Source organism: Methylobacterium sp. B4, from assembly GCF_003201865.1.
Lineage (GTDB): Bacteria > Pseudomonadota > Alphaproteobacteria > Rhizobiales > Beijerinckiaceae > Methylobacterium.
Genome location: NZ_QJJJ01000010.1, coordinates 1 through 55,565, shown reverse-complemented (window position 1 = coordinate 55,565; position 55,565 = coordinate 1). Strand labels below are relative to the sequence as shown.

General features: G+C 68.4%; 58 protein-coding genes and 2 tRNA genes (1 of these 60 running past the window's edge). 41 read left to right on the top strand and 19 right to left on the bottom strand.

Annotated elements, in window-relative coordinates; all coding sequences use genetic code 11:
• From uvrA to BY998_RS14140, 3 genes are all read left to right on the top strand, one after another.
• Positions 1-642, top strand: partial view of an excinuclease ABC subunit UvrA gene (gene uvrA / locus BY998_RS14150; protein ID WP_110352255.1) — the final stretch only. Its footprint begins 2,481 nt before the window's first position; 642 of the gene's 3,123 nt are visible here — the last part of the coding sequence; its start codon lies beyond the left edge, outside the window; it ends in the stop codon at positions 640-642.
• A gap of 564 nt (positions 643-1,206) precedes the next feature.
• Entirely contained in the window at positions 1,207-2,148 is a 942-nt protein-coding gene (locus BY998_RS14145) for a transporter (protein WP_110352254.1), read from the top strand.
• 358 nt (positions 2,149-2,506) lie between these two features.
• Entirely contained in the window at positions 2,507-3,481 is a 975-nt protein-coding gene (locus BY998_RS14140) for a S1C family serine protease (RefSeq protein WP_110352253.1), read from the top strand.
• A 78-nt stretch (positions 3,482-3,559) separates the two neighbouring features.
• Here BY998_RS14140 and BY998_RS14135 read toward each other — a convergent pair whose 3' ends face one another.
• Positions 3,560-4,708 (bottom strand): FAD-dependent monooxygenase, encoded by a 1,149-nt coding sequence (locus BY998_RS14135; protein ID WP_110352252.1) that lies wholly within the window; start codon positions 4,706-4,708, stop codon positions 3,560-3,562.
• Positions 4,709-4,924: 216 nt separating this feature from the next.
• Between BY998_RS14135 and trmFO the strand changes: the two genes are divergently transcribed.
• Positions 4,925-6,349, top strand: coding sequence for a methylenetetrahydrofolate--tRNA-(uracil(54)-C(5))-methyltransferase (FADH(2)-oxidizing) TrmFO (gene trmFO / locus BY998_RS14130; protein WP_110352251.1), 1,425 nt, complete (start codon positions 4,925-4,927; stop codon positions 6,347-6,349).
• A 260-nt stretch (positions 6,350-6,609) separates the two neighbouring features.
• On the opposite strand, the gene BY998_RS14125 is transcribed toward trmFO, so the two are convergent.
• On the bottom strand, positions 6,610-6,801 hold the full coding sequence (locus tag BY998_RS14125; RefSeq protein ID WP_110352250.1) for a hypothetical protein: 192 nt from the start codon (positions 6,799-6,801) through the stop codon (positions 6,610-6,612).
• A 585-nt stretch (positions 6,802-7,386) separates the two neighbouring features.
• On the opposite strand from BY998_RS14125, the gene BY998_RS14120 reads away from it, so the two are divergent.
• From BY998_RS14120 to BY998_RS14065, 11 genes are all read left to right on the top strand, one after another.
• A complete protein-coding gene (locus BY998_RS14120) occupies positions 7,387-7,617 on the top strand; it encodes a transcriptional coactivator p15/PC4 family protein (RefSeq protein WP_110352249.1) in 231 nt (76 codons plus the stop codon).
• Positions 7,614-9,026, top strand: a complete 1,413-nt coding sequence (locus BY998_RS14115; RefSeq protein WP_110352248.1) for a DnaB-like helicase C-terminal domain-containing protein — start codon at positions 7,614-7,616, stop codon at positions 9,024-9,026. Before BY998_RS14120 ends, BY998_RS14115 begins: the two co-directional genes overlap by 4 nt.
• Entirely contained in the window at positions 9,023-9,970 is a 948-nt protein-coding gene (locus BY998_RS14110; protein ID WP_110352247.1) for a DUF1376 domain-containing protein, read from the top strand. Before BY998_RS14115 ends, BY998_RS14110 begins: the two co-directional genes overlap by 4 nt.
• The gene (locus BY998_RS14105; RefSeq protein ID WP_110352246.1) at positions 9,970-11,100 is read left to right on the top strand and encodes a winged helix-turn-helix domain-containing protein; all 1,131 of its coding nucleotides are present in this window, start codon (positions 9,970-9,972) and stop codon (positions 11,098-11,100) included. Before BY998_RS14110 ends, BY998_RS14105 begins: the two co-directional genes overlap by 1 nt.
• A gap of 537 nt (positions 11,101-11,637) precedes the next feature.
• Positions 11,638-11,844 carry a hypothetical protein gene (locus tag BY998_RS14095; protein ID WP_110352245.1) on the top strand — a complete coding sequence of 69 codons (207 nt, stop codon included), beginning with the start codon at positions 11,638-11,640 and terminating at the stop codon, positions 11,842-11,844.
• Positions 11,845-11,855: 11 nt separating this feature from the next.
• Entirely contained in the window at positions 11,856-12,914 is a 1,059-nt protein-coding gene (locus BY998_RS14090) for a hypothetical protein (RefSeq protein WP_110352244.1), read from the top strand.
• A 114-nt stretch (positions 12,915-13,028) separates the two neighbouring features.
• On the top strand, positions 13,029-13,439 hold the full coding sequence (locus tag BY998_RS14085) for a hypothetical protein (protein WP_110352243.1): 411 nt from the start codon (positions 13,029-13,031) through the stop codon (positions 13,437-13,439).
• 117 nt (positions 13,440-13,556) lie between these two features.
• On the top strand, positions 13,557-14,147 hold the full coding sequence (locus BY998_RS14080; RefSeq protein WP_110352242.1) for a hypothetical protein: 591 nt from the start codon (positions 13,557-13,559) through the stop codon (positions 14,145-14,147).
• Positions 14,148-14,157: 10 nt separating this feature from the next.
• Entirely contained in the window at positions 14,158-15,024 is an 867-nt protein-coding gene (locus BY998_RS14075) for a hypothetical protein (protein ID WP_181425526.1), read from the top strand.
• Positions 15,017-15,421 (top strand): hypothetical protein, encoded by a 405-nt coding sequence (locus BY998_RS14070; RefSeq protein WP_110352241.1) that lies wholly within the window; start codon positions 15,017-15,019, stop codon positions 15,419-15,421. Before BY998_RS14075 ends, BY998_RS14070 begins: the two co-directional genes overlap by 8 nt.
• A 202-nt stretch (positions 15,422-15,623) precedes the next feature.
• On the top strand, positions 15,624-15,848 hold the full coding sequence (locus BY998_RS14065; protein ID WP_245421596.1) for a GapR family DNA-binding domain-containing protein: 225 nt from the start codon (positions 15,624-15,626) through the stop codon (positions 15,846-15,848).
• 64 nt (positions 15,849-15,912) lie between these two features.
• Here BY998_RS14065 and BY998_RS14060 read toward each other — a convergent pair whose 3' ends face one another.
• Together BY998_RS14060 and BY998_RS24415 are read right to left on the bottom strand one after the other, a co-directional pair.
• Complete coding sequence (locus tag BY998_RS14060; RefSeq protein ID WP_110352240.1) at positions 15,913-16,137, bottom strand: hypothetical protein; 225 nt, start codon at positions 16,135-16,137, stop codon at positions 15,913-15,915.
• An 18-nt stretch (positions 16,138-16,155) separates the two neighbouring features.
• Positions 16,156-16,332 carry a hypothetical protein gene (locus tag BY998_RS24415; protein WP_181425525.1) on the bottom strand — a complete coding sequence of 59 codons (177 nt, stop codon included), beginning with the start codon at positions 16,330-16,332 and terminating at the stop codon, positions 16,156-16,158.
• 381 nt (positions 16,333-16,713) lie between these two features.
• Between BY998_RS24415 and BY998_RS14050 the strand changes: the two genes are divergently transcribed.
• From BY998_RS14050 to BY998_RS14040, 3 genes are all read left to right on the top strand, one after another.
• Positions 16,714-16,974 (top strand): hypothetical protein, encoded by a 261-nt coding sequence (locus tag BY998_RS14050; protein ID WP_110352238.1) that lies wholly within the window; start codon positions 16,714-16,716, stop codon positions 16,972-16,974.
• Positions 16,975-18,488: 1,514 nt separating this feature from the next.
• Positions 18,489-18,704 (top strand): hypothetical protein, encoded by a 216-nt coding sequence (locus tag BY998_RS14045; protein ID WP_110352237.1) that lies wholly within the window; start codon positions 18,489-18,491, stop codon positions 18,702-18,704.
• Positions 18,701-18,988: a hypothetical protein gene (locus BY998_RS14040; protein ID WP_110352236.1), complete on the top strand. Its 288-nt coding sequence runs from the start codon at positions 18,701-18,703 to the stop codon at positions 18,986-18,988. Before BY998_RS14045 ends, BY998_RS14040 begins: the two co-directional genes overlap by 4 nt.
• Here BY998_RS14040 and BY998_RS14035 read toward each other — a convergent pair.
• From BY998_RS14035 to BY998_RS14025, 3 genes are all read right to left on the bottom strand, one after another.
• The gene (locus BY998_RS14035; RefSeq protein WP_110352353.1) at positions 18,966-20,531 is read right to left on the bottom strand and encodes a Fic family protein; all 1,566 of its coding nucleotides are present in this window, start codon (positions 20,529-20,531) and stop codon (positions 18,966-18,968) included. The genes BY998_RS14040 and BY998_RS14035 overlap by 23 nt on opposite strands.
• Positions 20,532-21,244: 713 nt before the next feature.
• Positions 21,245-21,448, bottom strand: coding sequence for a hypothetical protein (locus BY998_RS14030; RefSeq protein WP_110352235.1), 204 nt, complete (start codon positions 21,446-21,448; stop codon positions 21,245-21,247).
• A 65-nt stretch (positions 21,449-21,513) separates the two neighbouring features.
• The gene (locus BY998_RS14025; protein WP_110352234.1) at positions 21,514-21,813 is read right to left on the bottom strand and encodes a hypothetical protein; all 300 of its coding nucleotides are present in this window, start codon (positions 21,811-21,813) and stop codon (positions 21,514-21,516) included.
• 291 nt (positions 21,814-22,104) lie between these two features.
• Here BY998_RS14025 and BY998_RS14015 point away from each other — a divergent pair, with 291 nt between their 5' ends.
• From BY998_RS14015 to BY998_RS13990, 5 genes are all read left to right on the top strand, one after another.
• A complete protein-coding gene (locus BY998_RS14015) occupies positions 22,105-22,371 on the top strand; it encodes a hypothetical protein (protein ID WP_110352232.1) in 267 nt (88 codons plus the stop codon).
• 12 nt (positions 22,372-22,383) lie between these two features.
• Positions 22,384-22,884, top strand: a complete 501-nt coding sequence (locus BY998_RS14010; protein WP_110352231.1) for a hypothetical protein — start codon at positions 22,384-22,386, stop codon at positions 22,882-22,884.
• A gap of 3 nt (positions 22,885-22,887) precedes the next feature.
• Positions 22,888-23,160, top strand: coding sequence for a hypothetical protein (locus BY998_RS14005; RefSeq protein ID WP_110352230.1), 273 nt, complete (start codon positions 22,888-22,890; stop codon positions 23,158-23,160).
• Positions 23,161-23,318: 158 nt separating this feature from the next.
• On the top strand, positions 23,319-23,906 hold the full coding sequence (locus BY998_RS14000; protein ID WP_181425523.1) for a MerR family transcriptional regulator: 588 nt from the start codon (positions 23,319-23,321) through the stop codon (positions 23,904-23,906).
• A gap of 178 nt (positions 23,907-24,084) precedes the next feature.
• Positions 24,085-25,233, top strand: coding sequence for a tyrosine-type recombinase/integrase (locus tag BY998_RS13990; RefSeq protein WP_110352227.1), 1,149 nt, complete (start codon positions 24,085-24,087; stop codon positions 25,231-25,233).
• Between the two features lie 12 nt (positions 25,234-25,245).
• On the opposite strand, the gene BY998_RS13985 is transcribed toward BY998_RS13990, so the two are convergent.
• Both BY998_RS13985 and BY998_RS13980 read right to left on the bottom strand, forming a co-directional pair.
• Positions 25,246-25,322, bottom strand: a tRNA-Arg gene (locus BY998_RS13985).
• A 45-nt stretch (positions 25,323-25,367) separates the two neighbouring features.
• A tRNA-Pro gene (locus BY998_RS13980) sits at positions 25,368-25,444 on the bottom strand.
• A 493-nt stretch (positions 25,445-25,937) separates the two neighbouring features.
• Here BY998_RS13980 and BY998_RS13975 point away from each other — a divergent pair.
• A complete protein-coding gene (locus tag BY998_RS13975) occupies positions 25,938-26,906 on the top strand; it encodes a LysR family transcriptional regulator (RefSeq protein ID WP_110352226.1) in 969 nt (322 codons plus the stop codon).
• 239 nt (positions 26,907-27,145) lie between these two features.
• On the opposite strand, the gene BY998_RS13970 is transcribed toward BY998_RS13975, so the two are convergent.
• From BY998_RS13970 to fdxA, 3 genes are all read right to left on the bottom strand, one after another.
• Positions 27,146-28,018 carry an RNA polymerase factor sigma-32 gene (locus BY998_RS13970; RefSeq protein WP_110352225.1) on the bottom strand — a complete coding sequence of 291 codons (873 nt, stop codon included), beginning with the start codon at positions 28,016-28,018 and terminating at the stop codon, positions 27,146-27,148.
• Between the two features lie 279 nt (positions 28,019-28,297).
• A complete protein-coding gene (locus BY998_RS13965) occupies positions 28,298-28,891 on the bottom strand; it encodes a CarD family transcriptional regulator (protein ID WP_110352224.1) in 594 nt (197 codons plus the stop codon).
• Positions 28,892-29,356: 465 nt separating this feature from the next.
• Positions 29,357-29,695 (bottom strand): ferredoxin FdxA, encoded by a 339-nt coding sequence (gene fdxA, locus BY998_RS13960; RefSeq protein WP_110352223.1) that lies wholly within the window; start codon positions 29,693-29,695, stop codon positions 29,357-29,359.
• Between the two features lie 548 nt (positions 29,696-30,243).
• Here fdxA and BY998_RS13955 point away from each other — a divergent pair.
• The 3 genes from BY998_RS13955 to greA all read left to right on the top strand — a co-directional run bounded on the left by BY998_RS13955 (position 30,244) and on the right by greA (position 32,436).
• Entirely contained in the window at positions 30,244-30,843 is a 600-nt protein-coding gene (locus tag BY998_RS13955) for a hypothetical protein (protein WP_110352222.1), read from the top strand.
• 90 nt (positions 30,844-30,933) lie between these two features.
• Complete coding sequence (locus BY998_RS13950; RefSeq protein ID WP_110352221.1) at positions 30,934-31,920, top strand: MDR family oxidoreductase; 987 nt, start codon at positions 30,934-30,936, stop codon at positions 31,918-31,920.
• 54 nt (positions 31,921-31,974) lie between these two features.
• Positions 31,975-32,436 carry a transcription elongation factor GreA gene (greA, locus tag BY998_RS13945; protein ID WP_110352220.1) on the top strand — a complete coding sequence of 154 codons (462 nt, stop codon included), beginning with the start codon at positions 31,975-31,977 and terminating at the stop codon, positions 32,434-32,436.
• Between the two features lie 126 nt (positions 32,437-32,562).
• Here greA and BY998_RS13940 read toward each other — a convergent pair whose 3' ends face one another.
• From BY998_RS13940 to BY998_RS13920, 5 genes are all read right to left on the bottom strand, one after another.
• On the bottom strand, positions 32,563-33,507 hold the full coding sequence (locus BY998_RS13940) for a ribose-phosphate pyrophosphokinase (protein ID WP_110352219.1): 945 nt from the start codon (positions 33,505-33,507) through the stop codon (positions 32,563-32,565).
• Between the two features lie 151 nt (positions 33,508-33,658).
• Positions 33,659-33,886 (bottom strand): DUF4170 domain-containing protein, encoded by a 228-nt coding sequence (locus BY998_RS13935; RefSeq protein WP_017484292.1) that lies wholly within the window; start codon positions 33,884-33,886, stop codon positions 33,659-33,661.
• A gap of 189 nt (positions 33,887-34,075) precedes the next feature.
• The gene (gene xseA, locus BY998_RS13930) at positions 34,076-35,650 is read right to left on the bottom strand and encodes an exodeoxyribonuclease VII large subunit (RefSeq protein WP_110352218.1); all 1,575 of its coding nucleotides are present in this window, start codon (positions 35,648-35,650) and stop codon (positions 34,076-34,078) included.
• A gap of 211 nt (positions 35,651-35,861) precedes the next feature.
• Positions 35,862-35,996, bottom strand: a complete 135-nt coding sequence (locus BY998_RS25055) for a hypothetical protein (protein WP_280952910.1) — start codon at positions 35,994-35,996, stop codon at positions 35,862-35,864.
• 176 nt (positions 35,997-36,172) lie between these two features.
• Positions 36,173-36,910: a hypothetical protein gene (locus BY998_RS13920; protein WP_110352216.1), complete on the bottom strand. Its 738-nt coding sequence runs from the start codon at positions 36,908-36,910 to the stop codon at positions 36,173-36,175.
• A 95-nt stretch (positions 36,911-37,005) separates the two neighbouring features.
• On the opposite strand from BY998_RS13920, the gene purD reads away from it, so the two are divergent.
• From purD to BY998_RS13905, 3 genes are all read left to right on the top strand, one after another.
• The gene (gene purD / locus BY998_RS13915; protein WP_110352215.1) at positions 37,006-38,298 is read left to right on the top strand and encodes a phosphoribosylamine--glycine ligase; all 1,293 of its coding nucleotides are present in this window, start codon (positions 37,006-37,008) and stop codon (positions 38,296-38,298) included.
• Positions 38,298-38,741, top strand: a complete 444-nt coding sequence (locus tag BY998_RS13910; protein WP_110352214.1) for a nucleoside deaminase — start codon at positions 38,298-38,300, stop codon at positions 38,739-38,741. The genes purD and BY998_RS13910 overlap by 1 nt, the downstream gene beginning before the upstream one ends.
• Before the next feature lie 106 nt (positions 38,742-38,847).
• Positions 38,848-39,549, top strand: a complete 702-nt coding sequence (locus BY998_RS13905; protein ID WP_110352213.1) for an SDR family oxidoreductase — start codon at positions 38,848-38,850, stop codon at positions 39,547-39,549.
• A gap of 4 nt (positions 39,550-39,553) precedes the next feature.
• On the opposite strand, the gene BY998_RS13900 is transcribed toward BY998_RS13905, so the two are convergent.
• Positions 39,554-40,471: an alpha/beta hydrolase gene (locus BY998_RS13900; protein ID WP_110352212.1), complete on the bottom strand. Its 918-nt coding sequence runs from the start codon at positions 40,469-40,471 to the stop codon at positions 39,554-39,556.
• 272 nt (positions 40,472-40,743) lie between these two features.
• On the opposite strand from BY998_RS13900, the gene BY998_RS13895 reads away from it, so the two are divergent.
• The 11 genes from BY998_RS13895 (at position 40,744) to BY998_RS13845 (ending at position 54,893) form a co-directional block, all read left to right on the top strand.
• On the top strand, positions 40,744-42,840 hold the full coding sequence (locus BY998_RS13895) for an EAL domain-containing protein (protein ID WP_110352211.1): 2,097 nt from the start codon (positions 40,744-40,746) through the stop codon (positions 42,838-42,840).
• Positions 42,841-42,959: 119 nt separating this feature from the next.
• A complete protein-coding gene (locus BY998_RS13890) occupies positions 42,960-43,163 on the top strand; it encodes a CsbD family protein (RefSeq protein WP_110352210.1) in 204 nt (67 codons plus the stop codon).
• Between the two features lie 192 nt (positions 43,164-43,355).
• The gene (locus BY998_RS13885; RefSeq protein WP_110352209.1) at positions 43,356-43,532 is read left to right on the top strand and encodes a DUF1328 domain-containing protein; all 177 of its coding nucleotides are present in this window, start codon (positions 43,356-43,358) and stop codon (positions 43,530-43,532) included.
• A gap of 89 nt (positions 43,533-43,621) precedes the next feature.
• Positions 43,622-45,547 (top strand): pseudouridine synthase, encoded by a 1,926-nt coding sequence (locus tag BY998_RS13880; RefSeq protein ID WP_110352208.1) that lies wholly within the window; start codon positions 43,622-43,624, stop codon positions 45,545-45,547.
• 10 nt (positions 45,548-45,557) lie between these two features.
• The gene (rsmD, locus tag BY998_RS13875; protein ID WP_110352207.1) at positions 45,558-46,112 is read left to right on the top strand and encodes a 16S rRNA (guanine(966)-N(2))-methyltransferase RsmD; all 555 of its coding nucleotides are present in this window, start codon (positions 45,558-45,560) and stop codon (positions 46,110-46,112) included.
• Positions 46,113-46,184: 72 nt separating this feature from the next.
• Positions 46,185-47,105 carry an aldo/keto reductase gene (locus BY998_RS13870; RefSeq protein WP_110352206.1) on the top strand — a complete coding sequence of 307 codons (921 nt, stop codon included), beginning with the start codon at positions 46,185-46,187 and terminating at the stop codon, positions 47,103-47,105.
• Positions 47,095-47,820 carry an NAD(P)-binding domain-containing protein gene (locus BY998_RS13865; RefSeq protein ID WP_110352205.1) on the top strand — a complete coding sequence of 242 codons (726 nt, stop codon included), beginning with the start codon at positions 47,095-47,097 and terminating at the stop codon, positions 47,818-47,820. Before BY998_RS13870 ends, BY998_RS13865 begins: the two co-directional genes overlap by 11 nt.
• Positions 47,817-49,169, top strand: coding sequence for an MFS transporter (locus BY998_RS13860; RefSeq protein ID WP_110352204.1), 1,353 nt, complete (start codon positions 47,817-47,819; stop codon positions 49,167-49,169). Before BY998_RS13865 ends, BY998_RS13860 begins: the two co-directional genes overlap by 4 nt.
• 299 nt (positions 49,170-49,468) lie before the next feature.
• Positions 49,469-52,699: an efflux RND transporter permease subunit gene (locus tag BY998_RS13855; protein WP_110352203.1), complete on the top strand. Its 3,231-nt coding sequence runs from the start codon at positions 49,469-49,471 to the stop codon at positions 52,697-52,699.
• Between the two features lie 31 nt (positions 52,700-52,730).
• Positions 52,731-54,008, top strand: coding sequence for an efflux RND transporter periplasmic adaptor subunit (locus BY998_RS13850; protein WP_110352202.1), 1,278 nt, complete (start codon positions 52,731-52,733; stop codon positions 54,006-54,008).
• Between the two features lie 285 nt (positions 54,009-54,293).
• Positions 54,294-54,893 carry a cysteine hydrolase family protein gene (locus tag BY998_RS13845; protein ID WP_110352201.1) on the top strand — a complete coding sequence of 200 codons (600 nt, stop codon included), beginning with the start codon at positions 54,294-54,296 and terminating at the stop codon, positions 54,891-54,893.
• A gap of 107 nt (positions 54,894-55,000) precedes the next feature.
• On the opposite strand, the gene BY998_RS13840 is transcribed toward BY998_RS13845, so the two are convergent.
• Positions 55,001-55,231, bottom strand: a complete 231-nt coding sequence (locus BY998_RS13840; RefSeq protein ID WP_110352352.1) for a hypothetical protein — start codon at positions 55,229-55,231, stop codon at positions 55,001-55,003.
• Positions 55,232-55,565: the final 334 nt, after the last annotated feature.

Here is a 55,565-nt window from a genome sequence, read left to right as displayed (position 1 = left end):
TCCATCGCCGACGTGCTCGACATGACCGTCGAAGAGGCGGCCGACCTGTTCAAGGCCGTCCCTTCCATCCGCGAGAAGATGGAGACGCTGGCCCGGGTCGGCCTGCACTACGTCCGCGTCGGCCAGCAGGCGACCACGCTCTCGGGCGGCGAGGCGCAGCGGGTGAAGCTCTCCAAGGAGCTGTCGAAGCGCGCCACGGGGCGCACGCTCTACATCCTCGACGAGCCCACCACCGGCCTGCACTTCCACGACGTCGCCAAGCTCATGGAGGTGCTCCACGAACTGGTCGATCAGGGCAACACCGTGGTGGTGATCGAGCACAACCTCGAGGTCATCAAGACCGCCGACTGGGTGATCGACATGGGCCCGGAGGGCGGCGACGGCGGCGGCCGGGTGGTGGCCCAGGGCACGCCCGAGGAGATCGCGGAGAGCGCGGCGAGCCATACCGGGCGCTTCCTGCGCGAAGTGCTCGCCCGGCGCCCCGCCGCGGGAGCGGCGAAGGGGCCCGCCAAGGCGGCCGCGAAGGCATCCTCGAAGGTGGCTCCGAAGGTACCTTCCAAGTCGGCGGCCGGATCGAAGGCGGACGCCGCGCCGGGCCGCCGGGGTTCGGCCACCGGCCGGGGGCGGCAGGCGGCCGAGTAGTCCGCGCTCCGGGCGCGGGCCGGTACAACCTGATCGCGAGAGCGCCGTTCCCGGTTCGACCCCGGGACGCGGCGGGCCGTTGTGCCGATTCGGCGCGCGCCGCCTCCCCGGTCACCCCGTCCCGGGCTGAGGCGGGGCCGGGACGGCGCGATCCGGGGGCCGGGCGCCCTTCGCGGTTGCGCAACTGCCCTGCCCCGCCTGCCGAAGCATCCTGGTCGCTCGCGACGTGCAATGGCTTGATTGTAATGTACTATTTCACCGACATCCGTGCCTCGGAGCCGGAGGAGACCTGCGTAAAGCATGGTAAGGAAGCATTAACGGTTTGGTTGCTCCGCAGCAAAAATGCGGCTTTTGCGCAACGGTAGGGTTGGAACTGCCGAGATTGAAGGCAATCCCCTGTCATTCGCGGTCGGTCTGTAGAATAGTTCCCGACGTCGAGACTTGAGGTGCGGCCGTAAGGGGGCACCGGCACCGGCCCGGCCATCCCGCTCTGGGGAGCAAGGGAGGCAGGGGGTGTGGGGGCTACGGGGCGGACGCCTGAAATCCTTGGGAAGGAACGAGAAAATGATGAAGAACTGGCTCGCCGCGGGCGCGATCGCGCTCACGGCCGGAATGACGACGACCGTCGCCCAGGCCCAGACGACCACGGTTCCCGGTGAGCAGGTCGGTCTCGCCACCGGCGCGCCGCTCCCCGAAGGCATCTATGCCATCAACACCTTCACCTACCGCAGCCCGGACGGGCCGAACGCGACCTCGGTCGATACCGCCGTCAACGTTCCGGTGCTCGTGTGGGCCACCCCGTACGTTCCGCTCGGCGGCCGCCTCGAGCTGCTCGTCGCTCCGCCGACCGTGTTCACCTTCAGCCGCGCTGCTGGCGGCCGTGACACCTCGATCAACGTCGGCACCTTCGTCGGCGGCATCTGGGCGTTCGACCTCGGTGGCAACATCGGCGTCAGCCTGCTCGGCGGTTCCTACCTCAACGAGCTCAATGCCGGTCGCGGCGGCGGTCTGAACATCCTGGCCTCCAACACCTACCGCGTCGGCGGTGCCGTCAGCTACACCGGCGACGGCTACAACCTGACCGCCAACCTGACCTACAACTTCTACGACTCGCCGAGCCGCTTCTCCGGCCGCAACGGCATCCCCGGCTTCTTCGGCCCGGTGCAGATCTCGGACGCGTTCAACCTCGACCTGACCGCGACCAAGAAGTTCGGCAAGTTCGAGATCGGCGCCATCGGCTACGGCACGGTCAACCTCGACCCGAACCTGCTCGCCTTCGTGAACGACCCGACCAGCCGCATCGGTCGCGGTGGCCGGTTCGCCCTCGGCGGCCTCATCGGCTACGACTTCGGACCCTTCTCGGTCCAGGCCTACGTCGCCCGCGACGTCGTGACCTCGGTCGGTGTTCGCGAGAGCACCGACGGTTGGTTCCGCATCATCGCCCCGCTCTACACCCCGACGGCTGCCGTGGCTCCGGCCCCGGCCCCGCTGGTTCGCAAGTACTGATTTCGCAAGTACTGATCGGGACAATCCGAACGGATCGGGGCGCCTCGCGGCGGCCCGGTCCGCGACGAAACGAAGCCGTCCGGCCGCAAGGCCGGGCGGCTTTCGCCTTTTGGGACTGCTGCCTTCCCGGACTCTCGCCTCCCAGCATTCCTGACTCCCTGCACTCCTGCCTTTTCGCGCCGATGCCGTGCACGGAGTGCGGCTGCGACGCCTCGCGCCGGGTGTCGGCGGGAACGGTGCCGCCTATGTGAGTCGGGATGACGCCGGAACGGGTTCGGCGGCCGGGGGGCGTAGCCCGCGGCGTATCCGTTCGCGGACCGTCTCGGGGGCGGCGGAGCGGATCGGAAGGGCTCGAAACATGTCCGCGCAAGGCGAATTCAGAATCCCGGCAGCCCTGCAGCCCAAGGCCGGCGACTACGCCTACGACCTGGAGCGCGCGCTGACCTCGGTCGTCTCGCTCTCCACCCGGGTTCCGGCGGAGGCCTTCACCGCCGAGACCCTGGGCACCGAGCGGGCCGGCAACGGCGTGGTGATCCGCGAGGACGGGCTCGTGCTCACCATCGGCTACCTCGTTCTCGAAGCCGAGAGCGTCTGGCTCACCACGCATGACGGGCGCTCCGTGCCGGCCTACGTCGTCGGCTACGACGGCGAGACCGGCTTCGGCCTCGTCCAGGCGCTCGGCCGCCTCGACCTGCCGGCCATGGGCCTCGGCCATTCGGACGTGCTCGAAATCGGCGAGCGCGCCGTGATCGCGGGGGCGGGGGGGCGCTCGCACAGCCTCGCGGTCGACCTCGTCGCCCGGCAGGAATTCGCGGGCTACTGGGAATACGTGCTCGACGAGGCCCTATTCATCGCGCCCTCCCATCCCCACTGGGGCGGCACCGCCCTGATCGGCCCCGACGGCACGCTGATCGGCATCGGCTCGCTGCAACTCCAGCAGGGCGGTTCGGGGGCCGGCCGGGCGATCAACATGGTCGTGCCCATCGAACTCCTGCCGCCGATCCTGGCCGATCTCGAAACCCGCGGCCGGGCCGACCGCCCGCCCCGCCCCTGGCTCGGCCTCTACGCCACGGAGACCGAGGACGGCGTCGTCGTGATGGGCGTCGCCGACAAGGGCCCGGCGGAGAGCGCCGACCTGCGCCCGGGCGATCTGCTGACGGAGGTGGCGGGCGAGCCCGTCGCCGACCTCGCCGGCTTCTTCCGCCAGATCTGGGCGCTGGGGGAGGCGGGCGTGCGCGTGCCGCTCACGATCAACCGTGACGGCCGCCTGTTGCGGCTCGCGCTGACCTCGGTCGACCGCGACCGGTTCCTGATGGGGCCGAAGCTGCATTGATCGGGCGCCCCGGACCGGAGGCACTTCCCCCCTGCCCGCCCGCGGGCGATGCGGCCCGCGCGAGCGGGGCGCAGAGCGTCACGCCCCGTCCGGCGGCGTGACGACCGGCTCGCGCAGCGGCCCGTAGGTCGCGCGGTAGCTGCGCGGCCCGACCACGGGCAGGACGAGGCGTCTGGCCCAATCCGGCAGCCGGGCGGTGCGCGACAGCCGGTCCGTCATGGCCTGCACATGCGCGACGCGCGGCCGGCGCCGCGCCTCGTAATCCGGCCCGATCCCGCGCCAATCCGACCGTCCGGCCAGCAACTCCGCCAGGACCAGGGCATCCTCCAGCGCCAGCGCCGCCCCCTGCGCCCAGACCGGCGCGGTGGCGTGGGCCGCATCGCCCGCGAGCAGGGCACGGCCCCGGCTCCAATGCGGGAGGCGCACTTCCTCCAGCGGCGCGTGATGGATCGTCTCCGGCCGGGCCAGCGCCGCGTCGAGCGCCTCGCGGACGGGGCGGGGAAAGCCAGCGAACACGCCGCGCAGGAGCGCCGGATCGGGCCGGCTCGTGGCGGCACCCTCGACCGAGATCCAGGCATAGGCCTCGCCCCGGTCGATGGGGATGAGCAGGAACAGCCCGCCCTGCCCGGCCCAGAGCGTCCAGGCCTCGATCCCGGGGTTCGGCGTCATGAAGCGCCAGCTCGCCGGGGCCAGCATCGCCGCACCGAGGGCTTGGTCCCCGAACAGGGCGTGCCGGACCCTCGAATGCACCCCGTCCGCGCCGACGAGCAGGCCGCCGGACTCGCGCGTGCCGTCCGCGAGTTCGACCGCCACGCTTCCCTCGTCCTGCCGCAGCCCGGCGACGGCGCAGTCCCGCCGGAGATCGTCCGGCGGCAGGCCGCCCGCGAGGAGCTGCAGGAGGTCGGCGCGGCGCAGGCAGTGCGGCCGCGCCTCGGCGCCCCAGAACGCCTCCTCGTCGACCGCGAAGAGCAGGCCGCCCCGCGCCGTGCGGTACTCGCGCCGCCGAACCGGGGAACCGACCCTGCGCAGGGCGTCTGCCAGTCCGAGCTGGCCGAGCGCCCGCACGGCGTTGCCCGGCAGGTTGATGGCGAGCCCTCCATCCGCGGGCGCCCCGCGCCGCTCCAGGGTGAGCGAGGGAATGCCCTGACGCTGCAGGGCGCGCCGCACGGCGAGGCCGGCAATCCCGCCGCCGGCGATGAGGACCCGCCCGGTCTGTCGCTGCTCCATCGGCTCCGTCACCGTTCTTGGACCAAGGTCACCGTTCCTCGAACGTCTTCGAGCGGGATCGCGCGCCGCTCCTGGGCAGGCTCCGAATCGGCGCGTCTCCGCCCGCCGGCACAGATCACGGGCATAGGTCATGGGCGGCGTTCGGCGAAGGGCTGCGCGCAAAGGCCGGGTCCCGCCCGCATTGATCGCCGGCCCGCGCGGTTCTATCCCGTGGCGATGACGAACCCGATCCACATCGTCGGCGGTGGCCTCGCCGGATCCGAAGCAGCCTGGCAGATCGCGCAGGGCGGCCGGCCCGTCGTGCTGCACGAGATGCGGCCCACCCGCGGCACGGACGCCCACCAGGGCGACGGGCTGGCCGAACTCGTCTGCTCGAACTCCTTCCGCTCGGACGACGCCAACGGCAACGCCGTCGGCCTGCTGCACCAGGAGATGCGCAGCCTGAACTCGCTGATCCTGCGCGCGGCCGACGCGAACCAAGTGCCCGCGGGCGGGGCGCTCGCCGTCGATCGCGAGGGATTCTCGCGGGCCGTCACCGCGGCGCTCGAAGACCATCCCAACGTGACCCTGGTTCGCGAGGAGGTCGCGGGGCTTCCGCCCGAGGCGTGGGGCTCGACCATCCTCGCCACCGGCCCCCTCACCTCCCCGGCGCTGGCCGAGGCGGTCGGCGCCCTGACGGGCAAGGAGTCGCTGGCCTTCTTCGACGCCATCGCCCCGATCGTCCACCGCGACTCGATCGACATGGGCAAGGCGTGGTTCCAATCCCGCTACGACAAGGCGGGGCCCGGCGGCACGGGGGCGGATTACCTCAACTGCCCGATGGACCGGGAGCAGTACGAGGCCTTCGTCGCCGCGCTGATCGCGGGCGAGAAGACCGTGTTCAAGGAATGGGAGGCCTCGACCCCGTATTTCGACGGCTGCCTGCCCATCGAGGTGATGGCCGAGCGCGGCTCCGAGACCCTGCGCCACGGGCCGATGAAGCCGGTGGGCCTCACCAACCCGCACAACCCGACCGTGAAGGCCTACGCCATCGTCCAGCTGCGCCAGGACAACGCGCTCGGCACGCTGTTCAACATGGTGGGCTTCCAGACCAAGCTGCGCCACGCCGAGCAGACCCGCATCTTCCGCACGATTCCGGGGCTGGAGAACGCCGAATTCGCCCGACTCGGGGGTCTGCACCGCAACACCTATCTCGACAGCCCGCGGCTGCTCGACGCCACCCTGCGGCTGAAGGCGCGGCCGTCCCTGCGCTTCGCCGGCCAGATCACGGGCTGCGAGGGCTATGTCGAGAGCGCCGCGGTCGGCTTGATGGCCGGCCGCTACGCGCTGGCCGAAGCGGCCGGGCAGGCGCTCGCTCCCCTGCCCCCGACCACGGCACTCGGCGCCCTGATCGGCCACATCACCGGCGGCCATCTCGAGGCCGGCGCGGAGGCGGACGCGAATGCGCCCCGCTCGTTCCAGCCGATGAACGTGAATTTCGGGCTGTTCCCACCGCTGGAGCGGATGCCGCGCAACGAGACGGGACGGCGCCTGCGCGGCCCCGAGAAGGCGGCGCTCAAGAAGCGGGCGCTGACCGACCGGGCCCGGACCGACCTCGCCGCCTGGATCGCGGGCGAGGGATTCTCGCAGGCGGCCGAGTAGAGGCTCCACGCCTTCGCCGCGGCGCCGGCATCGCCCGCGTTCGAGAGCACCTCCTGCCGTTGCGATCGAAACGGAGGGCTGCTTGTCGGCGAGGGCTGCCGCGGGGATACGCATCCGCAGCAGGGTTGATCGAGACGGGCACGCCTCGCGGCGATCTGCCCGTCCGACGGCCTCCCTTGCCTTACCTGGAGCTATCAGCCGGGATACCGTCGGCCGGCCGGGCAACGGGCCCTGGGAAGCATGGAGACGGCCTCAGGGTGTCAGCTCGAGAAGGAACCGAATCCTTCGAAGGTATTGGTCGGCGACGCGGTCACCTTCACGCATTCGTCGCCGGTATCTTGTTCGTCGGCAACAGGTTGATCGGGCGTGCGGTCGAGATCTTTCGGGTAGTTCTGGTCAGAGACAAAGGCGAGCGGCGAGGCGGTGCGATCGGGCTGCTTGTCTATGGTCATCCAAACTCCTCGGGGAATCGGTCGCTGATACGGCCGAGCTTGGGATAAGCCGTCTCAGGACGATTTGCAAAGCGCGCGCCCCGTTCCCGGTCTGCACCGGGCGCAAGCGCCTGTCAGGATTAAACGTGCCAAAGCCGAGACCGGCTGTGCCGCCGGCTCACCCGGGCTGCAGGCCTGAGACGCTGATGATTAAGATTTGTCTTCAGACAAAAAGACGAATGGCGCGCCCGAAAGGATTCGAACCTCTGACCCCCAGATTCGTAGATTGGGGCAGATCGTTGAAAACAAAGAACCTTTCTGCAAACCGGCCAAGAATGCGGCCTATATGGATCAAGGGGTTAGCACCCCGGTTGCAAACCAAAAATCCGGTCGATCGAGGCCCGGAAATAGAAACGCCGCTGCGGGGGTTGGAGCCCGCAACGGCGCTGAGATCGATGGTCGTCTCGAAACAACCAGCGTCAATAATACGGCGAAGCGGTCTCCGCTCGCAAGCCACCTCGTCGCCCTGATCGACCGCGAGGGGCGGGTCACTGGCGTCTTCGCTGGCCGGGCCGCAGCCCGCAGCTTCCTGCAGGGAGGCTGGGCATGACCGATCTCCGCATCGTCGCCATCGTGCGAAAGAACAACTTGGAGGAGGTGCGCGTCTCCGTGTCGACTGGCGGCCGGTATCCCCTGGTCGACATGCGGGTGTTCTCGACCACCGGCGCCAAGCGCGGCGAACCGGCCGCGACCCGGGCCGGCATCTGCGTGCCTCGCGATCAGCTTCCGGCCCTGATCGAAGCCCTGCAGGCCGCGGAGCGGGAGGCGTCGCGATGACCGCCCTCCCCTGCGCCGACGACGTCGTGCAGCCGCACGCGATCGACTCCGAGCAGGCGCTGCTCGGCGCCATCATCATCAACAACAACGCCCTCGACCTTTCCCGCCAGCACGTCCAGGCCGAGGACTTCATCGAGGACGTGCACCGGCACATCTTCGAGGTGATGTGCGCCCGCCGCGATGCCGGCGAGCCGATCGACCACAAGCTGATGGTGGCGGTACTCGGCGACGCCGATCTCGGCGGCGTCACGGTCGGCGGCTACCTCGGGCGGCTGGTGGCGGAAGCGACCACCGTCATCAACGCCCCTGGCTACGCTCGTGCGATCGCCCAGGCCGCACGAATGCGCCGCGTGCTAGCCACTGCACAGGAAGCCGTCGCCGCGATGACGGACGGCTCGGTGCGCGATCCGGCTGCCCACGCCGCCTACATGATCGAGGCATTGGACGAAGTCGCGAGTGCCGGCCTCGCTGAACACGCGCGTCGCATCACGCTCGGTCAGGGCATGTCGGGCGTTCTGGCGCGGATTGACGAAGCGCGCGCCGGCCGGGTGCAACCGGGCGCCCCGTTCGGCGTGCCCGCGCTCGACCGGAAGACGCTCGGTATGCGCCCGGGGCAGTTCATCGTGCTCGCGGGCAGGCCGGGCATGGGGAAGACGACCGCGGCGCTCCACTTCGCGTTGACCACCGCGCGCCGGTCCGGCCCCATCGCGTTCTTCAGCTTGGAGATGGATGGAAGCGAGCTGTCTGAGCGCATGCTGTCGGCGCTCGTCTACGACCCGCACGCTCGGGAGCCGATCACCTACCGCGCCATTGCCGAGGCCAAGGGCCTGTCCGATGGAGCGCTGCGGCGCCTGCATGAGGCGCAGCGCGACGGCGCCGACATCCCGCTCTGGATTGAACAGCAGGCTGGGCTGACCCTCGCGCAGATCGCCGCCAGGGCGCGGCAGATGCGGCTGAAGGCGGAACGCCAAGGCCTACCGCTCGCGGCTGTCGTCGTGGACCACATCGGCCTCGTGCGTCCGTCCAAGCGCTACAGCGGCAACCGCGTGCAGGAGATGACCGAGATCTCCTCGGGGCTGAAGGGCCTCGCCAAGGAACTCGGTGTGCCTGTCCTCGGCCTCTGCCAGCTCAACCGTGAGGTCGAGAAGCGCGAGGACAAGCGGCCTCAACTTGCCGATCTGCGTGATTCCGGCTCCATCGAGCAGGATGCCGACGTCGTGCTCGGGCTGTACCGCGAGAGCTATTACCTCGAGCGCAAGACCGACCTGACCGACGACGAGATCAACCGTCTCGCGCGGGCGCAGAACATCCTCGAGATCGAGATCCTGAAGCAGCGCGGCGGGCCCACAGCCCGCATCGAGTGCTTCTGCGACGTCGCCTGCAACGTGCTTGCCGAGGCCTACCTGTGAGCCCGCTGCCGACGCTGCCGCTCCTCGTCGACGCCTTCATCGCCGACACCGCGCACATGACCGTCGAGGAGGTGGGTGCGCACATCCGCCTTCTGGTGTTCGCGTGGCGCTCTCCCGGGTGCTGCCTGCCCGACGACGATGCCCGGCTGGCCCGGATGCTCGGCCTGACGGCCAAGCGTTGGGCCGCGCTCAAGCCCAACGTGATGGCGTTGTGGCAACGCAATTCAGAGGGCAATTTCACCCACGATCGGCTCACTCACGAGCATCAATTCGTAACGAGTAAAATCGAGAAGAAGCGTGCCGCCGGGAAGCTCGGCGGTCGGCCTAAGTTGTTGGAATTGCAGGAACAGGACAAAGCATCAGGTTCTGCAAATGGAAAGCAGAACGAAAGCGAACGCAAACCACCTACACCTACACCTACAGAATCCCCTTTATCCCCTTCCGGGGGGGACCCCGACGGCTTCGCCGAATTCCAATCGGCCTACCCGGCAAGGAATGTTCGCTTCCGGGCTGCGGAGGCTCGGAAGCGTTGGCTGGAAGCCCGGAAGCGAGGCGCGGAGCCCGCAGAGATCATCGCCGGAGCGAAAGCCTACGCCGCCGAGCAGCAGCGCATCGGCAAGGTCGGTACCGAGTTCGTGCAATCGGCCGACGTCTGGCTGAACAAGCAGCGCTGGCGCGACTACATCGGGTCGGCGCCGCCGGCTGGGCAACCCGGGCCGTCGGGTGGCCAGTCGCCGGACCATCGCGCCTTCCTCGACAGCCTGACCGACGACGATTGGCGGGACCACGTGCAGCGCTGGCGGCAAACGGGCGGGCAGTGGCTGCTCGCCCAGCGCACCGCGCCGCCCGACCACCCGCGGACGATGGTACCGCAGCACATCCTCAACGAGTTCGGTCTTGGCGTCGTTCGGGACCTGCCTGTCCTGATGGCGGGGACACGCTGATGTCCAATCTGGACACTTTCGCGAAGGTCCGTGCCCTCCACGACAGCACGACCAATCCGGGCGAGAAGGCCGCCGCTGCCGGCCGGATGAAGGCGCTTGCCCGCAAAGCCGGCATGACGGTCAAGCAGGCGATGTCCAAGTTGGACGCACCGAGGCCCAAGACCCAAGCGGAGGCTGCGGCTGAGGCGTTCAACGACATCTTCAACTCGCCGGAGGCGCTGGCGAGGCGGGCTGAGCGAGAGCTAGAGCGCGCCAAGCGCCGCGCGGCCGCGCTGTCTCGGCACGGCAGCGAGAGCAACGTTTTCGCCGACACCGAGCGCGAGGCGGCCCTGCGAAAGGCATGCGAACCGCTGCTGATGTGGGACATGCGCCCGGACTGGAAGGGCTGCTACGACTTGGGCGGCTGGGGCTCGCACGGAAATGGGGAGTCCATGCCCTCAGCCGTGCGCGAGGCCGTTACGCAAGGCTGGCCAATTCCCGAGACGGTCGCTGCGGCATGGGCCGAGTATCAGGCCACCGAAGAGATCGAAGACGATCGATCCGCCTTCGAGGACAGCTACGCTTCGCATGATTGGGTGCGTGCCCGCGGCTACGTCCTAGAAGACATGCTGGACACCATGCCGGCCCGCTCGCTCAACGACCTGCGTGCCCGCATGTCGTGGTTCGAATTCCTGAGCCGCAAGGAGGTCCAGTGGACGCACAAGAATGACCTGATCCGCTTCGCTACCCTCCGCGCCGATATCGAGCGCATGGGCGCACGGCTGCGAGAGCAGGATGCGGCGGGCGTCCAGACTGGACAGGGTGGGGTGCAGGAACGCCACCCCATGTTAGATCCCAAAGGGGGTCACGAAACGCTACCCCCTTTGAGCACTCCCGATTTGGCGACCTCAAACCCCGTCCAATCTGGACAGGCCCAAGCATACCCACATTCCAGGTATCCCTCGCGCCGCACCAACGCGGACAAGCGCCGGGACGTCATAGCGCTGCTGAATGTCGAGGATCCCGGCATTGGCGCGCTCACCGACCGCGAGATCGCCCGCCGCGTCGGCGTCTCCCCCACCACCGTCGGCACTATCCGCCGGGCCCGGTCGTCCGCCCCACGACAGGGAGGCGCTGATTCCCAGCCCTGAAAAGTCAGGCCTACGGCCGCAGAGCCCCGAGTTCTCGGGCCTGCGCCCGTCTTGAGCATTACAGTTCCAGTTGGAGTGCGTACCCATGCAGCCCCATGCCGGCCACAGCGCCCGTGCTGACAATTGCTCTTCATGCCTCGCAGAGGCTGCTTACGGTCGCTGCCTGATCCCATTCGATCGTCGCGAAGGCATTTCGGTCGAGATTGCTGCGGAGATTGCAGGCAAGTCAGTGCGGACTCTCCGCCTTTGGTGCGAGCAGCATCAGATCGGACGTCGAGTTGGCGGGGGGCCGTGGGTCGTCAGCCGCCCAGCGCTCGAGATGCTTCTGAACGACGATCAACGCGCGCTCTCAGCCTACTTGGCCGGCGATCGAGAGAGCCCGGTTGTCACCGGCTACTTCGAACGGGTCGGCCTACAGCACCTGCCCGCCAAGTGGAGCCGGCACATCGCGGCAATAGCGGCAACCGCGACGTATCCCTAAGCGCCTCCCCTCAGGCACGTTCTTGGCACGCTGAACCCCACCCGAGGAGCCGTGTCGTGCAGACCGCCGCCCGTTCCATGACCTTCCCCGAGTTCGTCCGCTTCCGGGCGGAGCGGGGTGTGGCCGATGCCATCCTGGAAGCTGCTCGTAAGCGCCGGACCTCGACGTCTGAGTACCTGCGCCACGCTCTCCGCGCCCAGCTCGTCGCAGACGGCGTCAATCTCCCGCCACTCGACGCGCTTTCGCATCGCGAAGCTGCCTGAGGAGAATCCGCATGGCCAAGACCAAGCCCATCACCGTCTACTCCCCCGATTTGGGGACTGAGCTCGCCGGCCTCATCACCACTCGCGACAACCTCCAGGCCCGGCAGACCGCACTCGCGGCCGAGTTGGAGCAGGCTGTTGCCGCCCGGCGCGAGCTGCTGATCCAGGGCAGTGACGCCGCCGCTATCGCCGAGGCCGAGCGCGCCTGCCGCGAGGTCGAGGGCACCGCCGCCGGCATCGCCGATGCCCTGACCGAGGTCGAACGTCGGATCACCGCCATTGAGGCCAAGATCGAGGACGCCCGCATCGCGAACGAGCGCGAGGCTGCTGCGGCCATGCTGGAGCGCGACGGCAAGGCGATCGATGCCGCGGCCGAGCGGGTCCGACAGGCTGTGGCCGCGCTGGCGGGAGCCCAGGCCGCGCTTGCCGGCGCGATCACGCCGACCTCCGCACCGCACTTCTCCCGGCGCGACTTCCATGGGCGGCGCGACAACGAGGCGCCCGAGGACGTTGCAGCCTACCTGACCGGACACCTGATCGCGACGATGCTGCCCGGTCTCGACGTGTCCGAGTCGGGCCGACAGGAGCGGTTCGGCTGGGTCAGCCCGCGGCCCATCGAGGCGACTGATGGTGAGACCCCGGCCAAAACCCTGCTCACCGACCCCATGCGCGATACGGCGGCCCAGATCCGTGCGGGCAACGCCTCGTCTGACCTGCCGCGGTTCCATCGTCCCGAGCCCGACTTCAAGCCCTCGGTGCCGCTACAGCAGGTCTACGTCCTCAAGCCTTTCCGCTACTCACCCGGCGAGAACCGCATGCCGGAGATCGTCACGACCGTCATCTCGACGATCCCTGCGCCGGTAGCTGAGCGCGCCATCGACGATGGCTTCGCGAGTCGGGACGAGCCGCGGAACTTTGAGCTGCTGCGGGAGCAGCGGCGCAGCGGCATGCAGGGGCGGAGCATCTACGAACTGCCCGATCTCGGCTTCGACCTGGGCACCTGGGTCGAGGGAGAGACTGCACGCCGCCGCGCCGCGTGGCTTGCCGAACACCGCCACGAGGCCGCGTGACCCGAGATCGCCGGGCGCATTCTCCCGCCCGGTGAGGCACTCGCGGGCAGCGGGCCGGCGCAAGCCGTGTCCGCGGGTGCCGCCCCCACTATTCCGTCACGATAGGAGACGCCCATGCCGATCCGCACTGCAGACGAATACCGCAGCGCGCTCGCCCGCCTCGAACAGGAGCGGGTCATCATGCGCAGCCGCTGCTTCACCGATGACGAGCAGCGCGACTTCGACAGCCTAACCTCCGACATCGCGGCCTATGAGGCGACCCGGTCGGCCGGCTCCGTCTCGCCGCCGCCGGCAGCACCGCCCCGGCCGTCGTCCCTGCCGGCCGCTTCGTCCCCACCCTCCGCAGGCACCTGCCCGCCCGCACTCCTCGCGGACGACATGCGCGCCCGGCTCTCCGCCAGCATGCAGCGCGAGCTCGCGCGTCAGGGGCTCGTTCCGGCACCGCAGGGCACACCCTCTGCCTCGATGGCCAGCATGGAGCGCGAGATCCGTCGGATGGGCCTGACCCCACGAGGGGCGGCGTGACTGCCGGGGGACCCTGGCACCCCCAAACCTATACGGGTGGTCGGGGCCCCCGAGCTTTCTAGCGCCAGGGTCTGAAAACCCGGCAACAGGCAACAAGGCAACGGCAACAGGCAACACATGCAGACCGAGACGAAGGCCGCCTTTGCTCGACGCCACGGGGTGAACCGATCCACGGTCCAGAAGTGGCAGGACAAGGGCCTCCTCGTCATCGCGCCCGACGGGATGGTCAATGTCGAGGCCACCGAGTGGAACCTCGACCAGCGCCCGGCCAAGTATCGGGGCGGCACGGCTCACCGCCCGGTGCGGACAGCCCCTCAGGACGTGCGGACGATTCCGCAGGAAGCGAGGACATGTCCGCAGGATGATCCGCAGGCCGAGGAAGAGCCGGAGGGCGGCCTCCTCATCGTGCTCGCTACCCTCGTCGGCATAGTCGGGAAGATCAGTGCCGAGGCCGCCATTGCGAGCGGCGCCTCGATGCGCGTGGCCTATGCTCTCGACAGCATCACGACCGTGCACCTCTGGAACGAGGCGGAGCGGATGCTCGGCATCCCGCCCGCCAGCGTCTCGGGCTTCGAGACCATGGTCGACAAGCGGGTGGTCGAGCCCGACTGGAACGGCCTCGCGGCGCAGGCGGCCGAGCCGGTCGACCTCGATGCCTGGGACGCCTTCGCGGCCGCTCACCCGATGTTGCAGCCCCCGACCGCGTGAGGAGAGCCGCATGCAGATCGCTGTGAAGCACAACCTGCAACTCTACGAGCCGGACAACATCGAGAACCCCGGAGATCCGGGCATCATCTTGCCGATCGCTGACGCGCAGGCCGTCATGGGGGAGACCATCGCCGCTTACCTTGCCCGTGTCGCATGGCGGTTTGAGCTTCCAACTGTCCTGACCATCAACGGCGAGTTCTATGGCCGGGCCGAGTGGGAAACGCGGGCTGTGGCCGCGAACGACCACGTGGAGTTCATCAGCCGCCCGCTCGGCGGCGGGCGCGGTGGGTCAGTCGGCAAGAGTATCCTCTCCGTTGTCGCTCTCGTCGCGCTGACTGCGGCGGCAGGACCGGCGGGGCCGCTCGGCGCGGCGCTTGCTACTTCGCTGGGTAGCTTCGGCGGGGCTGTCGCTTCCGCCGCCATCGTCGGCGCTGGCGCTCTGGCGATCAGCCACTTTCTCGCTCCGAAAGCGGGCGGAAAGACCAGCAGCACCGATGCGCTGCACTCGTTCGGCCTGCAGGGCAACGCCGCCCGGCCAATGCAGCCGATCCCGGTGCTGAACGGGCGGCTCAAGTTCGCTCCTGACTACGCCGCCCCGAACTACTCGGATTGCGCCGGCGACACTCTCACCGACCATGGAGATGGCTTTGACGGCCCTTCACGCCTACGTGCGCGAGAGCGCTGTTCACGTGCTCACCGATGGCTGGCTCCGTGGCCCCGAGGGGCAGGTGTTCGGCACCGCGCAGAAGGTGCGCATCCTTGGGCACCTGCCGGCCGTGGTCTCAGGTCGTGGGCCGAGCGAGCTGCCGGAGTACTTCGCCGACCGTGTGCGGTGGCGCTTCGCGTCCTTCGACGACGCCGTTGCGGATATGGCTGAGACCTACACCATCGCCCTGGCGCAGTTCGGCACGGCAAACCCGCAGGCCCGCGTCCGGCCGAACATGATCTTGATGGCAGGATGGTCGGAGGAGCGGGGCCGGCCTGAGTGCTGGGTGATGGACTCGGGCAGCGAGGCCGCCGGCCCGCAGCAGATCATGAACACCTGCGCCCCGTCGTCGCCCGAGCTGATGGGTCGCCTGGGCAGCATGGGCCTGACGGGCGGCATGGCCTCGTTCGATCCCTTGCGCGACGGTCTGCGCATCATGCGGGCACAGCGGGATCTCCGGTTTCCGCACCCGGTCAGCGGCGAGATGCAGCCGGCCGTGGGCGGCTTCTGCCAGCACACTGTCATCACCGCGCAGGGGATCTCCACCCGCGTCGTGGAGCGGTGGTAGGCGGAGCAGGCTGCATGATGCACCGATCGAGCATCCGCATCAGCTCGGTCACTATCGGGCCGAGCCAGCGCCCGCTTCCGAGGCCTTGGCCTTAACGCCTCGCTTACCCTGAGCCGCGAGATTGCACGCGCACAGTGAGCACGAGGAAGGCATGACCGACACCACGGACATGGTAGGCGTCGCAGGTGAGCGGATCCGCTAGATCATCGAACGCGTCGAGCGGATCGAGGAAGAGATCAAGGATCTGATGGAGACCAAGAAGGAGATCTTCGCCGAGGCCAAGGGCGAAGGTCTGGACGTGAAAGTGCTCAAGGAGATCCTGAAGTTGCGCAAGCAGGACAAGGACGAGCGCGACGAACAGGAGAGCCTCTTGGAGGTCTACCTACGCGCCATGGATGCCCCTGCGCCCCTCGCTCAGGCAGCTTAGTGCTTCCAGCGGGTGGCAGCCCTCCTGCTGCTGCCCGCTGAGTGCCGGTACGAGGCATGATCCCTCAAGCCTCGGAGCCCACTGCGACCGGCAAAGCCGAGAGCGCGATCAGAACGCCTAGGCTACCGATCGCGGCCGAGATGGCAGCATCGCTGTTGACGGTCATGTCGCGAGGCCGCAGCAGCCATGCCAGGACGATGGCGAACAGGCCAATGGTCAGCGCCAGCGGGCACCATAGCAGCCGGAGTGTGGTGAGGCCGATAAGAGAAGGTCGGGCAAAGGGCATCATGACGATCCTCCGCCCCTCTCAAGCGACGCAGGTGCGGATCAGATAGGGCCACGATGCCTTGCACGGCTCCACCTTCACCGGATGCATCGCCCGCGGCAGAATGCGGTTGAGCTTGGTGGCCTCGACGGGCGAGGCAAAGACGGTCGTTCCGTAGAGCAGCGTTCCGGCGACGACGATCCTGAGCATATCGAGCATGGCGTAATCCCCCTGCGGCCTTGAGCGACCGTCCTATGGGTGGGGATCTAGAAGCTCGGCTTTTCAGCCGGATTGCGCGAATTGTTGCGTGCGCTCTGCTGTAGCGCATCCCGATCGGCGGCGATCCGGCGAACGGCACCTGTCAGGTCGGTGGCTTCGTGCAGCTTGCGCAGCTGAACCGTGGCCCAGCATGGAGCGAGATCACCCACCGCTGGCCTGACGTCATTGGTAGCCGCCTCGACCCCGCGGCCGGGCCTCGATGGCCGGCGTCTGCCTCTTGTGAGCCTGCCCCATGACTGCGCTTTGTCGGTGGGCAAAGGAGAGCAGTGGCATTGGGTACTAAGCCGTGGCGCGCAGTCGGTCGAAGGGATAGGGTCGCGCATGGCTGATCCCACTGTCGGAGAACTCTTCAAGGCCAACGTCGTCACTCATGACGACTTGAACGCGCTGGTTGATGCCGTGCTCGACGGGCGGATGGGGGATCGGGCGGAACTCGGCGAGGGCTACACGCTCGACTTGGCGGCCGCCCTAAAGGCAAACGCCTTCGCTACTGCGGTTCTACGCGACAAGACGAGCGCGACTAGCGCGAGGCGCAGCGCTGCGCGCACGGCAATCCTACTGGCTCGGGCGCAGAAGGCGTAGGTCGCAACAAGTCACTTCTTCAGGAGGTGCCGTCGCACCGCATGTTGTTTCGAGCGCTAAGTGCTTGCGGGACGGAGCTTGCTTAAACGACGTTTCATCAGCTTGACGATCGGCAAGGTTGCACGAAGGCTTGCCTGGGTTCGAACTGCACCCGTCGGATCAACGATACGGATGTTGCGGTAGCCGAGCTCGGACCAACGATCCGCGAGGCATAGAGCGCTGGCTGCGTCACCGCGACCCGCCCGCTTTGGCCCACTGGCTGCATCGGCAATGACCTCAAAGCGTACCGCTACGTAAGGCACAGGTAAGCTCACGGCGTCGTGATTCGAGCCTTAGATATATCGTATGTTTGTATGGGATCATACAGAAGACGTCACTTGCGGTTGGTCGCTCCCGATCATGGAGGACAGCAATCTTGCTTGGCTGACGGATGAGGACGGCGCCATGGTTTGGTCCCTGCCGGCGGCGCTGCCAGCGATCGTTTGGATGGAAACGCTGGGCCCCAAGCGCCAACACCTGCCCTAGCTATGCACCCAGTTGATCCGATCTCAGGGACGTTAATGGGGAGGAGCGGTTGGGGCTTAGAACGAAGCTGGTCATGGCAATCATCGGCATTGTCGCGGTGGTCCTCCTGATGCGAGTGCTCTCACCGGGTCAGAGATGGCCTGACGGGCAGGTGGCCGTTTCTACGATAGCCGGCACCGCCTGCATGCCTCGCAATGGCTAATCCGATTTCCGACTTTCGGACTGCCCGGATGCGAGGACTGCTCGGCTTCGCCCGCGGCTGCGGAAGATCTACGAGACTGTCTGTCGGGAAGCCGCGGCGGCCGGCGTCGGCGATGACAAGCGCATGGCCGAGGTGCGGAAGCGCATGGTCGTGGCAGCGCGCAACTCAACACTATCGGCCCCGTTTATCGCAGCGGCAGCACAACAGGCGGTCAGGTGCGCATCAGCGCCTTGAAAATAGGTTGAGTTGTTTTTGAAACTCGGCGATCCTCTTAGATGCTCGTTGTCGTTTTGGAAAATAAATTTCATGGCAATATAACAGTATCAACTTAATCCTGAATGTAAAGAGGCAAGCATGGCAAGCGCTCATGGGTATCTCGACAAGTTCACAGTTATGGGTCAAGCTGTGTATGCAGAAGGTTGGGGCAACAACCTTGATCCAAAAATATTTTATGAGGGCAATGAGCTACCGTCTCTCGTATATAGATACGACAGGCCCGAAATAGCATCCATGATGAAAAGCGATCAAAATGGATGGGGATTCAAATTATTGGCAATGCTTCCATCTGGCGATATCAATCGAGAGAAATTCCGTCTGCAGTTTAGCCCAGAACTAAGTATGGATAATCCTGCATCTCGTTTTGCGGCACCTGGCGACATTCAATTCGAAGCAATGGTCAATCGCTTCCGCGAGGAAGTGGCTGGCAACCCAGGTCATATGCTGGAGATTGGGAGTCGAGCGCGCAGTGGGCGTAGCTACCGACACTGGTTTACGGCCGAGACTGACGGTGTGCGCCGTCGCCGCCTGCCGCCTACACCGCGAGACCGACGATGCTGAGGGCGCGGCCAGCATTCACTACGTCGGCGGGTTCTTACAACTGACGACACTGTACCGCGAGGCGGCCTTCACGCGCATCGTCCACCGCTGGCCCGATCCGCTTGGCGAGCCCATCGACCCGAAGCGCGGCGACCTGCTGCCAGCTTGGATCGAGGAGAACCCATGAGCGTCGAGACCCTTCGCCAGCAGGGCGCCGACGCCTGCCGCGCCTACTTCGCCGAGCTGGGCGACGACTTCACCGAACTGACCGCCGCTGGACGCGGCGATATGGTGATGATGGCGCTCACCGCTCGCGCCATCACGTCGGCGTCCGAGGCTGTCGGCATTCATGACGCGGCGAACATGCAGACTTTCGCGGAAGGCTTCGTGAAGCAGGCGAACGCCGAGATCCAGGTGCTGCGAGGTAAGCTGCTAATCACGCCGACCCTCAATCGATGCCGTACCCTGTAAATAATTCTCTATAAAGCTCTTCTATGTCATCTATTTCATTCATATTAAGTTTCCTAAATTCATTTTCCCTCGCTCTTTTGCTGAGCCTTCCATGCCCACTTCGCAAAAATCGGAGGAGAAGATCAATGGTCCTTTCTCCCATGTCGACAATTTCTGTGACCTCACGATGAAATCTGTCCCTATTTTCCAAAAACATAAGCTCTTCTGGAAGATTTTTCTCGACTGAACGTTGTATGCAACCAAACAAATATTCAGCACACAACGTTGCGTCAAAATATCTATAATAATCACCACTTTCCGAAAGAATTTCGACGTTGCCTTTGTCTGTCGGTTTCCATTCAATGAATTCCAGTAGCGGACGAGTAGTGCTCTCAAGGACGTCCTTGTAACGGGCAATGTCGTCATAAATTACGCTTGAGATAGGAAAGACGATCTCTCTTGGTGTGTAATTAAATTCCGCAAGCACATGATGCATTAGAAATCTATGAATTCTGCCGTTACCATCCTCGAAAGGATGTATAAATACAAATCCGAACGCAATGCAGGCTGCGGTCAGTACTGGGTGAAACTGCAATCTTCTTGCATAGGTATCAAACACCTCTAAGCCGGATAGCAGATCCACTAAGTCTTCCGCCCGTGCACTCAGGTGCTCTGGCTCGGGCTGTCCGAACGAGTCATGCTTTCCGACGAACCCTCCCTCATCTCTCAATCCAATATGTACAAAGCGATCATCGCCGATGAGTTCTTTTTGCAGGCTGACAAGTCTGTTAACCGTTAGTTCTATCTGGCCCGCCTTGCTAATGACAGCGCCCCATCGAGCGACACGATCTTTTGGCGGGTTTTCACCTTCAATAGCGAATGAGGCTTTCGAGTCTGCTAGGAGTAGAAAGGCCGCCGCTCGCGCTATCAGATCTTTGGGCGCGCTCTCGACAATCCGCTTTGCCTTTGTTGACAGCTCAAGGGATATAAATTTCTCTATCTTTTTTGTTTTGAAAACCATCGGACAGAATTCTGGCGTTCCGGGAAGATTGTCGCGAACCCGAAATCTTTTTATTTGTATGGATTTATTGGTTGCATACTGCTGCGATGTATCAATCGCATCAATATAGCCGCCCGCAGTCACGTCAGGAATTTTCAGCTTTTCATCCAATAGAAATTCATAAAAGAAGCAAAGCCTTCTTAAGTAGGTGCTGGTTCTTTTTGCAAGAGCCGCGTCCTCTAGTTCTTTCTTATCAAAATTTGTGAAGATAAATTTCAACGCTAAGAGCTGTACGCCTTCATATTTCAGGGCAAATATAAGATTGTCAATTGTGCCTGTCCCCGGGTACATTGCATTCGGATAAATGGCCCAGCCATCCTCCTTGCGGCGCGTGTTTTTGGTGGAGACAGCAGCCATTTCATGATGCAAAGGCACACGTAGATCAAATTTTTCGATGAGGGCTGCGTAACCTGCGAGTCGAGCTGCAACAGGCAGATAGCGTCCTCGAAACTCGATCACCGGCTCGGGGGCGGCGGTGTGGAAGGAGTCCGGGGCCTCGGGCATGGACGTTAAAAACCTTCACGGCTCATCGATTTTCGTCACAGATCGAGCTGTGTCGATTTTTTTCGTAACATGCTCTTTTGGATCAAAAAAGTGCGTCGCGGTAGGGAAACCGCACGCTGAGGGGGATTTCTAACGGAAATGGCTGTGGCGGCGTGAGGCCTGTGGATGCATGTCCGTGCTGGCCCGATATTCTCTCACTTTGCTGATGCGCGCCGCGCAGTCGGTTTGAGTTACCGACGGAGGTAACCGAAGCGGGTAGCGGGAGGGCGCCCTGGCGAGGGGGGCTATCTGTTGCTGCCGTTCCTGCGTGGAGCAGCTCAACGGTCGGCGGCCTATGGGTCTGTCGCCGCCTATCTAAGCGTTCGATGCCAGTCCGCCGGCCAGATACCCAAGCTCTTCAGGGCGGCATCACTGCTCCGGCAGCCCATCCTGTGTGAGCAGTGGAATAATCGATTTGCGTGCAGCACCAGATGCTGTCTTGAATTGTCGTCTGTGCCCCCCGGCCGCCTCGACAGTCGCCGGCACCCTGATAGCCTGCCCGTCCACGGTCCCTCGTCGACGGTGGAGACGGGGTGACGCAATGAGGCTGGTCAGCGAGCAGTCGGAAGCCGAGATCGCCCTGCGTCAGGCGTCGAGCGAACTCACCACTCACCTGAGGGCGCTCACCGCGAACCTGATGCGGATCTCACGCGGTGCCGGGGCTCCTCATCACCTCAGATACCGGCCGGGATATGAGGCTGCCCGGCATCGACCAGGGCTCGATCGACAGCTTCGATGGCGAGCAGGATGCGCGTGAAATCCTCAGCCATCGAAACCGGGGCCAGCTCGATTGCAGCCATCCGCTTCGCAATCGCGTTTCGCTGTCGTACGAGCGCGAGACGCGCGGCATTAAGATCGTCCAGCTCGGTCGTGGACATATTAGCTTCGTTCCTTTTCCAGCCGCGGGCGGGGAGGTTCACTCTGTTCCCCAGAGCCGCCCCCGCTAGCTGCGTCGGAAGCTGCTAAAGAACCGCGTGAGGCCGGCGAGGGCTCGGTCGCTTTCAGGCTGCGGGTCTGTGACCCTGGGCTTACCGGCGTCATTCAATATCTGTTCTACGAGGGGCGGCCACGGTACGCCCCGCTCCTGCAACAAATGAGCAGCGTCGACAAAAGCAGTGAATTGCTCCTGCGGTATCGGCCTATCCATGATCTGCGCTTCGAGGATGCGATCCGCCATCAAGGTCGCCAGCCGCGCGACTTCGCCGAGTTTTTCGGATTGTTCCTCGGCGCTGGCGTCGGTCATTTTAGATAGCCCTTCGCCTTCAAGTGCTCTGAGACAGCCTCGCGGATTGCCTCAGGTCGGCTCGGTTTTGGTTCAGGGTGATCCGCAATCCAGGCGTCGAGGGGCGCAAGCTGCTCAGGCTGCATCCGGACAACGACCGGCGTACCCGCGGCTGGTGCTCTCGGCTTACGGATCTTCGTGATATCACGAGTTGACGCGTTCATAGCGCTGATGATATCACGAAGAACGGCCCGACGGGAAGGTGGAAGCTCCCGCGCCGGGCCTAACCACGCACGTTGAGGCACAACGATCATGGCTACCCGTCATTCTACAGCACCGGCACGCGCCGGTGAACGGCTTCGCTCGCCTTCATCACTCTATGCGCGGCAATCTCCGCACCTCGAGATTGATGAGGCTGCGCCCGGCTCCATCGAGCCCTGGCAGGCCGTCGCACCCGTCCGGCCGGACACGGCACATGTCCGTGCCCTCCGCTTCCTCGACCTCGGTGGCGAGCTGATCTCCGCCCTCGCCATCATCGCCGGGGGCGTCCTCGCCTACGGCTTCGTCCAGATCGGGTGAGGGAGACGGATCATGGGCCAAAGATCCACCACCTCACGGGCAGCTCAGGCACCAAGCCTCGGCGACCGGGCCGCAGCCGCACGCGAGAGCGCTGCTCGGCATCTGCACAGCAAGACCGGGCCATCCCAGTTCGCGGATCCGCAAGCCTATACCGACGGCTTCGACTTCTCGCCGTTCACCACCGCCGACATGGCGTTCATCTACAAGATCGCCAGGGACACCGCGAACCTCTGGCGGCACGTCACGAACATGCCTCGATGCAACGAGCCAAGCGAGTTGGCGGGGATCCCGCGCTCGACCGCACTCGGCCTATTCGCGGATTTCGAATGCGAGCGGCTCGGCTTCTTAAGCGATCGGTGCGTGCAAGAACTCTCCCGGCGCCAACCGGCCGATGACGAGGAGCGCGATCACATCCTCTGCACTCAGATCCTCCACGAGATCGAGTGCAACGGCCGCATCGATCGTCGGGATGCGCCCACCCTCCTCATCGAAGCGCTGAAGGCCTGGGGGTGAGCCATGACGAACCTTGTTCGCTTCCCCGGCGGCCGCCGCATCCCGGCCGCCACCATCCCGCGAGCTGAGTTCGAGCGACTGGCCGAGCTCGCCCTTGATGTCGTCGACCAGATCGTTGCGCTGCTCAACGAGGCGGATGGAGATCCGGAGCTAGAAGAAAGCGGCGACGCAGAGCCATCTCTTGGCGCACCTGAGGGGCATCCATCGCAGATCGCATGGCTGCGCGGCGGTGACCGAGATTTCGAGATCAATCGGTGTCCGGTCGATGCTTCCTGAGCCTGATCGGCTTCCGCGATCTCTCGCGGAGAGCTCCCGGCGATAGCTCTCCGCGTCTACAAACCAGAAAACCTTTGTGGTCTTTTGCTGCTTGACGGACGCTGTGGCGCCTTGTAGTCCTTGAAGGGCCACAGAGGTCCTTTGGTGGGAGAATATCGGTGAAAGCTTCGCTGATCGAGAGCTGGAGCATTGGGCGGAGCGAAGCGGCCGAAATCGTTGGCCTGAGCGCCATCCAGATCGGCAACTACCTGAAGCGCTATAACCTCTTTCCGGAACGCCCACGAGGGAAAGGGCACCATGCCAGCTTCAAGCTGCGCGACCTGCTGAAGCTCGCAGCCGTCAAGGCGCTTATCGGAAGCGGCCTGAGTCCTGAAGAGGCCACAAGTGCATTCCGAGGTGACCGGGGGCCGTACAGCGCGATGCTTACGGACGGGTACGGCCCGGATCGCGAGCCTCTTTTCACCTATCCGGGCACGATGTTCTTCACCCGGAACAGTGACGGCCATTGGGTGGCCGCCGATGGGCCTGACAGGATTGTCTGCATCCAGATCCGGTGCTGGCCTCTCTTCGACAGCGTGTGGCCCAAGGTTCGGGCTCGCATCCTCTACGAGGGCACCTTCGACCCGGCGCCCTATCCGGGCGATGTCGAGGCAGAAGTTCTTGCCTTCGAGGAGCGCATTGCCGCGCTGCGTGCCGAGCGCTGGGGGGAAACCTCCGAGATCAACTCCAGCAGGGAGCAGGCGTGATCCGCAATGCCCCGCCAGCCCAAGCTTTCACAAGCCGCCATTGCCCGCGCCGTGAAGGGTGCGCAAGCAGCCGGTCTCAAGGTCGGCCGAGTCGAAATTGAAGGCGACCGGATCGTGATCCATTCCGGTGAGGAGCCTGCGGGGGCCATGACAAAGTTGGAGGCCTGGAGGGCGAGCCGTGGTTCGCGCTGAGTACCCAGGCGTCTTCGCGACCTACAAGACGCTGAAGGGCGGCACTCGGAAGGCCTATTGGTATCACCGCGCCACCGGAGTCCGCCTAGAAGGCGAGCCGGGCGAGCGCGCTTTCATCCTGAGCTATGCCGAGGCCGAGCGGACGTTGAAGGCCCGACACTCCGGCGACACCTTCAACGGCCTCGCCCGCGAGTTCACTGCTTCCCCGGAGTTCGAGAAGCTCTCGGCCAGCACCCAGCGCGAGTACAAGCGCATGCTGGCCAAGGCTGAGCCGGTCTTCGGCGATCTGCCGCGCGAAGCGCTGAACGAGCCGGCCGTGCGCCGCGACTTCCTCGACTGGCGCGCCAAGGTGGCTCGCACCTCAGGTGAACGCGAGGCGGACAATCGCCTGTCCGTCATCTCGGCTATGCTGACCTGGGGGCAGGAGAACGGGCGGATCGAGGCGAACCACATTCGCGGGTTCAAGCGGCTGTACCACGCCGACCGAGCCGAGATCGTCTGGCTGCCCGAGCATATCGACGCCTTCATGCGCGTGGCGCCGATTGAGCTGCAGCGCGCGCTGATCATCGCTCTCCACACCGGGCAGCGCCAGGCTGACATCCTACGCCTGCCCTGGTCGGCCTACGATGGCAGTGCAATCACGCTCAGACAGGGCAAGAGCGCCCGCAACGGCCGAGTGGCACCGCTTGTCACGATCCCCTGCACGCAGGCGCTCCGGCGCATGCTGGACGGCATGGAGCGCCGATCGCCGCTGATCCTGACAACGAAGACCGGCCGCGCGCTGCAGAAGCGGTATTTCGCTCGGCTCTGGGAGGAAGCTGCCACCGAGGCCGGCGTCGGGAGCATCACCCTACCCGGGATCGCAGAGCCAGTCGCTCTGCACTTCCACGACCTGCGTGGAACGGCTGTGACGATGCTGTCGGAGGCCGGCTGCAGCCCGCAACAGATCGCGACCATCACAGGCCACTCGCTCAAGACGGTGACCGTGATTTTGGACCGCTACCTCGCTCGCACGAGAGCGCTGGCGGACCAAGCAATCTTCAATTGGGAGAACTCACCGCGAACGGAATTTGCAAACCGTCTGCAAACCGCGACCCCGACGCCGAAGGCATCAAAGGGAAAAACTCATGTCTAACAACAGAGTAGATGGCGCGCCCGAAAGGATTCGAACCTCTGACCCCCAGATTCGTAGTCTGGTGCTCTATCCAGCTGAGCTACGGGCGCCCTTTTTTCGTCTCGACGCCTTCGGGAGGCGTTTCTCTTCTTGCTTGGTCGGAGTGGCAGGATTTGAACCTGCGACCCCCACGTCCCGAACGTGGTGCGCTACCAGACTGCGCTACACTCCGATGCCGCCCCCGAAGGGCCAGCGAGCGGGCTTATAGCCGGCACTCTTGGCAGTCGCAAGCGGGTCGGCGGGTCCAACGGCGCTTCTTTTGCTGCGAGGAGGCTTTCCACCCCCTCGGGAGGCGTCGGAAGGCGGCCTAAATAACTGAGAAATAGCGATTTTAAAAAAACCAGCCGCCGCCGCGTCCCTCTCCGTTTCGCGGGATCCGAAGGGAGCCGGGACACCGTGGGCGACACCTGTCCCTTCAGGCAGCGGCCGGTTGGGCTGCTTCTCTGACTGATAGCCGGGTCGGAGATACGGCGCTTCTGCCCGTGCAGAAGGCTGCCTTCGGCGCGAGACGTTTATTCCACCTGCCGAAACGATTTTTCCGGTCGGAGCCCGGAGCGCCCGCTACGGTTATAGTCAGATGTGTTAGAGGGCTCGTAGGGTTGTGTGCCGCCTCCCATCGAGAGGTGCGCGTGCAGTCACGTAACGACCGGGCGGACTGGATGAAAATGCCGCATCCTCAACTGCTGCGCGACATGGCGCTTTTCGTCGAAGTCGCTCGGCGCAAGAGCTTCAGCCAGGCGGCAGCTGCCCTCGGCATGCCGATCTCTTCCCTGTCGCGCCGAATTACGATGTTCGAGGCCACGGTCGGCCTGCGGCTTCTCGATCGCACGACCCGCAAGCTGGCGCTGACCTCCTACGGCGAGGCCTATCTCGCCCAGGTGTCGCGGCTCGTGGACGAGGCCCAGCGGACCTTCGACGACATGATGGCCGTGGCCAAGGGGCCGAGCGGGTTCCTTAAGATCGCCGCACCGCCGGATTTTTGGGTACTGCGCCATCTCTCGGGCGTGATCACGGAGTTTTCCGCCCTCCACGAGCACATCCACGTCCACGTCGATCTGAAGCCCGCTCCGGTCGATCTCGTGGGCGACAACTACGATCTCGCCGTGGCCATCGAGGAGCCGCGCGAGACGTCGCTGATCGTGCGCAAGGTGGCCGAGGTCGAGAACGGCATCTTCGGCGCGCCGGCCTATCTCGCCGAGCGCGGCGCGCCGGGGGCGCCGCTCGATCTCGAGGCGCATCAGGTCATCGTGCCGGCCCAGGGCACCTCCGCCAACTGGGCCCTCACCCGTGGCAGCGAGACCGTCGCCATCACCGTGGCAGGCCCCCTCTCCTGCAACTCGCTGAGCCTCGCCCGGCGCTTCGCGGTGGCCGGACAAGGCCTGACCCGGGCCAACGTCATCAGCGTCGACAGCGATGTCTCCACGGGCCGCCTGCAGCGCGTCCTGCCGGATTGGAGCCTGCCCCCGACGCCGGTCTACTTCGTCACGACCTCGCGCCTGCTGCCCGCCAAGGCCCGCAGCTTCATCGATTTCGCGACGAAGCGGCTCGCCACCGTACTCGCCGCCGCCTCGGGTAACCCGCGGTCGGGCGGAGGCACGCCGCGCCGCGTCGGGCAGAACGCCCTTTCGTCTTGAAAAGAAAAAGGGCGGGCCCCGCGGACCCGCCCTGTCGCCCATCCTCTGAGGCGTCGGAGCCCCTTCGATGTGAGGGCTGGCCTAGCGACCGTCTTGAGCGCGGTTCCCGCTGCGTCTTCCGGATCTGATCCTTATCTCTCGGAAACGCCTCCAGGGACCACACAGCCGGCTGGAACGCCTTTCGACGCTCCCCTCCGTTCCCATGCCTCAGGATGCGAGACTTGGCCGATAGGTGGGCCTCAGGCGTAGACGCTGCTCGGCGCCTGGGGGAACTTTTCCGCCAGGGCGCGGCGCAGCTTCTCCAGAGCACGGTTCTCGATCTGGCGGACGCGCTCCTTCGAGATGCCGAGGCGGTGGCCCAGTGCTTCCAGGGTTGCCTGATCCTCCGCCAGCCGCCGCTCGCGCAGGATGCGCAGCTCGCGCTCCGACAGGACGGTGAGCGCTTGGCGCAGCCAGACGAGTCGCCGCTCGCCGTCGACGAGCGCGGAGACCGTCTCGTCGGGCAGGGCCGCATCGTCGACCAGGAAGTCCATCCGCTCGGAGGACGCCTCGCTCTCCTCGCCCACGGGCGCATTCAGCGACATGTCGGGGCCGGACAGGCGCGCATCCATCAGCGCCACGTCCTCGCGGGACACGCCGATGGCGGTGGCGATCCGGCCGTGGATCTCGGAGCCGACCTGCTCCTCAGTCGATTGCATGAGGCGGGCGCGCAGGCGGCGCAGATTGAAGAACAGGGCCTTCTGGGCCGAACTCGTCCCGCCGCGCACGATCGACCAGTTGCGCAGGATGTAGTCCTGGATCGAGGCGCGGATCCACCACGTGGCGTAGGTGGAGAAGCGCACGTCGCGCTCCGGCTCGAAGCGGGCGGCGGCCTCCATCAGGCCGACATGCCCCTCCTGCACGAGGTCAGCCATCGGCAGGCCGTAATGCCGGAAGCGGCCGGCGAGCGCGATCACAAGGCGCATATGCGCGGAGATCAACCGGTGAAGGGCGCGCTCGTTGCGCTCCTCCTTCCAGGCCACCGCCAGTCCCCGCTCTTCGTCCCTCGCAAGGAAGGGCGCCTCCATCGCTGTCCGAATGAACTGACGCCGCATCCCCGCGATCTCTGCCATCCCCGCCTCTCTCGTTCGAGCGTTCTTGGTTCGAGCGTTGTCGGATCCGACCGCATGGGTCTCGCTGGCCGGCAGCGCGCCGGGCCGGACCATGGGTCAAGCCATCCGTGGCAGAGGCACAACACATCCGTGCGACGCTGGTTCCCTGCGGGCGCGTGGCGCCGGGGACGAAAGGATCAAGAGGTCATCCACAGCGCATGAAAAAAGGGCCCGGCGCGGTGCCGGGCCCTTTGAGCTGCGATCACGCGTCCCGCAGGGGAGACGTGGGTGGTTCCCGCCTCAGGCGGCCTCTTCCTGCACGTCGTCGTCGCCCTCGGCATCCGCCTCGGCTTCCGCTTCGCCCTTCGCGCGGCGCGGCGACTTGGCGAGGCTCTGCTCGATCAGCTTGAGCGCCTCGGTCTCGGTGATCTTGTTCACCGAGGAGATCTCGCGCACGACGCGGTCGAGGGCGGCCTCGTAGAGCTGGCGCTCGCTGTAGGACTGCTCGGGCTGGGCCTCGGAGCGGAACAGGTCGCGCACCACCTCGGTGACCGAGATCAGGTCGCCGGAATTGATCTTGGCCTCGTATTCCTGGGCGCGGCGCGACCACATCGTCCGCTTGACGCGGGCGCGGCCGGTCAGCACGTCGAGCGCCTTCTTGACGAGTTCGGGCTCGGCGAGCTTGCGCATGCCGACGCTGTTGGCCTTCGCGGTGGGCACGCGCAGGACCATCTTGTCCTTCTCGAACGAGACGACGAACAGCTCGAGCTTGTAGCCCGCGATCTCCTGCTCCTCGATCGCGGTGATCCGCCCGACGCCGTGCGCCGGATACACGACCGCCTCGCCGGTCTTGAAGCCTTGGCGGCCTGCCGTCGTCTTCTTGGCTGTGGTCATGCGGAATGAGCCTCCACTGTCATCCACGCGGGTCGAACGCCCGCGCTCGTCACTTCCGGGGCGGGACACCCGGCGCATGCCCCTGTTCGGCGGCGCGTCGCGAGACGCCGGCCGGTTCCCGGGCTCTTGCGTTGCTCCCACCACACGAAAGAACGCGCCGGGAGCAAAATGCTTCCGGCGGTCGATCGCAGCCAACCTCGTTTCCAGGAAGATGGAACCCGCCTTGCGAGCGGGAGGAGGGAGCGCATCGGGCGTGAGCGACGGCAGACCCTCATGTAACACAAACGGGCCGGCAAATCAAAGGATTGCCGGCGCGCAAGCGCTTCCCCGCATGGGAGGATCGTCGGTTTCGCACGGCTCCGCACAGCCCCGGCCGCCGGTTGCCGGGAGGCGGCTGCAAGAGGTGGGCGGAGCGCCCTGGCGCGCTCCTGCGGCTCCGATGGCGATGCTGCGCGAGCGCGGCGATCAGTCGCCGGAGCCGGGATTGGGCGAGAAATGCGCCTCCAGCTTGCCGCTCACCCCGTCCCACTCCTTGGCGTCGCCGGGGGCGTCCTTCTTCTGGGTGATGTTGGGCCAGGACTTGGCGTAGTCCGCGTTGAGCTTCAGCCAGCTCTCGAGATTGCCCTCGGTGTCGGGCTTGATCGCCTCGGCAGGGCATTCCGGCTCGCACACGCCGCAATCGATGCACTCGTCGGGATGGATGACGAGCATGTTCTCGCCCTCGTAGAAACAATCCACGGGGCACACCTCGACGCAGTCCATGTACTTGCACTTGATGCAGTTGTCGGTGACGACGTAGGTCATGGGCCGTTCGGTCCTTAAGATCCGCTTGCCTTGGCGGGATCGGGCGCGCCTCTGGCCGGCCCGCCACCCGCCTTAGGGCGCCTCACGAAGCCTCCGATGGACCGGGGGCGCCCCGCGCCGCCCCGAACGGGCGGCGGGAGTTCTCGTGAGGGATACCGACTTGCGGATGCGATCCCCTCGCGCGGCGGTGTCATGCCAGCCGGGCGCCGCCACCGCCCGATTTGGAAGCGCTCTAGCCCTTGGCCGGTGGGCTGACAAGCGTGCCGTCCCACCTGCGCGCCCGCATCCTGCGGGCAGGGCCTTTCCGGCCACAGGCGGCCGGCCGCCCGCCCACTTTCCGGTCCGGGCCTCGACAATCGAGCGACCGTGTTCAGCTCTGCGTAGTCTTAGTCATTGGTTAATTTTACTGTCTTCGACAATCGAGCTTGTCGGGAGAGCAACCTTCGCGGCTATCTGCACGTCGAAAGGTGCGTCGTTTGCGTCCCGTGTCGGTCGGGCGGCGCTCCGAGATCGTGTTTCGAAGCCGCGTCGAGTTCCGAGGTTTTCCAATGGCCGCCCCCGCCCTGCGCCCGCGTTTCCTGCTCCTGTCGCTCGCCGCTGCGACCGCGCTCCCGGCCCTCGCCGCACCCGCGCTGGCGGGCGGCGGCTGCGTGAGCGCCGAATGCTACCGCCGCGTCACCACGCCGCCGGTGTTCGACACCGTCTCCGAACGCGTGCTGGTGCAGCCGCCGCGCACGGTCTACCGCACGACGCCGCCGGTCTACGACACGGTGTCCGAGCAGGTGCTGGTCGCCCCGGGCGGCCGGCGCTGGGAGACCCGCGTCGATGCCTACGGGCAGCTCGTCGGCTGCTGGGTGACCACGCCGCCCCGTTACGCCGTGCAGACCCGGCGCGTGCTGGTGCGCCCGCCGGAGACGATCCCGCACACCCTGCCGCCGGTCTACGCCACGACGCAGCGCCGGGTGCTGGTGCAGCCCGCCCGCACCGCCTGGGTGCCGGCCGCCGCGCCCGCCTACGCCTCCGGCGCCGGGTACGGCCCTCTCGGCATCGGTTCCATTCCCGATGCCTTCGGCATTGCCGGCGCCTCCTCGGCGGATGTGGCGGTGGGCCTCGGCTTCTCGCGCGGCAGCATCTACGACGGATACTGAGCCTCTTGCCCGCCCGGCGGCCGGTGCGGCCTTGAATCGGGGCCGCGCCGCCGTAGCTCCCTCCCGGTCTCAAGACGGGAGGAGCGGCTCATGGCGGCGTTCAAGGCCTGGGTGATCGAGAAGGCCGAATCCGGTCAGACGCTGTCCCTGCGCGACTTCGACGGGGCCGACCTGATGGACGGCGACGTCACGGTGCGGGTCAGCCATTCGGGCCTGAACTACAAGGACGGGCTCGCCATGACCGGCCGCATGCCGGTGGTGCGCCGCTTCCCCATGATCCCCGGGATCGACTTCGCCGGCACCGTCGAAGCCTCGGATCATCCCGAGTATCGCCCCGGCGACGCCGTCGTGCTCACCGGCTGGGGCGTCGGCGAGACGCATCTCGGCGGGCTGGCCGAGCGCGCCCGCGTGCGTGGCGATTGGCTGGTGCCCCTGCCCGAGGGCCTGAGCCCCGCCGAGGCCATGGCGATCGGCACCGCGGGCTACACGGCGATGCTCTCGGTGCTCGCCCTGGAGCGGCACGGCCTGACGCCGGAGGCCGGTCCGGCCCTGGTGACGGGCGCCTCCGGCGGTGTCGGCTCGGTGGCGGTGGCGCTCCTCAAGCGCGCCGGCTGGCACGTGATCGCCGCGACCGGTCGCGGCGACGAGGCCGATTACCTCAAGAGCCTCGGCGCCGCCGAGATCCTCGAGCGCGAGGCGCTCTCGGGCGAGCCGCGGCCGTTGGCCAAGGAGCGCTGGGCCGCCGGCATCGACGCGGTCGGCGGCAAGGTGCTCGCCAACGCCCTCGCGATGACGAAGGGGGGCGGCGCCATCGCCGCCTGCGGCAATGCCGGGGGCATGGACCTGCCCTCGTCGGTGGCGCCCTTCATCCTGCGCGGCGTCGCGCTGCTCGGCATCAACAGCGTGACGACTCCGCAGGCGCCGCGCCGGGAGGCTTGGGCCCGGCTCGCCCGCGATCTCGACCGCGATCTCCTGAAGCGGATGACCGCGACGGTTCCGCTGGCCGAGGCGGGCGGCCTCGCCGAACGGCTGCTCGAGGGCCGGGTGCGGGGCCGCACGGTCGTCGCGATCACCTGAGCCCGGTGGGGCGTTTCCGGGAACCGGGATGCCGGCTTGAGCATTCCGGCTCTCATGAGCAGAGCATTCGTTCGTGAACCCGAGGGTGGCGAGGCCTTCGAAGACCTTCCCGATCGCCCCATCTCGTCCCAGCCCAACTTCGTGACGCCGGAAGGGCTCGCGCAGATCGAGGCCGAGGTGACGCGGCTGGAGCGCGAGCTGGCCGGGGTCTCGCCCGAGGACAAGGCCGACCACACCCGACTGTCGCGCGACCTGCGCTATTGGAGCGCGCGGAAGAATTCGGCCCAGCTCGTGGAGGCGGTCGCGGGCGACACGGTGCATTTCGGCTCGACCGTGACCGTGCTGCGCGAGGACGACACCCGCCAGACCTTCCGCATCGTCGGCGAGGACGAGGCCGACCCGCATGCCGGGTCGATCTCCTACGTGGCGCCGCTCGCCCGGGCGCTCACGGGCAAGAGCGTCGGCGACACCGTCACGGTGAACGAGCACGCGTTCGAGATCGCGGAGATCCGCTGAGCGAACGTCGGAGGTTTCGAAAGGACAAGTCCTTTCGCGGGTCCAGGGCGGCGCCCTGGGAAGAGGGCCGGAGTTCCACCCCGGCGCCCCGCCAAAGGAATGATCCTCTGGGAACCCGCGATCGGCTCAGGTGAACAGGCTGGACACGCTCGACTCGGTCGCCGTGCGTCCGATCGCCTCGCCGAGCAGCGGCGCGATCGAGATCACGCGGATGTTGCGGGCGAGCTTCACGGCTTGGGTCGGGAGGATGGAGTCGGTGATGACCAGCTCTTTCATCCGCGAGGCGGCGATGCGCGAGACCGCGCCGCCCGACAGCACCCCGTGGGTGATATAGGCGGAGACTTCCTTGGCGCCCGCGTTGAGCAAGGCTTCGGCCGCGTTCACCAGCGTGCCGCCGGAATCGACGATGTCGTCCACGAGGATGCAGGACTGGCCCTCGACGTCGCCGATGATGTTCATCACCTCCGACTCGCCTGCCCGCTCGCGGCGCTTGTCGACGATGGCCAGCGACGCGTCGATGCGCTTGGCGAGCGCCCGGGCGCGCACCACGCCGCCCACGTCCGGCGAAACCACCATGCGCTCGCCCGGCGCCAAGCGCTCCTTGATGTCGCGCACCATCACGGGCGCGGCGAACAGGTTGTCGGTGGGGATGTCGAAGAAGCCCTGGATCTGCCCGGCGTGGAGATCCAGCGTCAGCACCCGGTCGGCGCCGGCCTCGGTGATGAGGTTGCAGACAAGCTTGGCCGAGATCGGCGTGCGGCCCGAGGTGCGCCGGTCCTGCCGGGCATAGCCGAAATAGGGAATCACCGCCGTGATGCGCCGCGCCGACGACCGACGCGCCGCGTCGATCATGATCAGCAGCTCCATCAGGTGGTCGTTGGCCGGGAACGAGGTCGACTGGACGATGAAGACGTCCTCGCCGCGCACGTTTTCCTGCAACTCGACGAAGATTTCCATGTCGGCGAAGCGCCGGACCATGCAACTCGCGAGCGGCAGTTCGAGGTAGGCGGCAATCGATTCCGCGAGCGGGCGGCTGGCATTGCCAGCGATGATCTTGATGGACGACGTCATGCCGGGCGTCTCTCGGCTCTTTTCTCAGTCAATCGCGGGACGCACGCGAAACAACACGTCCGAGACCGCACACGCATCCGGCCGCGCGGCTCATACCAGCGGGGGAAGGCCGTCACAATGGTTTCATCGGACGAGCCCTGCCGCGGACCGCTCACGGTTCGAGCAGGCGGTGGAGATGGACGATGAAGTAGCGGGTCTGGGCGCTGTCGACGGTGGCCTGCGCCTTGGAGCGCCACGCGGTCTGGGCCGAGGCGTAGTCGGGGAAGATGCCGACGATGTCGAGATCCTTGATGTCCCGGAAGCGCACGCCGGACACGTCCTCCAGCTCGCCGCCGAACACGAGGTGGAGCTTCTGGTCCGAATCGATCGTCGTGGTCACGCGCCTCTCCTGCGGATGAAAGGACCGGCCTGTCGCCCCCGCAGGCACGAGCCGTGCCGCTCGGTCGCAGAGGTAACGGGGCGGGTCAAGCCGCCCTGGCGCAGGGAGGGGGCGATGCGGGGGCGTGGCGGACCGGACTTGCCCGAGCGGACGTCGCCGACCGGGCTTCACCGACTGGACTCGGCCCGATCAGAACAGCGAACCCTGGCGCGCGGCGGGCTCGGGCGCCGTCTTCTTCTCGGGCGTCGTCTCCTTGGGCTTCGGTGCGGCCTCCGACGCGGCCCGGCGGGGGGCGCGCTTCGGGCGCGGCGGCGAGGGCGGGGCGTCGGCCAGGGGAGCGGCCGGCGCGTCCTCGGGGCGCGCGAAGACCGCGCCGTCGGAAAATTGCAGCTGCAGCCGGGCGGATTGGGCGGCGGCGTCGGCCGAGCGCACCGGCTGGCCGTCGGCGTCGCGCACGAGTGCGTAGCCGCGGGCGAGCACGGCCTTGTAGCTCAGCGCCCCGAGCAGGCCGGTGAGCGCCCCGAGCCGGTCGCGGCGGCGCTCGACCGCGCGGGCCATGGCCGTGCGCGGGCGATGGTCGATCGCGGCGAGGCGCGCGCGCGCCTCGGCCAGCGCGATGGCCGGCGAGCGCCGGGTGAGCCGGTCGGCGATCCGGCTCAGGCGCTCGCGGGAATCGCGGGCATTGGCGGCGAGCGCCGGGCGCAGGCGCGCGTCGGCGAGGTCGAGGCGCTGGCGCTTGGCGGCGAGGAAGGCGTCGGCGCCGGGGATCGCCCGCACCAGCGCACGGAAATCCGAGCGCTCGCGTTCGATCCGCCGCAGCATCGTGCCCGCCTGCCGGGCGCCGAGATCGTGGACCTGGGCGGCGAGTTCGGCCCGCACCGGAACCGCCATCTCGGCCGCGCCCGTGGGCGTGGGCGCGCGGCGGTCGGAGGCGAAGTCGATCAGCGTCGTGTCGGTCTCGTGGCCGACCGCCGAGATCAGCGGGATCTCGGACTCGGCGGCGGCGCGCACCACCGCCTCTTCGTTGAAGGCCCAGAGATCCTCGATCGAGCCGCCGCCGCGGGCGACGATCAGCACGTCCGGCCGGGGGATCGAGCCACCGGGCGCGAGCGCGTTGAACCCCCGGATCGCGGCGGCGATCTCCTCGGCCGCCCCCTCCCCCTGCACCCGCACCGGCCAGACCAGCACGGGGCGGGGAAAGCGGTCCTCCAGCCGGTGGAGGATGTCGCGGATCACCGCGCCGGTCGGCGAGGTGACGACGCCGATCACCCGCGGCAGGAACGGGATCGGCCGTTTCCGGTCCGCCTCGAACAGCCCTTCGGCCGCGAGCTGGCGCTTGCGCTCCTCCAGCAACGCCATCCAGGCGCCGATGCCGGCGGGCTCCATCGAGTCGATCACGATCTGGTAGGAGGATTTCCCGGCAAACGTCGTGATCTTGCCGGTGGCGACGACCTCCAACCCTTCCTTGGGCTTCTGGCGCAGGCGCCCGAGCACGCCCTTCCAGACCACCGCATCGATCTTGGCCGAGCCGTCCTTGAGCGAGAAATAGGCGTGACCCGAGCCGTGCGGCCCGCGATAGCCCGAGATCTCGCCGCGCAGGCGCACATGCCCGAAGGCATCTTCCAGGGTTCGCTTGAGGGCGGCGGCCAGATCGCCGACCGACCATTCGGGCGCGTTGGCCTGGAGCAGCGCCGAGGGCGCCGGCTCCCCCGGCGGCGGAGGCGGCGGCACGGCGGACGGGCGCGGCGGGGGCACGAGCGGCATGGGGCCGGACGCTACGGGAAAGGGCCGGAGCGGGTAAAGGGCGCCCGGAGCATCGGCTGGGGAAGAGGCCGGAGGTGTGGCGCCTATGCCGAGCACTTCGTCCCGCGCGGGAGCGCACCCGGCCCGCGCGGGAACGCACCCGGACTGCAACCGCGCGCCAAAGCGCGCCGGCTGGGGCGTATTATGAGGGGTGGTGCGAGAAGGCCGACGATCAGATCAGGCGCGTGAGGATCAGCGCCGCCATCACCGCTGGTGCGGCAGCCGCGACGGCCCAGGGCCAGACGGGGATGAGGCGGGAGCGGCGATTGTCGTTGGCCGCCCGCGGGCCGGGGCGGCGGCGGACCACGTAATTCGACAGTCGTACGCCCGGTTGCTCGCGCTGCGGGCGAGGAGAGAAGGCGATCGAGTGGCGACAGATCGGCATGGCAGACGACAACAGGCGAGCCCGGCCAACCGTTCCGCCCCGGAGGCGGCAAGAAACGCAATTTCACGCACGGCGCCGCGCGGTCGGAGACGATCCTCTCACCACAGCGAGAATTCGGTGGCGAAATCGGTGGTCCGCAGCGGGCATTTCGGCGCGGGGCAGGGCTCGGCCGGGACGGCGGCGAGCACCCCGTCCGCCCCCGCCTCGAAGCGCAGGCGCACCGGAGGGTCGTCCTCCTTGGCGTAGGCGAGCCGCACCTCGAAGCGCACGGCATCGTAGGCCTTGCGGTCGGCGTAGACGATGACGTCGCGGGAGACGGATTCGCCCGGATTGAGGTCGGAGGGCTCGCTCGGAAGCGGCGTCGCCCCGGAGAACAGCAGGCCCTGGCGCAGGATCGGCGTCCCGCCGCTCTCCCGCGTGTAGTCGCGGGCGACATCGAGGCTCGCCGTGCCGGTGAGCGCGGCGCGGAAGGCCGCCTCCCGTTCCGCGGCCCGCGCCGCCTCGTCCGCGCCGGGCTCGGCGAAGCGGGTGCGGATGCCGATCGCGGTGTAGGTGAGCCCGAGCACGCGCACCCCCGCTTGGCCGACATTGGTGCGCGTCACCGTCGAGCGGATCGCCACCCGGTCGCCCCGCTCGCCGACCCGGGCGAGGTCGGTCTTCACCGAGACCGAGGGCGGGGCGAGCCCCGGCTTGATCCGCGCCTCGTAGACGAAGGTGTAGACGCCCCAGGCCCCTGCCCCGAGGATCGCCAGCGTCTGCACCAGGGTGTTGGCGCCCTCCAGGCCGAGGCGGCGCCGCTTCTCCGGCGGCTTGTCCGATGGCGTCTGCGGGCTCATGCTGGGGCTTCTCCCGGTCCGATTCCGGCCGAAGCGGGCCGGCCGATGCGAAACACCCTTTTCCCGGCCGGCGTTTTTTGGGAAGGGGTCGCGTCATGACCGAGCCCCTTTCCATCCTGCTCATCGGCTCCGGCGGGCGCGAGCACGCGCTGGCCTGGGCCATCGCGAAGTCGCCGCTCTGCGGCAAGCTCTTCATCGCGCCGGGCAATCCCGGCACGGCGCAGCACGGCGAGAACCGGCCGGAGCTGCCGGTCTCCGACCACGCGGCCGTCGTCGCCTTCTGCCGGGCGGAAAACATCGGCCTCGTGGTGGTGGGGCCGGAGGCGCCGCTGGTGGCGGGCCTGGTCGACGATCTCACGGCGGCCGGCATCCCGGCCTTCGGCCCGACGCGGGCCGCGGCGCAGCTCGAGGGCTCGAAGGGCTTCACCAAGGATCTGTGCGCCGAGCACGACATCCCCACCGCCGCCTTCGCCCGCTTCACGGCGCTCGAGCCGGCGCTGGCCTATCTGCGCGAGCGGGCTGCGCCGATCGTGGTCAAGGCCGACGGGCTCGCGGCGGGCAAGGGCGTGACGGTGGCCGAGAGCCTGCCCGAGGCCGAGGCCGCGGTGCGGGCGATCCTCGACGGGAGCGAGGGCGGCGCCCTCGTCATCGAGGAATGCCTGTTCGGCGAGGAGGCGAGCTTCTTCGCGCTCTGCGACGGCACCCGGGCGATCCCGATCGGCACGGCGCAGGACCACAAGCGCGTCCATGACGGCGACCGCGGACCCAACACCGGCGGCATGGGCGCCTACTCGCCGGCCTCCATCGTCACGCCGGAGATCGCGGCAGAGGTGATGACCCGCATCATCGCACCGACGCTGAAGGGCATGGCGGCCCGCGGCACGCCGTTCGCCGGCATCCTCTATGCCGGGTTGATGCTGACGGCGGAGGGGCCGAAGCTCATCGAGTACAACACCCGCTTCGGCGATCCCGAGGCGCAGGTGCTGATGCCGCGCCTGACCGGCGACCTCGTGCCGGCGCTGCTGGCGGCAGCCAGGGGCGATCTCTCCGGCGTCGCCATCGGCTTCGACGATGCCCGCGCGGCGCTCGCCGTGGTGATGGCGGCGCAGGGCTATCCCGGTCCGGTCACCCGCGGCAGCGAGATCCGCGGCACCGAGAGCGCCGGGGACGATACGGTCGTCGTCTTCCACGCCGGCACCCGCCGGGAGGGCGCGCGCCTGCTCGCCGATGGCGGCCGGGTGCTCGCCGTCACCGCCCTTGGGGCAAGCGTGCGGGAGGCGCAGGAGCGCGCCTACGCGGCGGTCGCGCGGATCGACTGGCCGGAAGGCTTTTTCCGCAGCGACATCGGCAGCCGCGAGGTCGCCCGGGAGGCGGCTTCGGGCGATTGATGGCCGACCCGTTCGACCTCGCCTTCGCCGCCGCCCGTGAGGCCGCGGCGCTCGGCGAGGTGCCGGTCGGCGCGGTGGTGGTGCGCGACCGCGCGGTTCTGGGCGTGGCCGGCAACCGGCCCCGGGCGCTGCACGATCCCACGGCCCATGCGGAGATCCTGGCGATCCGCGAAGCCTGCGCCCGGCTCGGCGACGAGCGGCTGACCGACTGCGACCTCTACGTGACGCTGGAGCCCTGCCCGATGTGCGCGGGCGCGATCTCCTTCGCCCGCATCCGGCGGCTCTACTACGCGGCCTCCGACCCCAAGGGCGGCGGGGTCGAGCACGGCCCCCGCGTGTTCAACCAGCCGACCTGCCACCACGCGCCGGAGGTCTATTCGGGCTTTCGCGAGCGCGAGGCGGCGGGGCTGTTGCGGGAATTTTTCGCGCAGCGGCGGGGCTGAGCCGCCGGCCCCCTCCCCCGCGGAGGCGACGATGGACCGGCCGAACCGCGGCCCCGCCCGGCGCGTTCGGACCTTGTCCCGCGACATCCCGACGGAGCCCCGCCCCATGGTCCCGACCTACCAGCGCGCCCTGATCGTCGGCGCCGGCCCGGGCCTGAGCGCCTCCCTGGCGCGGCTGTTCGCGGCGGAGGGGCTCCGGGTCGGGCTCGCCGCGCGCCACACCGACAAGCTCGCCGATCTCGCCCGGGAGACGGGTGCGGCCCTGCATGCCTGCGACGCCACCGATCCAAGCGCGGTCGAGGCCTTGTTCCCCCGGCTCGAGCCGGCGCTCGGGGGCTCGCCCGACGTCGTGGTCTACAATGCCAGCGGCCGGTTGCGCGGCGCCACCGTCGATCTCGACCCCGAGGCGGTAGCCCGCTCGCTCGCGGTCTCGGCCTATGGCGGCTTCCTCGTGGCCCAGGCCGCGGCGCGCCGCATGCTCCCCCACCGCCACGGGGCGATGCTGTTCACCGGCGCCTCGGCCAGCGTGAAGGGGTTTGCGGGCTCGGCCCCCTTCGCGATGGGCAAGTTCGCCCTGCGGGGCCTTGCCCAGAGCCTCGCCCGCGAGCTGCAGCCGCAGGGCATCCACGTGGCCCACATCGTCATCGACGGCGCCATCCGCTCCGCCGCCCGGCCCGATCCGGAGGGGCGCCCCGACGCCAGCCTCGACCCGGACGCCATCGCGCAAAGCTACCTCGCCCTCCTGCGCCAGGATCGCAGCGCCTGGAGCGACGAGATCGCCCTGCGGCCCTGGGTGGAGACGTTCTGACCGGTCACGCCCCCAGAAACGCCCGCAGCGCCTGAAGCGTGGCCTCCGGCGCTTCCTCGGCCATGAAGTGGCCGGAGTTGATCGAGACGCCGTCCGCCCGCGGTGCGAAGGTCCGGCGCCAGACCGCGAGCGCGGGCTCCGGCTTGTCCCGGTCGAGGTAATGCGTGCTTGCGAGCACCCGCACCGGCATGTCCAGGGTACGCCCCGCGGCGAGGTCTTCGCGGTCGGCGGCGCGGTCGGGCCCGTCGGGGCCCCCGGCCCGGTAGTCCTCGCAGAAGGCGTGGATGCGCTCGGGCACGTTCCAGGTCTGGCGGTAGAGCGTCAGCGCGCGCGGGTCGAAGGGAGAGAGGTCGCCCGCGGCGTTCCAGCCGCGCAGCAGCCCCTCGAAATAGGCGTCCGGGTTGCGGCCGATCACGCTCTCCGGCTCCGGGGCCGGGCCGGCCAGGAAGGGCCAGTGCGGGTTGGCGCCGGGCTTGGCCTCGATGCGGGTCCACTGCACCTCGGTCGGCACGATGTCGAGGATGGCGAGGCGCTCGACCCGGCCGGGCGCGTCGAGCGCCAGGCGGTAGCCGACCCGGGCGCCGCGGTCGTGTCCGGCGAGCGCGAAGCGGACATGGCCGAGCCGCTCCATCACCGCGACGATCTCCGCCCCGACCTGCCGCTTGGCGTAGGCGTTGCTGCCGCTCCCGGAATCCGGGGCGGCCGACCAGCCGTAGCCCTTCAGGTCGAGGGCGATCACCCGGTGCGTCTCGGCCAGCGTCGGGGCCAGCCGGTGCCACATCGCGTGGCTCTGCGGGAAGCCGTGCAGGAGGAGGAGCGGCGGCGCCCCCGCCGGCCCCCCCGCCCGGCCGAACCAGCGGCCTGCCGGCCCCTCGATCCAGAGCGGCTCGAAGCCCGGAAACAGGTCGTCGCCCTCGGCCATCCGCTCGCCTCCCCGACATGTCGCCCGGTCTGTCGCCCGGTCTGTCGCTGCACGATGCTGCCCCGGTCGGTCGCCGGAGGCAACGGCTCGGGCCGGCGATGGCTCCGGGCCGGCTTCGCAAGGAGGCGCTGCCGAGCTTCAGCCAAGGTGGGATCGGTCCTTTGTCTTGGGGTCATCGCGATTGATCGGAATTCGATCATGCTGCTCAAGTCGTGGGCAGGGCGAAATATTTACAATTCCGCGTGAGGTTGAGTCGAGCCTGCGGTGACGACATGCCCCTGAACGACCTCGAAGAATTTGCACGAATCGCGTTCGACTGGCTCTGGGCCACCGACACCGAGGACCGCTTCAGCTATCTCTCCGTCGGCGCCGAGCGGTTGCTGGGCCGCGAGCCGGAGGAGATGATCGGCTTTCCGCGCGCGGCCTTCGCCGGCGAGGAGGATGCGGACACCCTCGCCGCCTACCGCGAGGCGCTGGCCGCCCGGCGCCCGTTCCGCGAGGTGACCTACGTCTACCGCCACCCCGACGGCGCGCCGCGCTGGTTCGAGATCAGCGGCCGGCCGCATATCTCGCCCGAGGGCGAGTTCCTGGGCTATCGCGGCTTCGGCAGCGACGTCAGCGAGCAGCACCGTACCCGCCTCGCCCTCGTCGCGGCCCATGCCCGGCTCAGCGAGCAGAACCGGCTCTTCGATGCGGCCCTGGAGAACATGAGCCAGGGCCTGTGCCTGTTCGATGCGGAGCAGCGGCTGCTGGTGTGGAACCGGCGCTACCGGGAGATCTTCGATCTGCCGGAAGACGCGCTTCGCGTCGGCATGAGCCAGCGGGACGTGATCGCCTCGCTGGTGGCGCTCAAGCGCTACAAGCCTGGGGCGACGGTCGATTCGGTGAGCGAGAGCACCCGCACCTCGCTCACCGCCGACGGGCCGAAGGCGGTGCTGCGCGAACTGGCCGACGGGCGCGTCGTCGCCGTCATGCACCGCCCGATGGAGGGTGGCGGCTGGGTCTCGACCTTCGAGGACATCACCGAGCGGCGGCGCACCGAGGCGCAGATCGTCCACATGGCCCGCCACGACGGCCTGACCGACCTGCCCAACCGCACTTGTCTGCGGGAGATCGGCACGGAGCTGATCGAGATGCTGCCCGCGAGCGGGGAGGCCTGCCTCGCCGTGCTCTGCCTCGACCTCGACCGCTTCAAGCCGATCAACGACAGCTTCGGCCACGCGGTGGGCGACAGCCTGCTGCGGGCGGTGGCCGACCGGCTGCGCGCGCATGTGCGCGGACGCGACCTGGTGGCCCGGCTGGGCGGCGACGAGTTCGCGGTGCTCTACCGCGTCGAGGACGCCGCCGGAGCCGCGGCCCTGGCGCAGCGCCTGATCGGCGTCATCAGCGCGCCCTATCGCCTCGACGGGCTCACCGTGGAGATCGGCATGAGCGTCGGCATCGCGCTGGCCGCGGCCGGGGCGGGCGAGATCGAGCGCCTGCTCAAGGAGGCCGACATGGCCCTCTACGAGGCGAAGGCGGACGGGCGCGGCACGTTCCGCCTGTTCGAGCCGCAGATGGACGAGACCGCGCGCGAGCGGCTTGGGCTCGAGCGCGAGCTGCGCGAGGCGCTGGCCCAGGACCGCTTCGAGCTGCATTACCAGCCCCTCGTCGACCTCTCCGCCAACCGCATCACGGGCATGGAGGCGCTGGTGCGCTGGCGCCATCCCGAGCGCGGCCTCGTGAGCCCGGCGGTGTTCATCCCGCTGGCCGAGGAGACCGGGCTGATCGTGCCGCTGGGCGAGTGGGTGCTGGGGCAGGCCTGCCGCGACGCCGCCGACTGGCCGGCCGACATCAGCGTCGCCGTCAACGTCTCGCCGCTGCAGCTGCGCCACCGGGGCTTTGCCCAGAGCGTGCTGACCGCGCTCGCGGTCAGCGGCCTCAAGGCGACGCGGCTGGAACTGGAGATCACCGAGAGCGTGCTGCTCGAGGACACCGAGACGAACCTGGAGACGCTCCACAGCCTGCGCCGGCTCGGGGTGCGCATCTCCATGGACGATTTCGGTACGGGCTACTCCTCGATCAGCTACCTGCGCCGCTTCCCCTTCGACAAGATCAAGATCGACCGCTCCTTCGTGCGCGATTGCGCCGCCCAGTCGGAGGCCGGGGCGATCATCCGCGCCATCGTGAGCCTCGGGGCGAGCCTCGGCATCACGACGCTGGTCGAGGGCGTCGAGACCGAGCCGCAACTCGCCGCCGTCCGGGCCGAGGGCGCGCGGGAGGTGCAGGGCTTCCTGTTCAGCCCGCCCCGGCCCGCCCACGAGATCGCCGCGATGCTCGAGGCCGACGCGCGGGACGGCAAGGCGCCGCGACGGACCTTGGCGGCCTGAGCCTGCCGCCCCCGCCCTCCGGGGCCGGAATGTTAAAGGGCGGAACATGCGGCCCGAGGCGACCGTTGCTCTCTCAGCCCCCGCCTTCGAGCGGGCATCACGGAACGGGAGAAAACGCCATGTCCAGCACGACCGACAAGGTGAAGGGCCTCGCCAACGAGGCGGCCGGCAACGTCAAGCAGGGCCTCGGCAAGGCGACCGACAACGAGAAGATGCAGGCCGAGGGCAAGGCCCAGGAGCTCAAGGGCGAGGGCCAGCAGGTGAAGGGCGACGTCAAGAAGACGGCGGGCGATGCCGCCGATGCGGTCAAGGGCAAGGTCTGAGGCACGGTCTGACACGAGCGGTCCGAGGCCCGGGGTCCGACCCCTCGGCTCGGAACGCTTTGCGGGCGACGGCGATTTTCAGCGCTGTCGAGGGGAACGATCCGGGAGCTTGGCAATTTTCAAAGCCAGACAAGCTTTCGGACGGACCGCAAGCTTCGAGACATCGTTCGAAATGGACGTCAGGAGGTTACCATGATCGGTTGGGCCATTACCTTTCTCGTCGTCGCGCTGGTCGCCGCGCTGCTCGGCTTCGGCGGCATCGCCGGCACCGCGATGGAAGCGGCCAAGATCGTCTTCTTCGTCGCCATCGCCCTGTTCCTGATCTCGGCGGTGATGGGCGCGGTGCGCGGGCGCTCCCCGCGGTTGTGACGACCTGAACCTCGCGGTTCGATGAAAGGGCGGCCCTGGCGGGCCGCCTTTTCCTTTTGTGCGACCCGTTGCTCTGATAAGGGGCGCGGATGACCGACATTCCAGATCCTTCCCCGGCCGTGCCCGCGGACCAACCCGCCGCGCCCGAGGGCGAGCGCATCGCCAAGGCGATCGCCCGCGCCGGCATCGCCTCCCGCCGCGACGCGGAGGCGATGATCGAGGCCGGACGCGTCACCCTCAACGGCAAGGTCCTGACCTCGCCGGCGATCAACGTCACCGACGCCGATCGCATCACGGTGGACGACGAGCCCCTGCCCGCCCGCGAGCGGACCCGGCTGTGGCTGCTGCACAAGCCGCGGGGCGTCGTCACCACCGCCCGCGACCCGGAGGGCCGCCCGACGGTGTTCGACGGCCTGCCCGACGAGCTGCCGCGGGTCGTCGCCATCGGCCGGCTCGACATCAACACCGAAGGGCTGCTGCTGCTCACCAACGACGGCGGGCTGGCCAAGGTGATCGCCCATCCCGATACCGGCTGGCTGCGCCGCTACCGGGTGCGCGCCTTCGGCGACGTGACCCAGCCCGATCTCGACAAGCTCAAGAAGGGCCTGACCGTCGACGGCATGGAGTACGGCCCGATCGAGGCGACCCTCGACCGGGCGCAGGGCGACAACGTCTGGCTGACGCTCGGCCTGCGCGAGGGCAAGAACCGCGAGGTCAAGCGCATCCTGGAGCATCTCGGCCTCTCGGTGAACCGGCTGATCCGGCTCTCGTTCGGACCGTTCCAGCTCGGCGACCTCGAGGTCGGCCTCGTCGAGGAGATCCGCACCAAGGTTCTGAAGGAGCAGCTCGGAAAGAACCTCGCCGAGCAGGCCGGCGTCGATTTCGAGAGCCCGGTGCGAGAGACCATCGCTCCCTTCGGCAGCCCGAAGAAAGCCCCCCGCGCCGCGCAGCCCGCTTCTTCCGAGGGCGCGGCCCGTGGCCGCGCGGGTGCCGCCCGCCCCGCCCCGGCGGGCCGCCCGCCCCGCGATCCGGCCCGGCCCGCCGCCCCGGCGCGTGCCTCGGCACGCCCGGCGCAGCGGGCGCCCTCCCCGACCGTGTGGCGCGCCGACGATGAGACGCGGCCGCGCGCCTCCAAGGTGCCGCGCCGGGGCCTCGACCCCAAGACCGCCCGCGCGGCGGCGGCCGAGCGCGGCCGCGAGCGCGTCGGCGCGATCCAGGCTGCCGGCGAGCGCCGGGTGCTGGTGGAGCGGCTTCAGCCCACGCCGGAGACCCCGGCCGCCGAGCCGCACCGCCGCGTCCGCTTCCGCAAGGAAGAGGAGCGGCCGGAGGGCCGGGAGAGGCCGCGCGAGGACAGGCCGCGCGAGAGCCGGCCCCGCGAGGACCGGCCGGGCCGGGATGAATTCCGCCGCGCCGCGCCCTCGGGCGACGCCCGTCCCCGCCGCCGCGAGGCCGGGGAAGCCGCGCCTGCCGAGCGGCGCGGTCCGCCCCGCGAGCGTCCGTCCTCGTTCGAGGGACGTCCGCCGCGCGAGCGCAGCGAGGGCCGGCCCCCGTACGACCGCGGCGAGGGAGCGCCCCGCCGTGAGCGCCCGGACGAGGGGCGCGCGCCCGAGCGGCGCGGTCCGCCCCGCGACCGGCCCCGTGCCGCCGAGGGCGAGCGTCCGGCCCGTCCCCTGCGGGGCGCCGAGGGTGATCGCCCCGGCTTCCGCAAAGGTCCGGGCAAAGGACCGGGAGCCGGCCCGGGCAAGGGGTTCGGCGCCAAGCCCGGCTTCAAGGGCGGTGCCCGCGACGGGGCCCGGGGTGATTTCAAGGGTGGCCCGAAGGGCGGCGCCCGAGGCGACTTCAAGCCCGGCGGCGGCGGTGGCCGGCCCGGCGGGCGCCCGGGTGGCGGCGCAGGGCGTCCCGGCGGCAAGCCCGGCGGCAAGCCCGGCGGTGCTCCGGGCGGTCGCCCCGGCGGCGGCAAGCCGGGCCCCCGCGGAGGCGGCCGTCCGAGCCGTCCGCCGCGCGGCGAGGCCTGAGGCCTGACGCGTGCGGATCGTCGGCGGCGAATGGCGCGGGCGCAGGCTGGCCGGACCGAAGGCGGAGGGCATCCGCCCGACCTCCGACCGCCTGCGCGAGGCCCTGTTCAACGTGCTCGCCCACGCCTACGACGACGCGGTCGAGGACGCGGTGGTGCTCGACCTCTTCGCGGGCACCGGAGCGCTCGGGTTCGAGGCGCTCTCCCGCGGCGCGGCGCGTGCGCTCTTCGTGGATGAGGGGCGCCAGGCCGGCACGCTGATCCGCGACGGGATCGCCGCCCTCGGCTGCGAGGCCCGCGCCCGGCTGATCCAGCGCGACGCGACCCGGCTCGGGCCCGCCCTCGATCGGCCCGCGACGCTGGCCTTCTGCGATCCGCCCTACGGTAAGAACCTCGCGCCGACGGCTCTCGCGGCCGCCGCCGGGGGCGGCTGGCTCAGCCCCGGCGCGCTGGTCCTGGTCGAAGAGGCCGCCGGGGCCGGCCTGGTCCTGCCGCCCGGTTTCGCGGAACTGGAGCGGCGCAGCTACGGCGAGACGGCGGTGACGTTCGGACGGTTCGCGGGCTGATCCCTTCGCCAGTGTCGTGAGGTCGCCCTATCTCGCTCGGGTCTCGCCCGTCCGCGAAGGAGGCCCGCACCCATGCTCCTCGTCCCGCCGCTCTCCCGCCGAACCCTCCTGCACGGTGCGGCCCTCGCCGCCGGGGCGAGTCTCCTTCCGCGTCCGGCCCGCGCCGCGGACGCCCTGATCACCCGGCCGATCCCCTCCTCGGGCGAGCGCCTGCCGGCCATGGGCATCGGCACCTCGCGCCGCTACGAGGTGGCGGTGACGCCCGAGGCCACCGCCCCCTTGCGCGAGGCGGTCGAGCGTTTCGTGGCACTCGGCGGGACGGTGATCGACACTGCCCCGAGCTACGGCACGGCGGAAGACGTGCTCGGACTGATCCTCGAAGGCCTGCGCGAAAAGATCTTCCTGGCGACCAAGGTCGCCGCCCGCGGCCGGGAGGCGGCCCAGGCCGAGACCGAGCGCTCGTTCCAGCGGCTGCGCACGGACAAGATCGACCTGATCGCCGTGCACAACCTGATCGACACGGAGGTGAACCTCGCGGTCCTGCGCGCCCTGAAGGAGAAGGGCCGCATCCGCTATGTCGGCGTCACGGTCTGGCGCGACGAGCAGTTCCCGGACCTCGAAGCGGTGATGAAACGCGAAAAGCTCGATTTCGTGCAGGTGAACTACGCCCTCGACAGCCGCGCCGCGGCCGAGCGCATCCTGCCCCTGGCCGCCGAGCGGGGCGTGGCGGTGATGGTCAACGTGCCCTTCGGCCGCGACCGCCTGTTCAAGGCGGTGAAGGACAAGCCCCTGCCTGACTTCGCCACCGCGTTCGGCTGCAAGAGCTGGGCGCAGTTCTTTCTCAAATACGTGCTCGCCAACGAGGCCGTCACCTGCCCGATCCCGGGCATGGCCAAGGCGAGTTACGTCGAGGACAACCTCGCCGCCGCGACCGGGCGGCTGCCGGACGCCGCCGAGCGGCGCAAGATGGAGGCCTTCATCGATGCGGTCTGATTCCTTTGTCACGTTCGCGCGGCGCGGCGCCCTTGCGGCCATCCTGTGCACCCTCGCGATGCCCGCGCTCGCCCAATCCGAAACCTCCAAAAAAATCGGGATCGTGGGAGCGGGCAATATCGGCGGTACGCTCGGCCGGCTCTGGATCAAGGCCGGCTACGAGGTGTTCTTCGCCTCGCGGCATCCCGAGCAGCTGAAGGCGCTCGTGGAGGAATTCGGTCCGAAGGCGCGGGCGGGTACGCCGGCCGAAGCGATCGCCTTCGGCAACGCCGTGCTGCTCGCGGTGCCCTACAAGGCCTATCCGGAGCTGGCCAAGGAGAACGCCGCCGGGCTGAAGGGCAAGGTGGTGATCGATGCCGGCAACGCGGTGAAGGCCCGCGACGGCGCGGTTGCCGACGAGGTCGAGCGCGACGGGATCGGCGCGACCTCCGCCAAGTATCTCGCCGGCGCCCGGGTGGTGCGGGCCTTCAACGCGGCGAACTACAGGATCTTCCAGAAGAATGCCGGGCGGCCCGAGCCGCGCATGGCGGTGCCGATCGCCGGCGACGACCCGAAGGCGCTGGAGACCGCCCGCACCCTGGTCTCGGATGCCGGCTTCGACCCCGTGGTGGTCGGCGAACTGAAGGCGGCCGACACCTTCGCCATGGGCTCGCCCGGCTTCGGGCACGAACTGTCCGCGCCCGAGTTGAAGGCCAAGCTCGGGGTGAAGCCTTGAGCGCAGAGGCGCCGGCCTCGCCCCCCCAACCGCGCCCGGCCTCCCGGCTCGCCCGCCTCGTCGATGTGCGGCCGGGCGAGGGGCCGGCGCTCGCCTGGTCCTGGGCCTACATCTTCGCGCTGCTCGCCAGCTACTACGTGCTGCGCCCGATCCGCGACCAGATGGGCGTGGCCGGCGGCCTCGAGAACCTGCCCTGGCTGTTCCTGGCGACCCTGGTCGGCATGCTGGCGCTCAACCTGCCCTTCGCCTGGCTGGTCAAGCGGCTGCCGCGGGCGCGCTTCGTGCCCCTCACCTACCGCTTCTTCATCCTCAACATCCTGATTTTCGCAGGCCTCATCGCCTTCGCCGAGGGCGAGACGGCGGTCTGGGTCGGCCGCACCTTCTTCGTCTGGCTCTCGATCTTCAACCTGTTCGTGGTCTCGATCTTCTGGGCCACGGTGGTGGACGTGTTCTCGACCGAGCAGGGCAAACGCCTGTTCGGCTTCATTGCCGCGGGCGCGACGCTGGGCGCCATCTGCGGCTCGGCGGTGACGGCGACGCTGGCGCGCGACGTGCCGACCTGGGCGCTGCTCATCGCCGCCGCCGTGCTGCTGGAGGCGGCGGTCTTCGCCATGCGCGGCCTCGCCCGCCTGATCGGGCGCCTCCACGAGGTGCCGCAGGATTCGCGGGCGGGCGACGTCATCGGCGGCGACGTGCTCGCCGGCATCCGGCGCACATTCGCCTCGCCCTACCTCCTCAACATCGCGCTGTTTCTGGCGCTGTTCTCGGTCACCGCGACCTTCCTGTATTTCGAGCAGGCGGCGGTGGCCAAGAACAACTTTTCCAGCCGGGGCGCCCAGACCGCCTTCTTCGCCAACGTCGATCTTGCGGTGAACACCCTGACCCTCGGCGTGCAGCTCTTCCTCACCGGCCGCATCACGAAGTGGCTCGGGGTCGGCGTCACGCTGGCGCTGCTGCCGGCGGCGAGCATCATCGGGTTTGCCGCGCTGGCGCTCTCGCCGACGGTCGCCTCGGTGGTGCTGATCTACGTGCTGCGCCGCGCCGGCAACTTCGCCATCGCCCGGCCGGTGCGCGAGGTGCTGTTCACGGTGGTGCCGCGCGAGGACCGCTACAAGGCCAAAAGCTTCATCGACACGGTGGTCTACCGCCTCGGCGATCAGGTCGGGGCGTGGTCCTATACCGGGCTCGCCGCGCTCGGCTTCGGCGGCCATGCCGCGGCCGTGGTGGCGGTGCCGCTCTCGGCGGCGTGGCTCCTCAACGCGCTCTGGCTCGGCCGGGCGCAAGTGCGGAGGCAGGCGGCGATGACCGCGGACGACAGTTCGGCACCGATGTCAACGCGGGCGATCTGAGGCGCATTGTTTCAAAGGTTATTTTCAGTCTAGTCTCGTATCCGCCGACCGCTGCGACATGCCTCGACCGCCGGGGACAGGCGGTGATGCGGCATCGCATCACGCGTGTCTTTCTCTCGGCAATCGGACATAGAACAGAAACAGTGCCGTGCGGTATCCGCAGGGCCACAGCCCGTTCCGCGGCTCCGGCAGGCGCGTGTTTCCCACGGAACGCGCGCCGCACTGGCATAGCCAGGGTCGGGGCCGCTGGCGACCGGGAGTTTCGTGAGGCCCTCTTACCGGACATCGACCGGAGACCCATGGGACTCGTCCAGTACGCCCTCAAGTTCCGCATCACGACCTACGTGCTCGCCGTGCTGATGATGCTCGGCGGTGTCAGCGCGATCGTCGTGACGCCCAAGGACGTGCTGCCGGCGGTCGACATCCCCGTCGTCGTGGTGGTCTGGACCTATACGGGCCTGTCCGCGCCGGAGATGGAGAAGCGGATCACGACCTATTCCGAATTCGGAATTTCCAACAACGTCAACAACATCGCGCGGATGGAATCGACGAGCCTGCAGGGCACGTCGGTGATGAAGATCTATTTCGACCAGAGCGTCAGCATCGATCTGGCCATCGCCCAGGTCGTGTCCTCCACGAACTCGATCCGCGCGCTGATGCCGCCGGGCGTGCAGCCGCCCGTGATCGTGCGCTTCTCCGCCTCCTCGGTGCCGGTGATCCAGCTCGCGCTGACCTCCACCAAGGACAGCCTCAACAAGGTCTACGATTACGCCCAGTACCGCATCCGCCAGCGCCTGACCCAGGTGCCGGGCTCGACCCTGCCCTCCCCCTTCGGCGGCGCCCCGCGCCAGGTCATGGTCGATCTCGACCTGCACGCGCTCCGGGCCCTCGGGATCACGCCGCTGGAGGTCACCAACGCGGTCACCTCGCAGAACCTGACGATCCCCTCGGGCCTCGCCAAGATTGGCGAGCAGCAATACCCGGTGCAGATGAACGCGACGCCGGATGCGATCGCGGCCCTGAACGAGATCCCGATCAGGGTGGTCAACGGCCAGCCGGTGCTGGTGCGCGACGTGGCCTATGTCCGCGACGGCGGCCCGCCGCAGGTCAACGTGGTGCGGGCCGACGGCGCCTCCTCGGTGCTGATGCGGGTTCTGAAGAACGGCACCGCCTCGACGCTGGACGTCGTCAACAACGTCAAGGCGGCGCTTCCCGACATCCGCGCGGCGGCGCCCGAGGGGCTGGAGCTCAAGCCGCTCTTCGACCAGTCGGTCTTCGTCTCGAACGCCATCGAGGGCGTGTGGCACGAGGCGGTGATCGCCGCCGCGCTGACGGGCCTGACCATCCTGCTCTTCCTCGGCTCCTGGCGCTCCACCCTGATCGTGCTCGTCTCGATCCCGCTCTGCCTGATGACCTCCCTGGCGCTGCTGGCGGCACTCGGCCACACCATCAACGTGATGACGCTGGGCGGATTGGCGCTGGCCGTCGGCATCCTCGTCGACGACGTGACGGTGGCGATCGAGAACACCTACCGCCTGTTCGAGGAGGGCAAGCCGTTCCGCAACGCCGTGGTCGAGGGCGCGGCGGGCATCGCCAAGCCGGCCCTGATCTCGACGCTCTCGATCTGCGCCGCCTTCGTCTCGGTCTTCGCGCTCACCGACACCCCGAAGTACCTGTTCACGCCGCAGGCGCTCGCGGTCGTGTTCGCGATGCTGACCTCGTATCTCCTCACCCGCACCCTGGTGCCGGTGATGATCGACGTGCTGGTGGCGCGCGAATACCTCCAGCACCACGGCGGTGAGGCAGAAGCCCCGCGCCGCGGCCGGATCGAGCGGGCGCTGGCTTGGCTGCTCTCCCCCGTCTTCCGCTTGGCCGGCGCCTTCCGCCGGGGCTTCGAGGCGCGCTTCGACCGCTTCCACCGTGGCTATGTCGGGCTGCTGCACGCCGTCCTGCGCCACCCCGTCGCGACGGTGACGAGCGTCGTCCTGCTGTTTGCCGGCACCGGCGGGCTCTTCGTCTTCACGGGCCAGGACTACTTCCCGCAGGTCGAATCGAGCCAGATGACGCTCCACCTGCGCACCCGGCCGGGCATGCGCATCGAGACCGCCGAGCAGACCTTCGCCGAGGTCCAGAAGGTGGTGCGCGAGGTGATCCCCGAGGGCGAGATCGACCAGATCCTCGACAACATCGGCATCCCCTCCAACAATTACAACTTCGCCTTCTCCGACGGGTCGTTCGTCTCCTACAACGACGGGCAGATGCTCATCGACCTGAAGGACGAGCACGGCTCCATCGCCGAGTACCAGCGGCGCCTGCGCGAGACCCTGCGCGAGCGCTTCCCCGACATGATCGTCTACTTCCAGCCCTCCGACATCATCACGCAGATCCTCAACTTCGGGGTGATCGCGCAGATCGACGTGCAGGTCTCGGGGCGCAACACGGTCAAGGACTTGGAGGCCGCCCGGCGCATCGAGGCGCGGCTGAAGGAGACGCCCGGCCTCGTCGACGTGCACCTGCACCAGATCGTCGACACGCCGCAATTCTTCGTGGACGTGGACCGGCGGCTCGCCGCGGAACTCGGCCTGACGCAGCAGCAGGTGGCCCAGAGCCTCAACGTCTCGCTCTCGGGCTCCTTCCAGGTGAATCCGAACTTCTGGACCGATCCGAAGACCGGCATCCCCTACCAGCTCTGGGTCCAGACGCCGGAATACCGCAACGACTCGCTGACGGCCCTGCAGAACACCCCGCTCTTCGCCCGCGCCAATGCCGGCAACGGGCCGGGCGCGCTGACGCTGCTCTCCAGCATCGCGACGATCACCCGCCAGCCGACGCAGACGGTGATCAACCACGTCAACACGCAGCCGACCTTCAACGTCTACGCCGCGGTGCAGGACCGCGACCTCGGCGCGGTCGCCCGCGACATCGACCGGATCGTGGCCGAGGAGCAGAAGACCCTGCCGGCGCCCGACAAGATCTCCGTGCGCGGGCAGATCGAGAACATGCGCGCCGCCTTCTTCCGGCTCGGCATCGGCCTCGGCATCGCGGTCATCGCCGTCTACCTCCTGATGGCGGTGAACTATCAGAGCTGGGGCGATCCCTTCGTGGTGCTGGCCGCCCTGCCGATCGCCTTCTGCGGCATCGTGGCGAGCCTGTTCATCACCGGCACCACCTTCTCGATCCCCTCGCTGTTCGGGGCGATCATGTCGGTAGGCATCGCGTCGGCCAACTCGATCCTGCTCGTCACCTTCGCCAAGGAACACCGGGAAGCGACGGGCTGTTCGGCCCACGAGGCGGCCATCGTCGCGGGCGAGACGCGACTGAGGCCGGTGCTGATGACCGCGAGCGCGATGTTCCTGGGCCTCGTGCCCATGGCGCTCGGCACCGGCGAGGGCGGCGAGCAGAACGCGGCGCTCGCCCGCGCCGTGATGGGCGGCATCGCGCTCGGCACGCCCTCGACGCTTCTGTTCGTGCCGTTCCTCTACAGCCTGCTGCGGCGGGGCGAGGCCAAGCCGCTCGAGGATTACGTCTGATGCGCGTGGGTATCGAGAGAAGGATCGTTCCGTGAGCCAGCCCGACCGGACAGGGGACGACAAAAAAGTCCCGCCGCCGCCGGGCAAGGGCGGCTTCGTGCTGGCCGGGCTGATCGCGCTCGGCCTCCTGGCCTATGGCGGCTACGGCCACTGGCAGCGCTCGGCCCGGGCCGAGGCGACGCGCGCCAAGCAGATGGAGTTCGTGCCCAAGGTCCGCACCGAGGAGGCCAAGCGCCTCGACGGGCCGGTGGAACTGACCCTGCCGGGCCAGACCGAGCCCTTCGCCACCGCGCGGATCTACGCCCGCGCCACCGGCTACATCGCCGAGCGGCACGTCGATCTCGGCTCGCGGGTGAAGAAGGGCGACGTGCTCCTGCGCATCGCCGCCCCCGATCTCGACCAGCAGCTGGCGCAAGCGGAGGCGCAACTCGGGCAGCTCGAGGCGCAGCTCTTGCGGGCGAATGCCATGGTCGATCAGGCCCGGGCCAACGTGAACCTCGCCCAGGTCACCAATTCGCGCACCTCGACGCTGGCCGGCCAGGGCTGGGCCTCGAAGCAGACCGCCGACAACACCCAGGCCGGCGTGCTCTCCCAGTCGGCCAACCTCGCCTCGGCCGAGGCCGATGTGAAGGTGGCGCAGGCCAACATCAAGGCGCAGCAGGCGACCGTGGGCCGGCTCAAGGCGCTCACCGGCTTCGAGATCGTCACCGCGCCCTTCGACGGGGTGGTGACCACCCGCAACGTCGATGTCGGCGACCTCGTCCAGGCGGATGCGGGCTCGGGCACGCCGCTCCTGTCGATGGACCGGGACGACGTGCTGCGCATCTCGGTCAACGTGCCGCAGAACGCGGCGGTGGGCGTGCGGCCCGGCATCGCCGCCACGATCAAGGTGCCGCAGATGCCCGACCGCAGCTTCTCCGGCGAGGTCGAGCGCAGCTCGGTGGCCCTGCTCGCCTCCTCGCGCACGCTGACGACGCAGGTCGACGTGCCCAACCCCGACCGCACCCTGCGGCCGGGCCTCTACGTCTACGTGACGCTGGCGATCCCGCGCACCGGCGGCACCACGGTGGCGGTGCCGGCCGAGGCCCTGGTGTTCAACCAGTCCGGCACCCGCGTCGCGGTGGCCCGCGAGGACGACCGCGTGACCTGGGCCGAGGTCCACGTCGCCCGCGACAAGGGCACGGTGGTCGAGGTCGACAAGGGCCTCTCGGGCGGCGAGCGCCTCGTGCTCAGCCCACCCGCCGATCTCAAGGAGGGCGGACGCATCGCCCCCCAGGCGCCGAAGCCGGTGCAAGCCGCGCAGCGGTAGAAGAAAGCTGCGCCCTCATCCTGAGGTGCGTGGCGAAGACGCCGAGGGATGATTCCGTCCTTGCGAGGCGGAGCCGAAGCGATCCAGTGCGCCGCCCTGTCCGGACACGTCGCGCCGCCGGATCGCTTTGCCGGCGCTCGCGACGATGGCGGAGCCGGGGCGATCGATCGGAGCCCGTATGGGCGGCCACATGCCGCCCGTTGGCCCAATCGGCGGGTTGCGCGGGCGGCCCCGCTCGGCTCACATCCCGCCCGGACAACGCATCCTGCCGAGAAGGCGACGCCCATGACCGATCTCAAGACCCTCCGCAGCCTCTCCGGGCTGCCGCCGGAGCCCGCCGCCCTCGCCGGTTCGGCACTGGTGATGATCGATCTTCAGAACACCTACCGCGAAGGCGTGATGCGCCTGGACGGCGTCGAGCCGGCGCTTCGCGAGGCGCAGGTGCTGCTGGAGCGGGCGCGGGCGGCGGGCATCCCGGTCTTCCACGTACGCCACGATGCTGGGCCGGGCTCGCCCTACGACCTCACCGCCGCCATCGGCCAGATCAGCGACGAGGTCGCCCCCCGCGAGGGCGAGGCCGTCATCACCAAGGCCTATCCGAGTTCCTTCGTCGGCACCGACCTTCAGGCGCAGCTGGAGGCGGCCGGCGTCAAGGACGTGATCCTGGCGGGCTTCATGACCCACATGTGCGTGAATTCGACGGCCCGAAGCGCCTTCAACCTCGGATTCCGCCCGACCGTGGTGGCCGCGGCCACCGCCACGCGCGCCCTGCCGGGGCCGGACGGCGCGACCGTGCCGGCCGCCGCGCTCCAGGCCGCGAGCCTCGCCGCACTGGGCGACCTGTTCGCGGTGGTCGCACCGGACGCGGCGGCGATCCGGGGGTAGAGCATCATCCCGAAAGGTGGGTCGCGGCTTTCGGAAAAAATTGATGCAAAACCAAGAGCTCAGCACATCGTCCCGGATCCAGCATCCGGGACGATGTGCTGGACCGATCAGGCGGCGCGGGCGCGGGGCTGCTCGGCGGCTTCCGCCGGCTGCGCGCCGCCGAACAGGCGCTGGTAGAGCGCGGCGGGGCTGTGACTGCGGCCTTCCGAGTCCACGATGCGGACGTCGCTCATGCCGGAGGTGGTCAGCGACAGGCCCTGCTCCAGGGCGCTCAGCAACGAGCCGTGCTGCCAGGAATAGACGCGCGAGGCGGTGTCGGCGCTGACGGTGAAGCTCACGAAACGCATTCCCGATGTTGGAGGCCGGCCGGCGACGCTGCGGCCGAGCTTGTCGAACAAGACCCGGCCCCGATCCGAGTTCCGTAAAACTTGATGCGAAATAGTGGTTCTTGGTTGACGAATTCTTTGCGGCATTTGACCCTTTCCGTGACGGAACCGCGGAAGGGCCGTGGCGGTACGATGGCAGCGGCGCCATTCGTTCCCCGCAGGGGGCCCGTCCGCCGCATTGCCGGGGCGCGCTAGGTGTATGGTCCCGGGATGAGGTGTGACGGGTTGATCCTGAAGCGATTGGGCTCTTTCGTCCAGGCATTCAGGATGAACTCGGTGGGTGTCA

Coding starts and splice junctions, on each gene's coding strand:
- BY998_RS14105 (WP_110352246.1), top strand. CDS start 9,970: ATGTCCAATCTGGACACTTTCGCGAAGGTCCGTGCCCTCCACGACAGC.
- BY998_RS14125 (WP_110352250.1), bottom strand. CDS start 6,801: ATGACCATAGACAAGCAGCCCGATCGCACCGCCTCGCCGCTCGCCTTT.
- BY998_RS13885 (WP_110352209.1), top strand. CDS start 43,356: ATGATCGGTTGGGCCATTACCTTTCTCGTCGTCGCGCTGGTCGCCGCG.
- BY998_RS14060 (WP_110352240.1), bottom strand. CDS start 16,137: ATGATGCCCTTTGCCCGACCTTCTCTTATCGGCCTCACCACACTCCGG.
- BY998_RS14090 (WP_110352244.1), top strand. CDS start 11,856: ATGGCCAAGACCAAGCCCATCACCGTCTACTCCCCCGATTTGGGGACT.
- BY998_RS14080 (WP_110352242.1), top strand. CDS start 13,557: ATGCAGACCGAGACGAAGGCCGCCTTTGCTCGACGCCACGGGGTGAAC.
- fdxA (WP_110352223.1), bottom strand. CDS start 29,695: ATGACCTACGTCGTCACCGACAACTGCATCAAGTGCAAGTACATGGAC.
- trmFO (WP_110352251.1), top strand. CDS start 4,925: ATGACGAACCCGATCCACATCGTCGGCGGTGGCCTCGCCGGATCCGAA.
- BY998_RS13970 (WP_110352225.1), bottom strand. CDS start 28,018: ATGGCAGAGATCGCGGGGATGCGGCGTCAGTTCATTCGGACAGCGATG.
- BY998_RS14140 (WP_110352253.1), top strand. CDS start 2,507: ATGTCCGCGCAAGGCGAATTCAGAATCCCGGCAGCCCTGCAGCCCAAG.
- BY998_RS13890 (WP_110352210.1), top strand. CDS start 42,960: ATGTCCAGCACGACCGACAAGGTGAAGGGCCTCGCCAACGAGGCGGCC.
- BY998_RS14070 (WP_110352241.1), top strand. CDS start 15,017: ATGGCTGAGACCTACACCATCGCCCTGGCGCAGTTCGGCACGGCAAAC.
- BY998_RS14050 (WP_110352238.1), top strand. CDS start 16,714: ATGGCTGATCCCACTGTCGGAGAACTCTTCAAGGCCAACGTCGTCACT.
- BY998_RS14135 (WP_110352252.1), bottom strand. CDS start 4,708: ATGGAGCAGCGACAGACCGGGCGGGTCCTCATCGCCGGCGGCGGGATT.
- BY998_RS13905 (WP_110352213.1), top strand. CDS start 38,848: ATGGTCCCGACCTACCAGCGCGCCCTGATCGTCGGCGCCGGCCCGGGC.
- BY998_RS14005 (WP_110352230.1), top strand. CDS start 22,888: ATGACGAACCTTGTTCGCTTCCCCGGCGGCCGCCGCATCCCGGCCGCC.
- BY998_RS24415 (WP_181425525.1), bottom strand. CDS start 16,332: ATGCTCGATATGCTCAGGATCGTCGTCGCCGGAACGCTGCTCTACGGA.
- BY998_RS14015 (WP_110352232.1), top strand. CDS start 22,105: ATGGCTACCCGTCATTCTACAGCACCGGCACGCGCCGGTGAACGGCTT.
- purD (WP_110352215.1), top strand. CDS start 37,006: ATGACCGAGCCCCTTTCCATCCTGCTCATCGGCTCCGGCGGGCGCGAG.
- BY998_RS13855 (WP_110352203.1), top strand. CDS start 49,469: ATGGGACTCGTCCAGTACGCCCTCAAGTTCCGCATCACGACCTACGTG.
- BY998_RS13965 (WP_110352224.1), bottom strand. CDS start 28,891: ATGACCACAGCCAAGAAGACGACGGCAGGCCGCCAAGGCTTCAAGACC.
- BY998_RS14075 (WP_181425526.1), top strand. CDS start 14,158: ATGCAGATCGCTGTGAAGCACAACCTGCAACTCTACGAGCCGGACAAC.
- BY998_RS14025 (WP_110352234.1), bottom strand. CDS start 21,813: ATGACCGACGCCAGCGCCGAGGAACAATCCGAAAAACTCGGCGAAGTC.
- BY998_RS13950 (WP_110352221.1), top strand. CDS start 30,934: ATGGCGGCGTTCAAGGCCTGGGTGATCGAGAAGGCCGAATCCGGTCAG.
- BY998_RS13910 (WP_110352214.1), top strand. CDS start 38,298: ATGGCCGACCCGTTCGACCTCGCCTTCGCCGCCGCCCGTGAGGCCGCG.
- BY998_RS14035 (WP_110352353.1), bottom strand. CDS start 20,531: ATGCCCGAGGCCCCGGACTCCTTCCACACCGCCGCCCCCGAGCCGGTG.
- BY998_RS13975 (WP_110352226.1), top strand. CDS start 25,938: ATGCCGCATCCTCAACTGCTGCGCGACATGGCGCTTTTCGTCGAAGTC.
- BY998_RS14145 (WP_110352254.1), top strand. CDS start 1,207: ATGATGAAGAACTGGCTCGCCGCGGGCGCGATCGCGCTCACGGCCGGA.
- BY998_RS13865 (WP_110352205.1), top strand. CDS start 47,095: ATGCGGTCTGATTCCTTTGTCACGTTCGCGCGGCGCGGCGCCCTTGCG.
- greA (WP_110352220.1), top strand. CDS start 31,975: ATGAGCAGAGCATTCGTTCGTGAACCCGAGGGTGGCGAGGCCTTCGAA.
- BY998_RS14040 (WP_110352236.1), top strand. CDS start 18,701: ATGAGCGTCGAGACCCTTCGCCAGCAGGGCGCCGACGCCTGCCGCGCC.
- BY998_RS13870 (WP_110352206.1), top strand. CDS start 46,185: ATGCTCCTCGTCCCGCCGCTCTCCCGCCGAACCCTCCTGCACGGTGCG.
- BY998_RS13955 (WP_110352222.1), top strand. CDS start 30,244: ATGGCCGCCCCCGCCCTGCGCCCGCGTTTCCTGCTCCTGTCGCTCGCC.
- BY998_RS14085 (WP_110352243.1), top strand. CDS start 13,029: ATGCCGATCCGCACTGCAGACGAATACCGCAGCGCGCTCGCCCGCCTC.
- BY998_RS14115 (WP_110352248.1), top strand. CDS start 7,614: ATGACCGCCCTCCCCTGCGCCGACGACGTCGTGCAGCCGCACGCGATC.
- xseA (WP_110352218.1), bottom strand. CDS start 35,650: ATGCCGCTCGTGCCCCCGCCGCGCCCGTCCGCCGTGCCGCCGCCTCCG.
- BY998_RS14010 (WP_110352231.1), top strand. CDS start 22,384: ATGGGCCAAAGATCCACCACCTCACGGGCAGCTCAGGCACCAAGCCTC.
- BY998_RS14120 (WP_110352249.1), top strand. CDS start 7,387: ATGACCGATCTCCGCATCGTCGCCATCGTGCGAAAGAACAACTTGGAG.
- BY998_RS13880 (WP_110352208.1), top strand. CDS start 43,622: ATGACCGACATTCCAGATCCTTCCCCGGCCGTGCCCGCGGACCAACCC.
- BY998_RS13940 (WP_110352219.1), bottom strand. CDS start 33,507: ATGACGTCGTCCATCAAGATCATCGCTGGCAATGCCAGCCGCCCGCTC.
- BY998_RS14030 (WP_110352235.1), bottom strand. CDS start 21,448: ATGTCCACGACCGAGCTGGACGATCTTAATGCCGCGCGTCTCGCGCTC.
- BY998_RS13920 (WP_110352216.1), bottom strand. CDS start 36,910: ATGAGCCCGCAGACGCCATCGGACAAGCCGCCGGAGAAGCGGCGCCGC.
- BY998_RS13845 (WP_110352201.1), top strand. CDS start 54,294: ATGACCGATCTCAAGACCCTCCGCAGCCTCTCCGGGCTGCCGCCGGAG.
- BY998_RS13900 (WP_110352212.1), bottom strand. CDS start 40,471: ATGGCCGAGGGCGACGACCTGTTTCCGGGCTTCGAGCCGCTCTGGATC.
- BY998_RS13895 (WP_110352211.1), top strand. CDS start 40,744: ATGCCCCTGAACGACCTCGAAGAATTTGCACGAATCGCGTTCGACTGG.